The following is a 57,671-nucleotide window of genomic DNA, read 5'->3' as shown; positions in this document are numbered from 1 at the left end:
GGTGGTATGGATAAACTCGGCCATGTCTATGGAGCCTACCTTCTCAGTGAACTCTTTACAGATGCTATTCACTGCAGGGCAGCTAATTCTGTGGGCGCAGAGGCTAGTGCGGTCACTTTAGCTTGGCTGAGTATGCTTTTTGTGGAACTGGGAGATGGTTACTCTGAGAAACATGGTTTTGCCTGGGAAGATATTGTAGCCAATACCGCAGGGGTAGGTCTCTCTTACTTGAGAAGGAACATACCCGGACTTAGGGGGAAACTGGACTTTCGTCTTGAATATCTTCCTTCCGGTAATCGCTCAGGCTTTAAGCCACATTCAGATTACTCAGGACAGAAATACCTACTAGCGCTAAAGTTAAGTGGATTCGATCTATCGCCTAGAAATCCTCTTAACTATCTCGAGTTACATGGAGGTTACTTTGCCCGTGGATTTACCCTGAAAGAGCAAGAGAAAAACGAGCCTCTGCGTAGGGAGCTCTATTTTGGAGTTGGATTGAATATCGGGGAGCTGTTTTTTGGTAGAGCTGGCATCAGGGAAACTACAGGAGGGCGATTAGGGCGAAAGTTCTTCGAATATGTACAGATTCCCCACACCTATGTTGCTAATGAGGGTGATTAATAGAGTAAGTTCAAACAATGTATAGTGTAGGTGATCAAACCTAATGTGGCTCCAGGAGAAGTCTCTCTTCTCCTGGGAGTTGTTAATAGTTAATCTATCCACACCCTTGTATAAACTCGTTTTTGGTCGGGAGTGTCGACAAACTCATCACGGTCGTGCAGAACCCTGGTGTTATCAATAAAAATCATATCGCCAGAATTCATATAAAAGCTAACGATATTTTCTTCATTGTTGAGCTCTCCATCTAGCATATCCAGGGCCTGAATTACTTCTGGCGTTAGGGGCTTATCCACGCGTTGATGGCCTTTTTCTATCCAGTAGCGCATATAGCGAATGGAAAGTTTTCCATTGGCGTAACTGAAAATTGGGAAGTGATTGTTTAGGATATTTTGGAGATCTTTGTCGCTTCCTGGTGTGACAAGGTCTCGAATGTAATTGTTGTAGAGTAGCTCCAGTTGCTGAGGAGCACTTTCCTCGAGATTTTTATGCACCTGAGCAGCAGAAACTACTTTGGACTTGCCACCCTCAATGGCTGGAGTAATACAGCAGAGCCCGAGGATATTTGGCTGTATTGCTCGTTGCGAGCTATCCGTGTGCACACCAGTTGCCGCGTTAGTCTGAGAGACAGGAATGGCTTCCTCTTTATAGCTTCTACCGGTATCTAGAATACCGTAGAGTCTGCCATAGGTGTCGATAGTTTGTCCCATTGCCAGGCTTAGATTCAGGAACAGAAGGTTTAGGGTTTTCTGGTCAAAACCTTCAACACCCTGAATCCAGGTTATACCACTTCCCTCTTGCACTTCATGTTTGATCTTGTCAGCAAGTTGATCGAACTGAGGCGTGGAAACGGAATCGGCTCGCAAAGCTTGTATGGGGTCCTCTTGTCCTTTGGACCACTCTTGGAGAGCTTTGATTTCTGCTTGCCAATTGACAGGCCAGCTAAATTTCCAGTTGGATTTTGCCGTCATCTCCGAAGCTGCCCACGCTTGTGCGCGGATAGCTTCGGCTGGTGCCATTTCAATCATTTGCTTTTACCTTAAACAATACATGCAGAGGGTAGCCCTTCAGTGGGCTGAAAAATTCAGGGTCAAAAGCTAGGTGCTCATCGGTTACGGCTAACTCTTTTACTTCGGGCATACTGTTAAAGCCGGCTTGTGTCAGGGCTTTGAAATAGTGCGCAAAGGTTTTATGAACACATCGAACAGATACAGGAATGCCATCTCTGCGCCAGATTTTTCCCTCGAAGGTTTGATTAATGCCATCGAGATAGGATTTATCGCCATGCTCAAAGTAAAATGGAGGGGTTTCTTCCCTCATAAACGGAAGACAAGGATGAGGGACAGTGAAGACGAAAGTGCCACCAGGAATTAATAGTGAGCGTACTTTACTCATTACCTGAGTCATTTCTTCGATGGTTAGGTAATTGAAGAGGAAAACCGCAATCGCTTTATCGAAGCTGGTTTTTGGGAATTGGTTAAATGTAACCGCATTACCCTTTGTATAGCTTGCATTAAACAGCTTTAGTTCCTTGGCCATCGTTTGTGCCTGGGAAACCATTTCAGCTGAAGAGTCAATACCAAAAATAGACTTGGCACCGGCTTCCAGTAGCATGCGTGATACGTAGCCTTCGCCGCAGCCAAAGTCCAGTATATCCTGGTCAGTGATCTCGCCCAGAGCCTCTAAGACGCGAGGTCTTGCAGTGAAATCACTTAACAGTACTTTTTCAGACCTGAGCCAATTGGTAGCTTGAGCGTTGTAAATTGTCTCAGTTGAGATAGGTTGGTTCATCCTGAGCCACTCCTGATGTCTGGCTGATTGATAATTAATCTTTGCTTGATTTTATTGTTTGAGTGTTATATGGCTGTTCGAGCATCTAAATCTAAAGTTCTACCTTCGATCCGAAGTTTTTAATACGCTTTTCCTGGGGTAATGACACTAACCAATCATGATTTTTTCTGCTTATTGAGTTTTCAAATTCTCTTTTTAATTGAAAAGTTAAAGTGATTGGTTGGGCTCTTGGCAAACTGCTAGTGCACATCCTGTGGTTCAGCTCTTATTTTTATGCTTGAAATTTTATGGGTGATTTCAGTATACGAAGTTGGATTTTTATTGGCAATTGTTAAATTCTTGTTGATTTTCTTTGTGTATTCTTTTCTTGGTAAAGTTTTAAATAATGTTTTCTCTTGGTGGTTAGATGTTTATACCTATTTTGGGTTAGTTGGTTTTATGGCACCCTAGTATGTTGGGTCTGAATATTTGTTTAAGTGACGTTTGTGAGAAGGCATCCTTCCTGATGTTCAAAAATATTTTATGAAATATACTTATTTTTTGGTATTACCTTATCAATATTGATGTCTCCTATTGTGATCTGGCTGGAAGAGTCACCCGCAATTACAGTGGGAATTCTTTGATTTCGTGTTGATCTTGATTGATTTGAATCAAGGGGTTGAAGTATTTGATAGGTTAGGTGGGTAATAGTTTTTGGCGGAGGGACATAGTTTTAAAACAAATGTGGTGAACACAAACTAGTTGACTCTTTGGTCTCTCAGATAGGGGCATAATCTAAATTCACTTCTTTCAAGTGAGGGAGTGGACGGTATATCGGCAAAAGTACACATTTGGCTGGTGGGTTGGTCAGAGTTTATGGGGAGTGATCTGACTTTGATGGCGGCCCACTTTCGGGAATACACTATTGGTGGCAGATCAATAAGCATAGTCCATACAGGTTATCTTCCGGCTATATCTTGAGTTGGACTACAATCGCCTTTGCGACTAGTTTAGTTTCTGAAAAGATCAGGTGTATGGAAAGGTGGTAACTCAAACCCTTGGACGGGCATAGGGATAGTGCCCAAACTGCTAGGAGGGATGACCCGACAGAGTTATTGTTGGAGCCATGCAATTTCATGTTTCTCGTGCCAAAATTATAGTTCTTTGAGCCGTAAGTGGATCAATGATGGAATTGGAAAAAGATGTAATTGATGCAATTGAAAATGGCGAAATGATTCAAGCTATGAAATTGTTGCGTGAATCCAAGAAGGTTGACCTAAAAGAAGCAAAAATCATCGTTAATACTTATGTGCGTGAGAAAAATATACAATCCCCTCCCTCGGAAATACCTGGTCGCGCAGGATTAATCGGACTTTTGCTTATATTGGCGATCACGGGGTACCTGGCTTTTGGTCTTGGTGCTGGCTAGCGCCCAAGATTCAATACTACTTTGATCTTGTTATTTCTCTACTTGACCGAAATAAGGTTGTCAGCTAGCCGTAGCATTCTTTCCTGAATGCTATTGTTTATCCTATCTAGAAAATAGGATATCTAGACTTTGGTTTGCTCCTGAATCTTTAGATTACCTTTATACCTATTAAAGATTGTTTTAAAGCATTGCTACTGTTACCTGCTGTTTGGAATATTAACAATGGCTGCAACCCTTATTGACTCCCAAGTCTTTTCTGGTCTCTTTAGCTCTCCAGCAATGAGTGAGATATTTTCGGATCGGCAAAGAGTCCAATACTATCTGGATGTGGAAGCCGCCTTAGCCAGGGTTCAGGCACGACTTGGCATTATTCCTGAAGAGGCGGCTGATGAGATTTGCAGACATTGCCATACCGAAGAAATTGACCTCAAGCGATTAAAGTCTCAAACAGAATTGATCGGCTATCCGGTCTTGGGGGTTGTACAGCAGTTAGTTGAGCGCTGTAGTGATGGTCTTGGTCAGTGGTGTCACTGGGGCACTACAACCCAGGATATTACCGATACCGCTACCGTATTGCAGATTCGGGCAGCAATGGAGTTGGTGGAAACCGAAGTAGATGCGATCGCCGATGCACTGGCAACCCTGGCCAAGGATTACAGGGACACGCCAATGGTGGCTCGGAGTAACCTTCAGCAAGCTGTGCCAATTACCTTTGGCTATAAGGCAGCTGTATGGCTGGCTGGTTTCCACAGGCACCAGCAGCGCCTTGAGGAGATTAAGAAGCGTGCCTTTGTAGGAGAGTTTGGTGGTGCAGCGGGCAATTTGGCTTCTTTAGGAGAGCAGGGCCTTTTAGTGCAGGCTGGCCTTATGGAGGAACTCAACCTGGGTAAACCTTTGATTGCCTGGCACACCATGCGCGACAGGATTGCTGAAGTTGCTTGCCTGTTGGGTCTGATTACCGGCACATTGGGAAAAATAGCCCTAGATATCAAGCTGATGGCACAGACAGAAATTGGAGAGGTTACGGAACCCTTTACTTCAGGGCGAGGAGCTTCCAGTACTATGCCGCAAAAACACAACCCCGTCTCTTCGGTGTATATCAGCGGAATAGTACCCATTGTGCGGCAGCAGGTGGCGGCTTTACTGAATGCAATGGAAGAGGATTACGAGCGAGCGACAGGTACCTGGGAGATTGAATGGGTGGTTCTTCCTGAAATCTTCTGTTTATCTGCTGCTGCTTTGGCACAAGCTAGGTTTGCTTTAAGTGGTCTCAATGTGCACCCAGAAAATATGTTGCGAAATTTAGAAATAACGGGAGGACTGGTCTCTTCTGAAGCAGTGATGATGGGGCTAGGCCCCAAGCTTGGCCGTGAAAAAGCCCACGATCTGGTTTACAAAATTTGTTGCAAAGCAATAAAGACTGGTCGCCCCTTTGCCGACCTCTTAAAAGAAAATGCTGAGATAACTGGGGTTTTAAGTGGTAGTGAAGTGGATCACTTGCTCAATCCCAATAATTATCTGGGACTCTGCGGTGAGATGGTGGACCAGACACTGGCCAGGCAAGATAAGTGATGAGTAAAACGATATGTATTGGGGAAGCTGAGAAGCTCTGTTACCAATATATAGCTGCTGTAGAGCAGGGTAACTTGGAAGCATTACTGGCGCTTTTTACTCCAAATGCATCCGTATACTCTCCAATTTTTGGGGAGTGCTCTGTGAAGAGTTTTTACTCTTATATTTTTCGCTCAATCAGCAACCGTACAATGGTTTTGAGAAATATACTTTATGGTGGGGTGAAGACCAATCAGGTTGCCATTTATCTTAGCTATACCCGATCGGTAGAGGGGAGAGATCCAGCCACAATTGATGTAGTGGATCTCTTTGATTTCACTGATGACTTTAGTGCTTTTTCATCTGTGAAAATTATCTATGATACTGCTCCAATACATGGAGACTTTGTACATCCAAAAAATATGCCGCAGTAATCCAAAGCTATTCCTTGAATTTCAATTGTTGGGACCATTAACGGTAATGTTTATTGTGCTGAAACAGCAGCAAATGCCCGAAGCAACCCTGTGTTTGGAATCTTACCAGGAATTGGGCAGTGGAAGCTTTCGGAGTGTCCATAGTTGTAGCCATATAGCAGGTTACAGGCCATGACCTTGTGTCCAGCGGTGGTGGGGTGTACTGAGTCACCGGTAGGTACAATATTACCTTGGTCGGCAAGGAAGACTTTTGTTGAGGGAGCAATGCTAGCAACAGTACTTTTGATTTTTGTATTGTAATAGTCTGTACAGTGGTTGGATGGGTCCTGGCCATCCAGGTTCGTCCGGCGGGGGATTGTCGAAATCACAAAAGCAATTTTGTCGTTTGGTATCCCGAGCGCATTGAGGTGGTCGTATATTTTGCCTACCAAAGTTGTGTTATCCCGAATATTTTCCGTTGAAACAATACTGGCGACCACTTGATCGAGTTTCTTGGCAGTCGTACTTCCAGCTTGCGGGGTAGAGCTGCACTGAGTTGCGCCGCTCCTGTTGAGATGAGTGATATCGTTTGTGCCCAATTGAATGGGCACAATAATGGCATCCGTGGTTTCCAGATTTTGGTTTAACTGGCAGGCCTGGTTGTCTAGCCATCCCGCGCTATTGCCGCTCTCACGGCACATTTCAGTAACTACAGAGTTAAAGTAAGCGATGGAGTCAGCGCAGCTGGTAGAGCTGTAGCCTGCAGGGATCTGGTGACCTGTGGGGTTGAGAAAGCACAGCATATCGCTGGTGCTGGCTCCCGGAATACCTGTGTGCCAATAATTGCCAGTCTTCTTTTCTATGCCATCTGGCCCAGTAGGACCGCTCACGGTGCCGATAGTCTCTAGGGGTTGACCATTGTAGCTAATGGTCAGCGCACCATTATTGTCGCTGCTACTCAGGGGGAAATTGGATTTCCCATCGGCGGCTTCGACAATGTGTTGCCAGATTTGAGAGCGGAAGCCCATAGAGTTGTAGGGCAGTGTGGTCATACCGTAGGTGATGGAGTCACCAATAAACCAGAGTTTGATTTTTCCCGTTTCACCTTGGGCAGAGTTGCCAATACCGCTGGGTTGGGTAGCGGTATTAGGGGAGGTCGATGTATCGGAGGTACTAGCTTGGTCTGAGCTACTAGCCTGGCAAGTGGCGCTAAGGGTTGGCTTACTGTTGGTTCCGCTATATTCACCATTAAAGCCAAAAGCTCGAGCTTCCCCTGGCGGAATGGTTTCTTGGCCACTGGCTGTAACAGAGCCTGAGTGGTCAACTACTTTTGCATTCCAAAAATTTGTGACTTTCTGGTTGCCAGGCCATTGCCATTGTATTTGCCAAGCGTCCAAAGGTTGGCTGCCAGTATTGCGAATGACAATGTTAGCCATAAATCCATTGCCCCAGTCATCTTGAATGGAGTATTCCACTGTGCATTGACCTGAGGCCTGGGGTTGCGTATCCGGAGTTGTGGGTGTTGGATCTGTGCCTGTGCCTGTGCCTGTGGTCGGAGTTGTTGGTGGCGTAGTCGTATTGTTGTCCGGAGTGGTGGTAGCAGAAGATTCAAACCATTTTAGGGCGAAAGCGCGGAACTCTGATTCGGATGGTAACTTGCCCTGCTTGGCCTGATAGTTATTGAGATAGCTCTTGGCATCTTTGTAAAATTTTTCGTGGGTATGGTAAATCTCTTTTTTATTGCCGTTGTTATCGATCAGCCAATAGCCGACAAACTCATTGATCCAGCTATCGTATTCATTTCCGTACATCTGCCAGTAGAGAATAAACGGAGAACCCCATTCAAGAGCGGTTTTAATCACATTGCGGGAAAGCATATCCTGAGCTTCTCCGGAGCGGGTTCCCCAATCTTTAAACCAGGATTCCCCGTAGCCGTATTCACCGATAAACACGCGCTTTTCGAAGGGCAGTCCGGCCTTGTGCGGCAGCTTTGAATCAATAAAGTCCAATGCTTTGGTGAGCTCGGCATGTAGGGTGGCGAAGTCAGAGTGCTTTTCTTTGGTGGTAAGATCGTAGGCAGAATAGGAAACCAAGTCGACATTGGTATGTGGCAGGACCGCGTTGGTAATACGCTCTTTGCCCTGCATAGCGGATTCCACCCGGTTCACTTCAACATAGTGATACAGGTTGACGTTGGAGTGGCGTACATTGGCCTTGGCATCTTCAATGGCTTTTTGGCGGATATTCAGCCAGTCGATTAACCCCTGAATACGCAGCGGATCGATTTTCTGCTGGCTATCATCTCTTGTTCCATCGGCTTTCTGCACGAGATTCCAGTCGCCTTCCCAGTGACCGATCATAAAAGTCTTACCAGAGCCACTGTACTGCGTAAGCAGATATTCGGCCATCGCATAGATTTTATCGTACTGCCAGGTGAGCTCTTCCTGGGACATTCCTTTATTGTCCATCCAAGATCCGGAGTCCTCCACCCAGAACATATAGTGGGAGAAGTCCATATCCAGTACCTCTCGGTAAGCGGGTACTTCTTCCAGCATACGTTTGAATTGGTAGTCCAGACCTTTGCCCCTAAGCTCATCGTATAAGCCGGTGGAAAGGGCGATTTTAAGCAGGTTAGAGCCCATTGCACGGATAGCCTTGGCGGATTCCACCAAGGAGCCTTCGCCAGTGAAACTGTATTTCGGGCTGATCGTCTGGGTGCCGAGAATATAGTTGTAGCTTTCCAGGTCTGAGAGGGGTGTATTCCCTTTGGATGGCTCTGCCGGTGTCGTCGGCGTAGGTATTTGCTGGCTATCACAACTGGCATTGATTTTGGCTGGAACCTGCGCACCACCGGAGTAGGCGATGTTGAAGCCAAAAGAGCGAGCCTCACCTACAGGGATATTGGCAAAGTCGCCGGTCTCTTCAGCGGAGGCTGCATTGCCACTCTGGGATACCTTGGCATTCCAGGAACCGTCGATCACTTGGTCTCCAGGCCATTGCCAAGAGACGTTCCAGCCGTTAATAGGTTCTGTACCGGTATTGCGCACCACCACGGAAGCCATGTAGCCCTTGTCCCATTGGCTCTGAACAACCATATTCACTTCGCAGTTGGTTGCCGCCATTGAGAAAGGTGTGGTACCTAGTAGAAGAAGGGAGGTTAAGCCTGTTTTAAAAAATCTTACACGCATTTGATAACCACTAAATTATTCATTTTATGTAACCCTTCTAAGGCCCTTGGGGGACAAGAAAGTTTCTTTTGAGGAGGTCGACTCGGTTGTGACTTAAAGGTCAAAGCATAATTTTCTGACTAAACCGTTATCTATAGGGTTATCTTTTCTTTAAGGGCTTGATCAAGCCTGGTACTCCCTCTCGGCATTCTCTAAAGCTCTCATAGACTGGGAACTTTTGTTGGTTTTTAGCCATTTTCACCCTTGTGATGAAGTGACCTGAGACAAGTATGCCGATGTTCAAACCTTTATGAGAACGCATGAGTCATCTTCGTATTACTCAATTTGTTGAAATAAATAATGCTGTCATAACTGACAGACAGAAATAATTAATTGTTATTTATGTGCGCCGCTGGATTGGTACCACTTCGAGACTGAAAAATTCTGGATAATTTTGGCGGCCGCTGAATTCTGATAGGCATACTGAGCGGTGAAATTAGAGTATGCTGGCACCTACGTACCTATACAAATAATAAGCGATTGGTGCGATCAAGGACATTGACCCTGCCCATCACTCTCCGTGGTTTATCGGGATGTTGAGGCAGAGGTATCAGGAAGAGATAAAGGCCGGCGATAGTAGTTTCTTATAGTAGCTTCTTACTGTACTCCGGCATCCACTGGCCTGGCCAGTTTTCACCCCACAATATCAAGCTGACTTTTTGCGAAAGGGACTCACTTTTTTGGCGCTTCAAGGACATTGAGAGAAGGCCAATGCGGCAACTTTTCGTTTAAAAGAGTATGGAGAAAAAATGAAGACAATAATAATTCGGTGGTATGCCGCATTTTTTATGCTGCTTGGGTACACCCCCTTTGCCCTTAGCGCGGAATGGCTTTTGGGTGCAGGTAAATATGACATCACTGGTCCAGCCGCCGATGTGGGTATGGTTGGTTACGGTGAAACCAGCCAGACCACCAAGGGAATCCATAGCCGCCTATGGTCCCGTGCATTTGTGATTGCCAATGCACAGGATAGTGAGCGCCTGGTGTTTGTCTCTGCCGATTTACAGGGTATTCCCCAGGGGGTTAAACAGGGAGTAATTGCCAAACTTAAGAGCAAATATGGCAACAGCCGCTATACCGATGAAAACGTTATGCTCACGGCTACCCATACACATGTTGGGCCCGGTGGTTACGACCATTATGTGATGTTAAACATGAGCGCGCTTGGCTATGCGGAGGATAACTACAACGCGATCGTTGAAGGTATCTACCAATCAATAGTTTCTGCGAATAATGGTTTGGCAGAGGGTGACATTTATCTGGAGCAGGGCACACTGCTTAACACCAGTATCAATCGAAACCCGGAGCCATATGCGCAAAATCCAGATGCCGAGGACTATCAATACGATACCAATAAGACCATGACCCAGCTCAAGCTGGTGAATGCCAATAATGAAGCTCTAGGTATTATTAACTGGTTTGCGGTGCACAATGTTTCACTCGGTACCAGCCAGCGTCAGCTGAGTAGTGATCACAAGGGCGCTGCCAGTTATTTATTTGAACAGTGGGCAGCAAGCCAGGCAGATACCACAGGGAGTTTTGTCGCAGCCTTTGCCAATAGTAATTTGGGTGATGCTTCCCCCAATATTTGTGGACCGGGGGATGGTTGTGGCTCTAGCGAGTATGAGAGCCTTATGTTGGCTGCAGAAAAACAAGTAACTAAGGCTAAGTCTCTCTACAGTGCTTCCGGCAGTAAATTATTAAACGATCTCGATTACCGTCACCAGTATATTTATTTTCCCGGTTATACCGTAGCTGGAGAATATACCGGCGAAGGGCAACAGAATATATGTGAGGGCGCCGTGGGCTGGTCATTTACTGCCGGTTCCTCCTGGGATGGCCCTAGTGGGATCGATGGTATCTTCGAGGGTATGTCTGTTGAAAATGAGGGCACCGAGTGGGATCGCAGTGAGAGCCTGTTCGAATCCGTGATCAGTGGTTTCCCGCTTTTTGGGCTGATGAATGCTTTCTCCGCTGCTGCGGTTTACGAGGATACACAGGACGATCCCTGCCAATATCCCAAGCCCACTTTTGTCGAGCGCAAAGTGATTGGACAGGAGTTGTATACCCCCTATCTGCCATTCCAGATGTTCCGTATCGGCTCTCTGGTCCTGGTCGCCGCACCGGGTGAAATGACTACTATGGCCGGTCGCCGTTTACAGGAACAAGTATTGTCTGCGATGCAAGGTCACGGTATTTCTACTGTGGTTATTGCCGGTCTGGCCAATGCTTATACCGGTTATGTCACCACTCATGAAGAGTTTGACCGCCAGCACTACGAAGGTGGGCATACGATCTATGGCCCCAACACCCTAGCGGCTTACCAACAGATTTACACGGAAATGGCCGATGCCATGAACAATGATTTGGCGGTCGATGCTGGACCGACACCGGCGGATTTATCCGATGACCAGATCATACATGTCATTGGTGTGGTCTACGATGACAAGCGCCTATGGGAATCCTTTGGGCAGGTTTGGGATGATGTGCGTAACAGCTATTCCGTTGGCGATACCGTCTCCGCAAGCTTCCGCTCAGGCCACCCACGCAATAATCTCAGAACCGGGGGCACTTTTATCGAAGTGCAGCGCAAGGTAAATGGCAGCTGGGAAACTTATCTTACGGATAATGACCTGGATACCCGTTTTATCTGGACACGGGATACTGCGGTAGACTGTTTAGCTTGCTCTTTTGCCGAGGGGCAGTGGGTAATCGGTGAGGATACCCCTGCGGGTACTTATCGCATCAAGCACAAAGGTAACTGGAAGAGTGGTTGGAGCGGTAAAATCACGAGTTACAGCGGAAAGTCCAGCAGTTTTACTGTGAATAAATAAGCCACTAGGGCTCACTCAAATCCCCAGAAAGCAGGCCGTGGGAACGGCCTGCTCTGGAGAGAACTATTTGCAATTCTTCCCTTTCATCGTTGTTTATTGGGCCGGTACCTTTTGTAGTTGAAAGTGGGCTAGGGCCTTTTCAGCAATTTCCTTGCCATACTCCTGTACGAAATGACCGGCCTCTTCAACTTTGAGAGGTTGCGGGCAGTTTTTGATGGTGCTCCTCAGCATTGCCATTACTTTTTCACCGAGCACAGCATCTCGCATTCCAATCGCCATAAAGCTATCGCCTTCCCAGTTGCTGGACCAGAACTCCCTGGCTCTAAGCCCCAGTTCCGCACCCTCCATACCGGGATCAACCGGCACAATCGAAGGGAAACGGCGGACCCCAGCCTTATAGCGGTTGTCTGGGAAGGGCGCATCATAAGCGACTATATCCAAGAGATTAACTTCAGATCTGGCATCATTGGCGATCAGTCCACCCACCGGGATTTCTGGAACACTGACAGAGAAGTTTCTCCAGTGGTAAAAACCTTCAGAGGCACCATCCCCGGCTGCAATCGCGGTATTCATTACCAATAAACGAGTAAATCTACCAGGCATATCCATAGGGAGGGTGAGTCCCAGTAGGCCGCCCCAATCCTGGCAAACCAAAGTGATATTTTTAAGGTTCAGGTGCTCAATCAGTTGTATCAGACTGTTTCGATGGAAGTTAAAGGTATAGACCTTGTCATCCACAGGCTTGTCTGAACGACCAAAACCAAAGAGATCCGGGGCAACGACCCGATGCCCGGCTTCAACAAATACTGGAATCATTTTGCGGTATAAATAGCTCCAGCTTGGCTCTCCGTGCAGGCACAGGAATGTCGTTTCCGCACTGGAGTTTCCTTCATCAATATAGGCCATGCGCATGGAATCGTAGCCATCCAGGCTATCGATATAATGAGGTTGGTAGGGAAAACCAGGCAGAATGGAGAAGCGTTCTTCGGGAGTTCTTAATCGCTCAATAGACATAGATAACCCTCTTTTATTAAAAAGTTGGTAAGTGGTCTTATGCTGTGAATCCTCGACGTTCAACCATAGCCTAATAAATAGGCTGAATAAAGTTGACAAGGTGTATAAATGGTTCCTTAGAGTTTTAAATACACTGGTTTCGAAAATTTAATCTCCTGCTGGAAAGGACCATTCCCATGATTTTGATCTTTATAATTTGAATAGAGATTAAGGACTGGCGATTTTCATTATTAACTGCCAGCTTACTTGCCATATTAAAAATATGGCTCTCTCATCTAAAATTCATGCATGGCGAGCTCCAGGAAGGGATCTGCTGTAGCTATCTATCTACAAGTTACCACTCACTGCCCTGGGTCTTCCGGCATTCCGGCATACTTGCGGGTCAATTGACCTGATAGATCTGATTACCTGAACGAGCAAAGAGGTGTTGTATAGTGCACCCAATATCAGCCCCCATAACCGGGGGCTAATCAGTTCATAATTTAGGTAGTGAGACAAGATGGAGTATCAGTCCTCGAAGAGTGCAGTTTTGCAGCTTTGGAAGAAGTTTGGTGGTTCGGCGTTTGGACGCTGGGCAGTTTCTAAGATTGTCGCTTTCAAGGCACCTTACTTCAGGTCTATCAAGCCCTGCTTTACCCAAATATCACCTGGGCGCGTAGAGGTATCTTTGAAGAAACGCTGGACTGTGACGAACCATATCGGCACCGTGCATGCCATTGCCATGTGCAATGCTGCTGAACTTGCCGGTGGGGTTTGTCTGGATGTTTCTCTGGATCGCCGCTTCCGCTGGATTCCTGTGGGTATGGAAGTCAAGTACCTGAAAATGGCGAAAACCAACCTGAGAGCGGTTTGTGAGTATCCAGATTTTGCCTCCATTGAGGCTGGGGATGTAGTGATGCCGGTGGGAGTCTTCGATACCAATGGTGAGGAGGTATTCCACGCGGATATCACTATGCGGGTATCCCAACGTCCTGTAACCAAGTAATGGTTTCTCGATGGGCTGTGGCTTGTCAGCACGCATACAGCCTGTCGTAAATTGCCAAAATTTATCTTTCATAGAAGGCTTGGATGGCCTCCATGGCCTTTTCCCGACAACTTTGGCGTATCAGACCTGGTCTCTTAAGCAGTTCTAGGTGGGTGTCGGTGATAGTTGTAAGGGGGGAGTGGGTGTAGAGAGGTCCAGAAAGTCGTAAAATAGATCAGCTGGTAATAGTTATCGATCGACTACCTGGAGGAATTATGGGTTTAATTTGGAAACTGGATCATTCGACATCTCCCTTTGAAGAGGTCGAGGGAGGTGTTGCTGAGTATGAAGTACATAGTACTGAAAGCCCGGCACTATGCAGCGATGATATTTATCAGGATCTTGCTGAGAACTTGGAGCTGGCCATTTCCAAATTTAACCAAAACGTTAACGATGCTTCCCGCTTTTTCCTGATCCACTGGGAGCCACTAGCTTCGACTTTAACATTGTCTGTCACGGATGACCAAAGAGAGAATGATTCTCGAGTGGTTGTTCGCTGTCATTTCATAGCGCTAGAAAAGCAATTACAAGAATCCGAATATGAATCTGACAGTGAAAAGCAAGCTGCACTGGGGATGTTTTCTGAGGACTTGCATTTTTGGTGCAAGGAGTTTCTCTCTACTGATCAAGGGTTTAGTCAGTTCTCTTTGATTGCACTCTTTACCGATAGCACTAGGGACCGGGCAGTTATTCTATAGGTAACCCAGTATTAGAATATGTTTTATGGGTGGTTGTTTCTTCTTGCGAGTGAGTAAGAAATAGCCTACCTTTCCCTTAATTTTGTTTTCAATAATCTTTTACTCCGGCGAGTTTACTTTACAGATACTCTGAAGTTTTTCACGATTTATAGATTTGAGGAATACTCTGTATACCAGTTGTTAGTTTCCCAAACTTTTATCTTTTCGAATTTGATATCTGGGCCAGAGTTATGGGTTATAATTTTTTGGCGAATGGCTTCATACCAAGCTTTGGCAAGATTTTCAGAGCTTGGTTTAAAGGGGGTTATGCATAGTTTCCCAACCTTTGAACTCTTTAGAATAAAATGTGGCTTGTTTTGTTGTTGGTTGATGATGCTTGTAAATTCATCGGAGCTGATGATTTCCTTTAGAAAGGGATCTTGAGAGTCAATAATCGTAGCGTGATCACATAAGTCTTTAATCTCGGCTCTAAATATACTTTTTAAGAAAGACATATCTGTGGGTGGATCTTGGTATTTTACCCTGCATGTACATTCCACCCGATACCTATACCCAACAAAGCCCTCTTCCAGGTAGTTGTCCTCGATATAGGCGTAATTTACTTTCTTGGTAATATTGAGATCAATACAGTAGGTGATATTGAAATGCTGAGCCATTGGGGTGATCTCTTGATTTGCTTAGATTGTCGCTACTAGCTGATGAGTATAATAGATTTTTTGAGGTTTTCTGGATGAGGTTTTCAATGTGAGGTTAATAATATTTTTAACTGCACAAACCAAATTCTAAATGGCAGATTATATTGGTAGGGGTTAAGCAGTTAAGCAATTGTTCATTATTTTATAAGGAAATACTGGGAGAATTTATGGCGAGAAGTAGGATGAGATATGCTTTTAGAGGGAGTGCTTAGGCTCGATTCCCACTCTGCCCAGTTATTACCGCGGCACCAATCATATGTGCTAACCGGAGGGCTTCAGGTACGTTACCGTTATCGGTAGCTTGCTCTAGCACCTGGACAGCAATATTCGGGGGACAGCCCTGTACCTGGAAGTGAAACCCTCTGTCAGAGTAAATTTCACCCGCTTTTAGTAGAGTTTGCCTGCGCAGTGGGTAATCAGAGAAATTCATTAGCGCTTTATCAATGGCCAACATGTCGGGAGGCCTGCGCATTACGGCGATGCAAGGGCATCTTAGTGATTCGGTCAGCTTGGGTAAGTCGATGATGTTGAAGCCTCCAACGGCGAGGCCATCAATTAGCACTACGTTAATTTGTGGGTAAAATTTGCTGTTTTGCAGTAACTGCGTAATAACTTCGGTGGCATCCATACCATCCTTTTGTACTTTACCCCAGAGCATGCCCTCAAAGCGGGTGTTGGTACAAATTATCCCACTGATGTTAACCGGTGAGCCCCGTTCCTTTTGGAAAGGAGCATCGTCAAAGCCAATAATGCGAAGTCTTTTCTTCAGGCGAAGAAGTTCTGCGAGGGGCTTCATCGGCTATGTTTTCATTTGCTGGAATAGATAGGGAAAGAGCCGCAGCTTCTCCTCCTGAGTAAGAGATTCGACCCGTTGGATATTATTTTCCGGAATGCTCTCCGGATCTGGATAGAGGTCGATCATTTTGGCCAGGTTTTCTTCCCTCAGTAGGTGCAGAATCGGGTAGGGAGCACGATTGGTGAGGTTCTCTGCGTCCTCTGGGGCAGTACCTGCGAATTGATAGTCTGGGTGGAAGCTGGCCAGCTGGTAGGTGCCCTCGTAGCGGTTGCGCTCCAGAAGCCATTCAGCCAGATCGAGAAACTGGTTGTAGTCAGAAAAGTCCTGAAGATGTTTGGGAATAATCAGCAGGGTAGTTAGTAGCTCATCTTCCGGCGTGCTGTCGAGTAATTGAAGCTCTTTGAGGAGGTCCGCTAGTAGAGCATTATCCTCATCTGCCTCGCTGACTTTGTAGCGAATCTGGCCAGCGCGCTGGGGTTTGCGCGCAAAAGGGCAAAGGTTTAGGCCCACCACAACATTGGTGAGCCATTGTTCCACTACCTGAGTAACATCTTGCTCCATGAACTCGCTTACCACATCAGGTCGTCAGGAATTTGGAAGTCAGCGTAGGGGTCATCTTCATCCATTGGAGTGGAAGTCTCTGCGGGCTTCACGATGATCTCGGCATTGCGCTCGGCAATTTTGTCGGCGATTACTCTGGGTACCAGTTCAAAGCGTTCACCCTGGGCGACAATTACCAGGCGGCCAGCTATTAAGTGGTCACGCAGTGTCTCACTGACATAAATAGTTTTGATTTTTTTATCAAAGGTGAAATTGTAAGCAGTTTCGCCAGAGTAGGGCTGTCGGTTGTTTTCCACCAGTTGCTTGATTTGTGCGGCGATGGCCTTTTGTTGAGCCGCCGCATCGCGTTCGGCATTCAGTGCACGATCCCGTGCGGCCTTCTCGGCGCGGGCCTGTTGCGCGGCCAGTTTGGTTTCATCAACCTGTGGCTGTGATGATTTCTTTGCAACCTTTTGCTGCTTGCGCTTTTCCTTACCGATCTGCTTGGCTTTTTTCTTGTCGACGAGTCCCGCTTGTAATAGCTGGTCTTGCAGTGAGGCCATAGTCTGTATCCTGCAATTGTGAATTGGATTATGAGCCGCCATTTGCTTGGTGGCCACTTGGTCAAGTTGTAATCAGAGAGTTTCCCTGACATGGGTGTAGGGCATTTTACCCGAAGATGGCCTTAGTGCTGGCAGGGAATTTGAATTAGGGAGTCCATGGCTTACCGGAAGTGGCGGTAGCAATAATTTCATCGGGTTCTTTACCCTCGCTCAACATCTGTGCGCCCCCTGGAATCATTAGTGCTGAGCCGGTGGCGATAGCCACGCGCTTGCCGCTGGGGGTGTCGATGTTACAGGAGGAAACCCTTAGCTGGCGACCGCGGTGCAAAACCTGAGCTTCGAGGATCAGATCCCCACTATTTAGCTTGGCCGGTCTGGCAAAGCGAATGTGCATATCGAGGGTGGCAAAAATACTGCCCGCTGGTAATGTGGAATATACGGCTCCCCCCATGGTGAAGTCCGCCGCCCAGGCCAGCAGCCCTCCGTAGATAGACAGGGTGCCGTTAGAGAACCAGGGAGATGAGGGCATAGTAGAGATACAGCGGCCGTTCTCGATTTCGATCGCGCGGTAGCCGGTAAGCATCCATATAGGGTGAGTGCGGCCCTCGTTAATGGTGGTGCGCTGCAGTTCAATGGGCGTCTGCTCAGGTAAGTGCGCCATATCGCAAAAATAGGGCTTGGGTGGAGGTCTCAGGTATGGATCTGGTGGATCAGTGGGCCCCAAGTCTGGCAGTGGCAATTCCTGATTTGGGTTGACCGGAAAGTCAGCAATCAGGCAGCGGGTGCTACCATAAGCAAGGGTTCTACCTTCCTGGTCATTAATCTGGATACTGGAGAGGCCGACCTGGCTACCAGAGTGCACCGTGGTGGCTCTGCCGACAATATTTTGTGTGGTGCTGGTAATAGGCCGGATAAAACACATGTTCAGCTCAGACGTGCTGAGTACTTTACCGGCTGGCAGGGTGGTCCAGATTGCGGAGGCGAGGGGTGCGTCAGCGAACATCGCATAGATACCACCCCAGTAAACGCCGGTACCGTCTGCCAGCCAGGGCGTAATAGGCATTGAGTAAGTGGCTTTACCAAGCCCCGCTTCCGTTGGCTGCATGCCCGTGAGCCGCCAAAAGGGCGGTCCCGGTAGACTTCCTCGAATATATCGCTTGAAAGTCTGTAGACCGGGTTGTTGCAACGCTCGCAGGTCACAGATGGCACCGCGATGAACTTCGTCGGTGATATTGGTCATCCCCCGCCTCCAAATTCATCTATTGCAAGATTAATGTGCAAAGGCTTGGTCAACGAGGGAATGTGGGGGTGGTTTTGCGGCAGGTATTTTGGACCTGCCGCTGATTGGCAGAGGGGAGTAGTTATTTCGGAGAAAAATCTGGCAAATTCAGGGTTAGGGTGGTTTTTTCAATTGGGCGCCCCTCCAAAAACAAGTTGATGGTTTCCTGTATCTCGGGGGATGCCATAAATAAATTGTGTCCGGCATTTTCTACTGTCACTAAAGTGGCATTGTCCAACCCCGACATTGCCTCGCGTTGGCTCTCTATATAGGTTCTCCCATCCAATGTGCCACTTAAAAGTAAAACAGGAATATCACTGCGGGGGTTACTGCGGAAATTCTCACCCAGGTCAAGCTCCCTGGCCAATCCATCATAGTGATAGGAAAAGTTGAGGTAGTCACCAAGCAAAGCGTTTTCGGCTTGCTCCCTCACTTGTAGCTTGCGTTGCTTACTCATACCTGAGGCAATATCCATTGCCGTTGGCATGGCGTGCAGGGAGATTGGCGTTCCCGGGCTGTGGAATCCATCGGGGAAGTAACGTTTGGGCACCTGATCAAAAGCTGGTACCTGCCCCAAATCGATCGAGCGGTAGAAACCCAATAAATAGGCGGCACTTTTGGGGTCAGCGATAAAAGAGGAAGCTATCCGCTGCATATCCCGGCGTTGAAGTAGGTAATCCAGATTTCCGCCATCTCGCTGAGGGATCTGAATTTTAATTGGTTCCCGCTCCAGCTTTGTGTGCACTCTTTTGATCAGTGCCTTGATATCCGGGTAGGCAGCTTTAGCGGAGGGCTGTTGATCCACGGCTATTTGCAGACGGTCCAGGTAAGACTCAGTTCGTGCAGGTAGTTTAACAGTCTGGTCAAGGCCCTCAGCGCTGGAAAGAATAACTCTATCGACCGAGCCTTCGATTTCCCTCAATGCCGCTAAGGCCAGATGGCTGCCATAAGATGTGCCCCACAGGACAATTTTCTCTGCGCCCAGATGTTGGCGTAGGGCTTCCAGGTCGCGGGCATTTTCCAGGGTATTATAGCCCGAGAGATCGATGCCTTTTTCGCGCCAGAATGTTAAGCATTCTCGCAATGCTTCGCGATGATATTCGATGTATTTGGCGTCGGAGATTTTTTCCAGTGCGGGAACCACTTGTCGGGATTCACAGTTAGGAAGATCGTTTGAGCGGCCGGTGCCCCGCTGGTCCAAGGCGATGACATCGCCGTACTCCCGCAGGGCCATAAACATATCAAAACGGTAGTTAACGGCCATAATACCCGACCCGCCTGGGCCACCAGCTAGATAGATGATGGGTGGGCCCGGTTGCTTTCCGGTTGCAGGAAAGCGTACATAGTGAATTTTTAGCGAGCGGCTTTTAGGAATACCGCGATTTTCTGGTACTTCAAAGAAGCCCTTAAGACCATCCGCGGTCTGTTTGTTCCAGGTTGTAAAAGTGAATAATTCCTCGTTTTTAGCGGGCTCTGCATGGGTGATTGCTGTGCTAGTGAGGAGGCCTAAAAATAGAATCCCCTTAATCAAGGGGTGGTTGAAGATAAAACGCATTGACTAGTGTCCTTCCTTAGATCGAATTTTTCGTATTTTATACTTGAAAAATATTGATTGAGCCAATTGACAACAGGATGAGAAATCTTCTCGGGCTTTCCTTGCTAGGCGAACTTATTTCAATCCTTTATAGGGAAAGCTTGATATTTATCGATGTAGCGTTTTAGGCCATCATTCTTCTTTGGTCAGTCTTGATTTCGCTAAATAGACAGGTTGTCACAAAAAGCATAAAAGTCTTAATAGTCACACTGACTTTATATGCTGCTCTTTATTTCATAAACTTTTCACAATCGTACTAGTAGGGTATTGGGACTATTGGTGTCGCTAAGGGCAGGGCGGTGTTGATTAAGAAGATCGATTGCCAGGTAACGTTCAGCTTGGTTAAGAATAAACGATTAACTCCGGCTTGGGATGTATTAGGTGAGTGAGGTGTATGAGCTTGCTTAGTGATTGTATGGGTTGATGTTGCTTGTCGTGAAAAAGGCGTTCTATTCTGCTTGAAGACTTCTGAGAGAAGTTTATCTAAATTTCCTGTGCGGTTATTCTCCGTTAATGTAATTGTAGTTTTTTGAGGTCGATGATTTTTCTTGATGGTAGCTGCCGCCAAGCGTTTGCTGTGTTTTGCTTGTTTTTAGTGTTGTGGGGGTGTTGTCTTAAGTTAATTATAAAAATAAATTTTTCCATTCTCATGTATGTTGTTCTGTTTGTTTGTCTAATCTTTTCTGTGTTGAAGGATGCTAAATAATTAGTTGAATCACGTGTGTGTTTCACTATGGATAAATTTTATCAAAAAGATATTTCTCCTTGGGTGGATGAGTACCTTCCAAGGTTGAGGCGATATTTCTCATCTAGAGTAAACTCTGCTGATGTTGATGATCTGGTGCAGGAGGTTTTTGCTCAGTTACATTGGCACCTTAATCAATCCGATATAGAGATTGAAAACCCAAGAAGCTATATTTTTGCAGTTGCTAAAAATCTTTTGGTTAGTCATAGCCGATACCAAAAGTCCCGATGCCGAACGCTCCATGAATCACTCTCGCAAGATTTGGATATTCCCGATGTGATCACGCCTGAACGTACAGTAATCGGTATACAGGATTGTCGATGCGTATTGAAGGCGATTTTAGGGTTGCCACCCCGAGCAGGGGCTGCATTCAAATTTCACCGCTTTGAAGGTATGACCTATCAGGATATTGCCGAACGTATGGGTATTTCCAAAGAGTCGGTAAAGGAGCTTATTCAGCGCGCACTGATAAAACTGAGGAGGGCTTTGGAAGAGGTTCCGTAGCTCTTTCTCTCAAATATTTTAATATAATTATCCTTCAGGTTAAGGCTGATGAGGTAGGAATATTGCCCAATCGTTAGATGCTTCAAAATGCTTCCAGTGTGCTCCAGTAGTGTTAATCGAAGAATAGTTGTTCTGACTCTTTGTCAACAAGCAATCTAAATACTTCGAGATTTGTTAAGTTTAAGATGGGTTTACCCTGCTTCGTAAGTGCGCTCCTCTATCCGCTTGCATTTCCAAATTTTAAATCCACTTTTGCTAGCTTGAACTACACTCCTGAAGGTTTTTCAGGAGTGAAAGATAGAGAAAACCTGCATTCCCTTGCTGGAAACTAATCCTTATATAAATGTTGACTGAACGGTTGGTCACTGGAATGTTTGGTCATTGCTTTTGTTTTTTTATGTTAATTTGATTGGGTTAATTTTTTGGTTGTAGGGGGTGTGTATATAGAAAAAAGCTTTGATAGGTAGGGGTATCCCCCCGATTGAAATTGAAATGCGTCTTTAACCTGGTTAGGCCTGAGATAAGGTGGTGTTTGGCTGACAGAAAAATAGAGAAAATATAATAGAGAGAATCAGAATGATGATGAGCCTGCGTAAGCAAAAGAATTTGATTGCACAAGCGATTCGTGCCACCAATCCGCTTAATCGAACAACCCCTTGGTACAGTGCTGCAATAACATGCCTAGCAATGTCTATTACTCCTTCTGGAGTGCTTGCCCAAGATGGGCAGGATACTGAAAGAAGTAGCCGCTCCAAACAGCCTATTGAGGAAGTGACGGTAACGGCCCAAAAGATTGAAGAGAGTATCCAGGATGTCCCTATTGCAGTTTCTGCACTCTCGGGGGACAACATGGATGCCTTGAAGATCGAACGTGGTGAGGAGCTACTGCGGGCAGTGCCGAATGTAAATTTCTCCAAATCTAATTTTAGTACCTATAACTTTTCCATTCGGGGAGTGGGTACCAAAGCGGTCTCTGCGGCTACGGATCCAGCAGTGGCAGTGAGTTTTAACAATGCGCCATTGATTCGGAATCGGCTATTCGAGCAAGAATTTTTTGATGTCCAGAGGGTAGAAGTGCTACGGGGCCCTCAGGGCACACTCTATGGCCGCAACGCTACCGCCGGTGTGGTTAACATGCTGCCGGTAATGCCGGGTGATGCATTGGATTCTGAAATTAAGGTGGAAATAGGCAATTATAACTCCAAACGCACTAGTGGTATGTTTAATCTGCCCATGGGCGATACTTTAGCCCTTCGTCTTTCCGGTGCTATGACCAAGCGAGATGGTTTTGATACCAATACTTATACCGGAAATGATGTGAATGATCGCGACCTCTATTCCACTCGTGCAATCTTTGAGTGGAAGCCTGCCGATAATTTTAGCGCCAACTTAATCTGGCAGCACTTTGAAGAAGACGATAAGCGCTCACGTACTGGGAAGCAGCTCTGTACTACAGATCCAGGCATTTCAAAGATAGGGGATACTGAAGTACCTGAGAATTATAGGGGTTTCTTTAGTCAAGGTTGTTTACCTGGCTCAATCTATAGTGATGAAGCGTATGGTACGACAAATGCTAAGGGACTTGCATTTGTTGTTGCTCCGCAAGCACTTCTTTTTGGTTATTACCCGGTAATGAAGGAGTTTCTTCCCAATCCTTATGCCAATGCCGAGCAATCCAGAGATTTGCGTGAGATCGCTACTAGTTTTGATCCTGTGTTTCGTGCTGAAAATGACCTGGTGCAATTAAATTTTTCATGGGAATTGAGTGATACTCTGACGTTTTTTTCTCAGTCAACCTACGCCAAGGATGACTATTACTCTTCCCAAGACTACAACCGGTATGTTTCCGATGCGATTTTTAGTGACTCTACTGAATTTGGAATGGACCCAGGCCCTACGCCGGATGGAGTTTATACCGATCCACAGCTAGGTCCTTCAGAGGGGATATTAGCAGTGGATATCAGCCGATCTGATAACAAGCAGTGGAGTCAGGAATTCAGACTTCAAACATCTTTTGATGGGCCTTGGAATTTTTCAGTAGGTGCAAACTACCTGGATTTTAAAACTCAGGATGATTACTTTGTATTTAACAATATGTTCACCCTGATTGCTGAGCATGTATACAATGGAGTCTATGATCCTGAGTCTGGATTGGGCTCAGTGAATTGTACGGATCCTCAGAGTAAAGAGGGTTTTCAAGATTGCATGTATGTGGATTATAACTCGTTAGCAAACATAGATGAGGAAGGTCACAACTATTTCCTTAGTCGCAACTTGGTTGAGACGCGCTCTTGGGCCCTATTCGGAGAGGCCTACTGGCAAATTACTGATGATGTGAAGTTAACTACTGGTTTGCGTTATACCGATGATCGCAAGCGCTCCACGCCGGTACCCAGTCAATTATTATTGGGGACTGAAACTAATAATGATACGGGTGAGGTTGTTCCTGGCTCGGCCTCTGGGGGACTGGTTTATAAAGGATACCCTGAGGATGACGAGGTTACTCAAAGCTGGAAGGAGTATACGGGGCGCGCCGTGCTAGACTGGCGTACAGATACGCCTTTTACCGATGAAACTATGTTTTACCTCTCCTTTGCTCACGGTTATAAAGGGGGCGGTACCAACCCTCCTCGTGCAGATATTGATCCCAATGTTGTGCAATATCAACCTTTAGATGAAACCTTTGAACCTGAATTTGTTAATGCAATTGAAATTGGGACAAAGAATGTTTTGCTTGATGGGAGTTTAACGCTTAATGCTAACGCTTTTTACTATGACTATAGCGATTATCAAGTTTCCCAAATCGTTGACCGTATTTCATTAAATGAAAACTTTGATGCGGAGAGTATGGGGCTTGAGCTGGAATTAGCATGGCAGCTTACAGACAGCACTCGGCTGGATATGAATATGGGTTATCTGAAGACCCGTATCGCGGATGGTGAAGAGTCTATCGATGTAATGAATCGTACTCAGGGGCATGAAGACTGGCTCGTAGTGAGGCCAAGCCTTCAAGTACCTTCTAATTGTATTGCTCCAAAGGACGTGGTTGAGGCAACCTTTGCAATAGATTATCCATTAATGCTCTGGGCTTTGTGTGATACTACGGGTAGATGGGGATCATTTACACCGGAAATTGAATCCGACCAATATTTTGATTGGTTACTATCAGAACCCTATAACCCAATTACTGATGCACCAAATGGAGCACGAGGTTTTGCGGCTGACTTGAGTGGTAATGAGCTTCCTAATGCCCCACGCTTTACCCTAAATTTAGGGATGGAGCACACTATACCTATCGAAGACTGGGATCTTACCCTGCGCGCCGATTACTATCGGCAATCAGAGAGTTATGCACGTGTATATAATACCGATTATGATCGCCTAAAAGCATGGAGCAATTTGAATGCCTCTGTCAGCCTGAGTAATCCTAATTCGGAGCTGTATATGCAGCTCTATGTGAAGAACATCTTCGATGATGCACCAATCACTGACTTATTTACCAATAGTGATGACTCAGGTCTCACTACAAATGTCTTTACTTTAGAGCCGCGTATAGTTGGCTTTAGTATCAGTAAAGGCTTCTAATGTTTTTTTTGGAGGTGCCGCGATGAGCTGACAGATGAAATTTTTGTTGGTTTGTTGTGGCGCTCCAAATAACTCGGCATTGCCAGTCAAAAACTACTGTCAGTAATTTTAGTGATATATATTAAAGATTTTAGAGGCTCTTTCGAATATCTTGATCTTATAATGTGTGCACTAATTTTGATGTGTGCGCTAAATGGGGCGAGCAATAACGCTTAAGTTTTTATTAGGTCTCATTAAAGAAATACCGCTAGTAAAAACTAGCGGTATTTCTATGTTTTTTTTACTTCGTTCTTGCTAGGGGACGGTAAATGATGATTGCGGATTGGTTGAGATTACGCCGTTAATAAAGCAATCACTGCCGCTCCCTGAGCTTGGGATTTGTGCGTTATTAAAGGTTATTCTTCCATTTCCCTGATTAAATGTACCCACAAGGTCTCCCACGCAATTTCCTGTTACAGCGGCAACAGATACATTCTTTAAGGTGACATTATTGTTGGAGTGTCCAACCAATTCATAGGGTAAGTTGTTAAAAGTAACCCTGTTGCACATATTCAAAAAGCCTCCCGATAACGCTAAGCTGCCTACTGAAGCATCTGTACCGGTTGAGTTGACACTGCCGGAGAGGGAGCAGGTGAGTTGAATACCTTTCTTAACTGTTAAGTTTCCAACATTCGCCAGGGCGATAGCGCCAGAAGGCGACCAAGTTGCGGCACTAGCCAAGCCAGTCAGTCCTGCGGTAGCGATACAAAGCGTGGCTGCAGTAAGGGTCTTTTTCATAATAATAATTTCCTCAAACCTAAGTTATATGTTTTTAACGTCGCATCATCGATGGAAAGGAAGTCCTTTCATAATTGAAGACGACACGGTAGGTAGAGCGGGGGGAGTCTTGCAGAGAAAATCGACGTGAAATTATTGTTTGTGTTAGTTATTGGTTTTTTGTTGTGTAAGATATGTGAATACGAAATTTAGCTTGTTTTCTTACTTCTAAAGACTATTAGCGCGTAGTTTTTTGGTGTGCTTTAGCCGGTTTTTAATGTTTTTTTTATTTGGGTGTTAGGTTGATTTTTTATTTGCTTGTATGAAAAATGGGTCGCTATTTTGTTGTTCTAATGATAAGTGGAAGGCGCAATATATTTTTATTTGAGGGGTTTGTAATAAGTATAGAAAGAGCTAGCTGTTTGCAGTTAACTCTGTTTCATATGTGCTCAAATGGATCCACTGTCTTTCTTATTGGTTGTTTAAGTAGTGCTGGGGTGGTTGAGCGCTTGTCGGGGTGATAATTTGTGCTGATGTTCTAGATTGATGGTTTGTTCGGAACTCTTCCTATTAAGTAAGGTGAATTGACCCAAATAAGCGGTCAAAATCTTTTGATTGGCTTTCGATTTTATGTAAAATTCACGGGCGTTTTTAATCCACTTTCAGTAATTGGTTGTAGTAGATAATAATTTTATATCTTATGTGATAAGAGTTTTATATTTAAGGGATTTGTATGTTGAAGAGGGGTTTTGTATTTGTATCGGTTTTAATTGCCTTGCTAAGCTATACAGTTTGTTTTGCTGCTGGAGAGAGCTCTAACATTAAAGCAGAGGCTTTATTCGATGCAGCACTTGACAAGGCTATCTCCGAATATGAGATACCAGCTATTTCTTGGGTCTTTGTATCTCCAGATGAAGTAATTTACCAGGGTGTTAAGGGTACTAAAGTAATTGGTGGAGAAACTCCAGTTTCCATTAATAATCCAATGCATATTGGCTCTAACACCAAGGCTTTTACCGCTTATCTGGCAGCTATTCTTGTCATAAAGGGAAAAATTGATTGGGATACTCATATTTCAGAAATCTTTCCTGAAATACCGAAAGAGAAAGCGAACAACTATGGCCAGGCAACACTTTCTAACCTTCTTTCACATCGGGCCTGGATCAAACCAATGGCTGAGGAGGAAGAGTTCTCTGAAATTCCAGAAAAATTTATGGATACTGAACTTTCCCCCAAAAAGGCAATGGAGCTTCGGAAAGATTTTGTCTACAAAATGTTGGAGCTTCCTCCCTCACCAGCGGAAGATGGCAAAGAATTCAGGTATTCAAATGCTGGATATGTGCTTGCTGCCTCTATGCTAGAAAAGGTTAGCGGTAAGCCCTGGGAGGAGTTGATAACAGAATTTGTTTTCAAGCCTCTGGAAATTGATGCGATTTTCGGCTGGCCCGGTAAACATGATAGTAAAGGTGTGTATGGGCATATCCCTGGTAAAGGCGGTCAACTTATTCCTGACGATCCTAATGGAGAGAATACCATACCCACTATTTTCGGTCCGGCTGGTGATCTTAGTTTGTCTGTACTGGATTATGGAAAATGGCTTATGGAGAACTTGAAGTGCTTGCAGGGGGAATCTAAAGTTTTGACTCAAGAGTATTGTCAATTGTTGCATTTTGGTGCGGCTAAAGATAACCGCTTTCCTATGGGGTGGGGTAGTAAGTTCAAAGAAGGGTTGGGACGAGTCAGTACCCATTCAGGTTCCGGTGGTACTTTCCTAAGCTATGCCATTATCTTTGCTGATAAAGGGCGTGCAATTGGTGTTACTTTTAATAGTGCAAATACTGATGCAATATTAGCCTTCAAGGATATATACCCCGCTTTTAAGGAGGCGGTGGTTCCAGGCGAGAAATAGTAACAATTTTCAGCTGATCTTATCAGAGCCTGTTTCTAGGAATACCGTGAAATTGAGTAGATTTCCTAAACAGGCTCTTCATAACCAACAGAAATTTTCATCTATTTGTAAATTTATTTCTGACGGCTGTTCTAAAAGGTAGCCGAGCGATGCTGTTTCAAAGTAATTCCGTGATTGATCGATACTTATTAATTCCCTTGAAAGGGGTTAATAAGTGATGTTTGTTAAACCTAGAGGCTTGGTAAAGGGTATCACTGTTTCCAACAAGTTTAATAAGTTAAATCTCTTCATTGAGGTCTATTAGGCCTTCTTATAATCCCTGCCTATTGGCAGTTCTCTGGTAATTTGTATCAGTCTTACCTCTTAATGTTGTTGATTTAGCTCTTTTACTCGTAAATCTTCACCGTTGGCTTTTGGTGGCATTATATTTGGTGGGTTGGTCAGTTTTACCGCCTGAAGCTAGTGATCGGCTAAACCCTATTGGTAGTTGATGTACCTTTGGAGGGATAAGGCTACTTTGATGAATTTTTACCCTCCCGACCATTGATTCATGTTGCTATACTCCGCGCCCTTGAAAGCCCCCCTATCTTATGACGGAGAATTTGATGTCTGATTCACAGTGCGATATTGGCTTTATCGGCGCCGGTGTGATGGGTAAGAACCTGATCCTGAACTTGGCCGATAATGGCTACCGGGTCTGTGCCTTCGACCTGGATCACAACCGGCTCAATGCACTGCTGGAGCAGGATAAAAAAGAACGTGGTGATCAGCCTGCACGTGTAGAAATCTGTAATTCATACACCGAGTTGTTGGCTAAGGTCAAAGCACCGCACCTGATCATTCTCTCTGTGCCTGCAGGGGCGCCAGTAGATGATGTCTGTAGCAAACTGTTGGATGCTGGCCTCAAGGCCGATGACATTGTTGTGGATACAGGCAACAGCCTTTGGACTGATTCGGTAGAGCGTGCCAAGCGCTATGAAGGTAAGCTGATTTTCTTCACTACGGCGGTATCCGGTGGTGAAGTGGGTGCGCGTTTTGGACCGTCTCTGATGCCCAGTGGCGATCCCTACGCCTGGAGTCGTATCGAACCCGTTTGGCACGCAATTTCGGCCAAAGTAGACAAGGCCAGCGGTCAGCCCATCGAGCGCTTTGAGCCAGGTAACCCGGTGAAAGGTGGGGAGCCCTGTGCGGCTTATATCGGCCCTATTGGCTCTGGGCACTATGTGAAAATGGTGCATAACGGCATTGAGTACGCGGATATGCAAATGATCTGCGAAGCTTACCACGTGATGCGCAGTGCCCTGGCGATGTCACCGGCGGAGATTGCCGAAGTGTTCCGTGAGTGGAATCGCGGCCCATTGAACAGCTATTTAATTAATATCAGTGCGGAAGTACTGTCTACCCTGGATTCCGTTACCGAACAGCCGTTGGTGGATGTGATTCTGGATCGTGCGGGCCAGAAGGGGACCGGTCTTTGGACTGCTATTAGTAGTCTGGAAGTGGGATGTCCGGCGCCGAGCATTGCCGAAGCGGTTTACGCTCGCTCCCTGTCTACCCGCAAAACTCTGCGCACTCGTGCCGCAATGAAACTCAAGGGTCCGGAGCTCACCCCGGTGGCGGCAGAGCAACGCGAGGAGGTTATTCAGCAGCTACACGATGCTCTCTACTGTGCCAAGATCTGCGTATACGCTCAGGGCTTTGACCTGATGAAACTGGCTGCGCGGGAGCAGGGCTGGCAGCTGAACTTCTCGGAAATCGCACGAATCTGGCGCGCCGGCTGTATTATCCGCGCGGTATTCCTGCAGTCCATTAGTGATGCCTACAACCGAGACCCCAAACTCTCTAACTTGTTATTAGATGACTTCTTTACCCGGCAGATTGCCGACCACCAGGCTAACTGGCGTCAGGCGGTTGCCAGTGCAACGCTGAACGGTATTCCGGTGCCTGCGCTGTCTTCGGCCCTAAGTTATTACGACGCCTTCCGCTCGGAATCCCTGCCTGCCAACTTGTTGCAAGGGCAGCGGGACTTCTTCGGCGCGCATACTTTTTCACGTGTAGATCAGCCCGAGCAGCGCAAGTACCACGTACAGTGGAATGAGCCGGGCCGCCCGGTTGTAGAGATTTAGTAAAGATAAAAAAATCAGCTACTGGCACTATGGGCCTGAGTGGGGCTTTTGCCCCACTCGGACTCGGTGAATTGGTAGCTGGTTACCACTTCAAAGCACTAAGTGTACTCCTAAGCGCAATATTTTTGCTGTGAGGCGAGGATATTAAAAGACTACTTCCTCTACTTCTCGCGATAGGTCTTCAGCTTCAGAGCGGGAGGCTTTGGCGACAATCTCCTCTACACTGGTAGATTCGGTATTCATGCCACCGAAGGCATTGAGCAGATCCCGAATCAAGGCTGAGATTTCCAGTGTCATTACCGCGAAATCTGCATCGAAGCGCTGTGCTGCACTTTCGGCATCGGCGCCATCTGCTTTTTCCAGCAATTCATCGCTAAACTTTACCCGCTTTAGAGAGAGTTGATCGTCTACCAGGAAGTCGACCCCACCGCGCCAAACCAGTCCCAACTTGTGCACCTGCAGTCCGGCAACCAAGTGGTTATGAATTTCCTCGGCACATAGGTCTTGGTTTTTGCAGCGGATCACGCTACCGCTGTCCTTTGGATCGCGCAGTTCACATTCGTGGCCGAAATCAAACTGAGCGGGGGCCTCGGGGGCGGTAAGCCAGTGGGTCATCGTCTGCTGCGGTAAGTTTTTGGCTGATAGTGGCACTACCGCGAGGCTGCTAATGGCTTCGCGTAGATTTTCCAATAACTCTTCAGCGGCGGAGGCAGAGGAAGCATCAACCACTACCCAGCCCTCCTGCGGGGCGATATAGGCGAAGTGCAAGCGGGACCGTGCAAAAGCCTTGGGGCGCATTTCCAGCAGTACCTCATCTTTGAGGTTTTGACGTTCCTTGCGGCCCACCTGTCGGGCCTCTTTTTCTGAAATGGCCTGTGCCAGTTCTTCTACTTTCTCATTGATAACGGCTGCTGGTAGAACTTTTTCTTGCTTCTTGGCGCAGACCATCAGGTAGCCATTGGTGGCATGTACCAATTGATTGCCGTGTCTGCCCAGGGGAGAGACCCAGCCGTAGCGGACACTATCCTGGCTGCCGCAGGGCACGAATGCCTGGGCTTCCAGAAGCTCGTTTAATTTTTCGGCATCCAGGGAGAATTCTTTGGTTAAGCGGTAAATACGAAGGTTCTTAAACCACATACATCAGGCCATTGGTGTTCAGTTGTGAGTGCGGCCGTTAATTATGCGGAAACTGGGGCGTGGCAGCTAGTGAGCTGTTTCCAAAAGACGAATTGCCTGTTTTTTGTACGTCTTTTGGATGGAGTTGGGGGGTGAAGGGGCTAGGGGGAGTATGGGCGCTCCCCCAGTGGCTGAGGGTTATTTTTCCTTTAAAAGACTGGCCATAACCGGGCCCGCTTCTCTGTGAAAGTCCATGGGGTTGAGTTCCAGTAGCTGGAGCGCGGTTGCGGCCACTTGGTTTTGGTAAAGGGCAGGGCCGCCGGATAGTTCCCCAAATCTTTTAAAATCCGGGCCCAGGGTTGCCAGCCAGATTTCATTGGACCCGGGTATGCCATCTTTATGTGGATGATCCGCCTTACCGAAATACTGGGTTAGGGCTGGGCCACTGGCGTGGTGCGGCCATGCCTCAGCCGCATTGCCGCGTCCATGATCTACTGTGATCATCAAATTGGTATTGTCCCGATAACCTTCAATGGATTGCAGCGTCTCCCACAGGTCGGCCAGGATGGCATCGCTGCGGTGGGCTGAATCCAGGTATTGGTGATACTGCTCATCGTGGGCAAAATCATCGGTTTCTCCCAGGGCGATATACAGTACTCTGGGTTTATTCTGAATTAAGTATTCCTTGGCCAGTCCCCAGGTAAAGGCGTCAGGTCTTACATCGGGCCAGAATACTGGTAATTGTTCCTGAAGCTCATTAAGAAAACGAGCGCGTTGTGAAAGGCGCGGCCAGTCTGCTGTTTCTAGTCCCGCATTGATAAAAACACCGCTGCGTTCTCGGTTGATAATGGCTGAGAAAGCTCCCCAGCTACCAAAAACGGCCACGTGATCTTTAAAATGAGATTTTCTATTGAGCCACTCAAGAAAGGTAATATTTGAATTGGGTACTGGTTCATTGGAATTTATTGTTGGATCCGCACGACCGGTTAAAATTTCATTATATCCAGGGTAGGAAAACCACCAGCCGTTGGTGATGTTAGCCAGGGAATTTTTGTGGCGATTTCCAGCGAGTGTTCCTTTTTTTTCTACAGTGCTCCACAAAAAAGGCAATAACTGTTTGCGTTTTTCTTCCACAGATTTGCCGCCAAAGCGCTCAATCAACTGCTGTTTATTTTCGGTATATTTTTCGTGATTGATAAGCTCAGGGTCGTATCCATTGAATACCTCTTGCCAGCGAAGGCCATCAATGGTTACAAGGACCAGGTTGTCTGCGGCATAAGAGGCAGTCGAAATTGCCATTGCCAATAGCGTGATAAGAAATGCTTTCATTAAGGAGTCCTCTGCGGGCATAGTCCTAATATATTATTCTTTGTTTGGTAATGTGCCATTGAACCGCTGGGCGTTTATAGATATTAACCCGGCTGATAAAGAAGTGAGTGGATTAACTTGGCGATTATTGAAGGTTTGCGCGGATAGACTCCAGGCAGCCAACGAAGAGATGCCTGGAGTCTGGTGCAGATTTAGAAATCTAGGGTGGCAGATAGGGAGACAGTACGCGGTGCGCCTATCCAGGCTCCCCCGGACACCACTGTGCCCAGGTAATCCTCATCAAATAGGTTGTTGACTACAAGATTGAGGTTCAACCCACTGAGGGCCGGGTTGAGATCTACTAGATCCAGGCCGAGATAGGCATCGGTCACCATATAGGCGTCGGCTACCCAGGTGTTGTCCAGGTCAACATGGCGATCACCGGTATATTTACTGGAAATACCGCCGTAAAAGATTTCTGAGTTCCAATCCAGGCCGATTACGAGCAGGTGATCAGCAATACCTACAACATCATTACCAGGGGTGAGGCCCAATGTTTCGTCCACGGCGGCATCATCTGTACCGATATAGGTGGCGTCGATCTGGGTATAGGAGGTATAAAGGTTTAGCGAATCACTGATGTCGTAATCCAGTGATAACTCCAAGCCACTGGATTCGATTCCCCCGGCGTTAAAGTAAGTACCATTGGTGCCGATTAGGTAGTTTTGGCCGCTGGCACTGTTGTTATCCAGGAAAATGATACGATTCTCAAACTCATTCTCGAAATAGGTGCTGGTTAAGGTCAGATTATCACCGGCATAGCGCAGGCCGATTTCGATAGTTTCGGAAGTTTCTGGTTCAATGTTATCCAAATCGGATTCTGGTCGTTCCAGGATACTATCGCCAATAGCCTTAAAGTTTTCGGCATAACCGGCAAATAACTCGATACCCTCTAAAGGGGTTTCCCAGGTGAGGCCGGTGGATATCAGGATATCGGAGTCGGAATTGATAGTTGCATTAGGGGATTCATTAAATAAATCCTTGCGCTCTACATCCACAAAGAACTGCTTGGCCCCCAGGGTCAAGGTGACAGTATCAATGGTGAGAGCATCTTGCAGGTACCACTTTTGGGTTTCCTGAGGGTAGCTGCGATCGTACTGAATCCAATAGGGGGAGGCATTGAAGCCGGCACCTCGGCTGGCATCGCTGATCTTATGCCAGTCACGGTATTCATCACGGGTGGCATCTTCATACCAGATTCCGCCGCGCAGGCTATTTTCATAACCGGCAATAAGGCTGTTGTGGGTAAAGTCCAGCGTCAGGCCTGCGCGTTCTTTTTCATAATGCGTATGACGATAAGACATTACGGGGATGGCGTCAGCGGAATAGCAGCGCGGATCGTACTCCTTCCCAGAGGGGCCATAAATATTATTCACTGAGAAGGAACAATTTTCCTTAGGCGTGAGAGCATTGCCTCTGGCATCTACAAAATAAATCTTTTCTAGTTGAGTACCTCCAGTTGCTGTGGTCCCCCCTAGGAACTCGGATTGGCCGTTATTGCCATCATCAGTGATATTGACCAGATAAGGGGGTACCCAGTCTCCGCGTCCTTCATTGCGGTGATAGTAGATTCCGCCTTCTATATTGAGTTGGTCAAATAGGTCAAAATCTAATTGGGTGTAGGCCAGCAGGTTCTCGCGGATGGTGGACCAGCCGCGGCGATAAAGTTGGTCGTTATACGGAATTCCGGTCCATTCGCCACTGAGGAAATCATTTTCCGGGTGCTCTTCAAATTGTGCATTTGAGTAAACCCGCTGGTAATTGTCCTCGTGAATATCATCGTAGGAAATATAGGCTTTGATAGAGCCTCTCTCCAATCCGGTTACCAGTTTAGCGGCGATATGGTCACGTTCATTCTCGGCCGTTTCAGTGATCCAGTCGGTGGCTTCCTGAGTGGAATAGGAAATCCAGGCTTTAGTATTGCCGGCAAAGGTGCCGGTATCGAAACGGTAGTAGAGGCGTCTCGCATCGAATTCCCCGGCGGCAAGTTCCATACGGCTGCGGCGATGATCGACTGGGTCGTCAGTGCGGTAATCAATGGTGCCACCTAGGGCTTCATGGGAGCGAGAGGCAATGTCTCCGGTACCTTGGGATACTTCCACCGAGCCGATATTGGCGGGATCCACGAAGCGATTTGCCTTGGAGCCCCCGCCATAATTGGACCCGCCATTGGGAATGCCATCTATTGTAGTACCGATTTGCTGCTCATCCAGACTGTTGCTAAATCCCCGCACGCTGATATTGGTAGACCAGTCATCAAAACCGTAAGTATCGCCTTCGTTGACAGAGACCCCGGGCAGATTGTCGATCAATGCATTCACACTGGTTATAGAGGACTGCTGTTTGCGCATAGCTTCGGAGACTTCACTGCTGTTAAAAGTAGCGCTTGCCCCCAAAACAACCACTTCCTCTATTTGGCCACTACTAGACTGCTGCGCTATTAAAGAGTTTGCGTTGGTCAGAGTGATAATAGCAATAGCCGAAGCGAGGCAGTTTCTTCTGGTATTCATCGGGTAACTCTTTATTTGTTATCAAATTATTTCCGTCGCGGGGTATTTATATGCCCGGCGCGTTTTGCGCGTACATTGACGGCTTCTGATGAAAAATTCCTTACAGACCTGTGAAACTCTTTTGACCAAATTGTGAAGAGATAGGGATAGCGTTGGAGTCAGGAGGTGCTAATGCAGGCGATTGAATAAAGTAAGAAAAAGGGGGAAGGACTTGACAAGTGTGTAAGAAAGCTCAGTTAAAAGGAAAGTGAGCCGTATTGGCCGCTTCCCACAGATGATTCACCTCAGCTATGGGAAGGATGGGGAAAGGGTGACTATGAGCCGTCAGGAGGCGATCTTCAGAGAAATCCCTGTGCAAGCTTCCAGTGCATTCCAAATTACTCGCACAACTGCATTCCAGACTTTCTCTATGGTTATGGCGAGGAGGCCGCGCAGGGTTTTGGCAAAATTCAAGGCCATATCCTCAATAGAGTCCAGAAAGTAATCTCTCAGGTCATCATCGATTTCCCCTTCGGCAATGGCTTTGGCAATCATTTTTGCCTGTAAAGCCAACGCCGATAACTGACGATCTGAAAAACCGCGAATTTCAGTGACGTCATGCTCAATAACAGTAGAGGCTGCATCTTTTATATCGGATATTAATTGGGTTACGTCCAGTGTCATGGCAAAGTCCTCAACGGTTTAGAAATGATTCGTAGGTTAGAGCCTGGTCCATAGAAATGACTATTTCATTTTTGAAAAGAGCTACAACTGTAGCGCGAAGCCCTTTGTCCTCATCTTCCTTACGCATACGATTTAGGCTCAAGGAAATTTTTTCCAGAGAATCGACACTGGGTGGCTGTTCGTTAAAGGCGATATCTGCTCCCGTGGAATTGAGATAATTGTTGATTTTCTTGAGTGTATCCTTATTCGGGATTGGCCGAGTGTTGGATTGCATTGCCAGGGCATCGATCTTGCCAATTAAGGCATGGTAATTTTGATTTCTCTCCGCATAAGAGTCTTTACTGGTGCCGTGGGAAACCGAGGAAAAGAACTGCAGGATTTCAGCGTTCACCTCGGTTAAGTCTGAATAGAGCTCCGCATCATATCTGGGAGCCAGCTGGGAACATCCACTGATGACTAGAGTTAGCACTAGGTAAAATAGAGCTGACGCTACCTGGGACGGGGTGGACAACATCTGCACTCTCCTTGCTGTTGGCGTGTTGTAAGTATTGTGGTTTCTGTTATGCGTTAGCGGCAGCTGTTTGGGTAGCTGCCATTCCTCAGAGTATTTTAAGATGGCTCCATGGCTGGTTCACTTTCAGTGGAGCCAACCTTACTGGATTCCTGCCGCTCAAAATATGACAACAGAAGCCTGACCGCTTCCTGGTTGTCGAAATAGCGAGAATGTACTTTTGCCGCAATTTTATCTGGGAAAGTACCATAGGAGCCGATAACCTTCTCATAACAATTATGCACCTCTGGTACGGCTGAGCCACTGGCAAACCAGTCTGAGTGGGATTTGATATCAATCCATTCGATCAAGTCATCGCGCTGGGATAGCTCCAGAACCTCATTTTGCAGCCAGGGAGCCTGCTTACCTAGAACTTCGATTAAAGAGCCCATAGTTAGAATACGCACAGGAGTACCGAAGGAAGGGAGATCTGCAAGCAGGTCCACGGTGACGACACTACCAAAGCTATGGCCAACAATGGTCACCGATTCATAGTCCCCCAGGGCAAGGCTACTCTGCAGTTGCTCGCGTACGCGCCGAATAATCTCAAAGCGTACTGCGGGTTTGCCGCGGGCTGCGGGTTCATTCGTTAAGTAACGCTTACAGAAATCTGAGATATCTACCAGCAGGGAAACAGGCATTAGGGCTACAACTGCTGTTGCCACTGCCCAGATCCGCCAACCGCCTATATATTCAACAGATTTTTTAAGTTCCTCTACTAAAGGGAAGAACGGACTATCCGCCGCGGGCTCTATGGCTTCTACGAATAAGATAATGGTACCTAGGTACCAAACAATGAAAGCTAGCGCAGACAGGGTGAGTCCAAAAGTTAGGTACTTACGCCGCAATACCCCTTTCCAAATATGCAGGTTTGCGAGCCAGAACCAAATGAGCGAAAAGCCCCTAGCGAGGCGTGTCTTCAGTGTCTGCTGAGTGATGCTAGGTACCAGGTCGTTCCAGTAGGCTTCAACGAGGTCCAGTTCTATCTCTTGGCCGGCTGCGGTGGTTCGCAGGCGCTGAACCCCAGGGGGAATAGAGGGAGCGGCTATATGGGCGAGGGGCATGCGTTCACTTGCAGCGATCAAACCCTCGGTAAATTCTGAAAGTTGTGCGGTGCTGGTGACCCTGGTAAGCCCAGGGACCAGCATAATCAGGTTTCTTTTCATAATACTTCCAAATGATTGTATTGAGCCTCGGGCTTCTTCTTTCTTGGAGTTGGCGCCCGGGGCTCAATGGCCTGTATAGGCCGTATATTTTTCCAATTGATATTCTGTTAAGAAACAACCTTCCTTCTATTCTATAACGCACTAGCGTTGGGCTGATCATGGCACAGCCAGTGCTGAAATTTTGATCTGCACTAAGCGATAATCAGATCAAGAGGCGTGAAAATTATGGGAATTGGTACTCATAGCGCGAGTCTTGTTCGATTTATATGTGATAGGGAAAGGGATGTAAACAGGAAGTTTTTTAATAATAGGGTTTGTACCCTGATGATGGAGTTAAACGCTGATATTGGGCGCAGAGATGTACTAATAGTGATTCCTACTACCTCAGATAAGTGATAGTAATGGCAAGTTTGAAAGTAAAAACGGGTTAATCAACAACCTCTGCTTTCAGATGTACGAGTACAAACTCATTACCATAAAGATCTTCAAAGTGCGCAAATTCAGCACTGGAATCAGAGAGTCTAGGTTTTGTAAACTTCACCCCATTCCCTCTCAGGCGTTGATATTCGTTTTCGAAGTCCTCTGTGTAAATAACCGCGCAGGGTTGGCCTGCGGTCTGTCTGCCCACCTGTTCCAATTGTGCATTGGAGGAGGCCTGTAGAAGCCATATTCCCATATCTTTTTGTTGGGGGAGGCGCAGGTGAACAAATCTTAGTGGGGGTGTCTCAGAGTCAACAAATACCTCGAAGCCAAGTTTATCCCGGTAAAATACAATAGCTTCTTCGTAGTCTTTAACAAGAATAACCAGTCTTCCTATAGCCTTCATTAAGCGCCTCCTTCTCGATTAGCTGCTGATCACAGTGAGCCATATTGATCAACGTTATGGCATTGAATATTACAACAGTCTGAACGGGGTAAAGCCACAAAGAAGAATGACCTGCCAAGCTGCTTGTAATTACACAGATATCTAAAGATTTGTTATGAGTGAAATAATACGCTGATATTTATCTTATTTTAAGGGGCGAGCCTTGCTGAAGAGTTAGGCCGCCAAGGCGAATGGCTGCAATCTGATTGAAAATGAGTGTTTAAGCGCCTTTATTGGGGTGTTAGGTAGATTAGGGGGGGGTGGCTGAATCAGTTTCGCCCCCTTCTTCTTAGAGCCATTTATTATTACCTGCTAAAGCTAGAATTGGCCTTTGAAGATCCTTTGATTTGCCGCCAATCTCCAATAGGGACTGTGAATAGGCGCTGTGAATTGGTTCGTCAAAATATGGGGAATGTATTCAAGAGGAATTTTAGATATGGATATCAATAAAAAAGGTGTTGCCAAAAAATTTGTTCGCAACCTGTTGGGTGGTGCTTTGGCTCTAACTGTTGGTTTGAGTCTTGGAGATGCTAGTGCATGTACCAGAATTTTTTATGAGTCTGGTGATGGAGGTTATATTACTGGGCGAAGCATGGACTGGAATGATACCAAGGCGGCAATGGATTTTTGGCTGTTTCCTAAAGGGATGCAAAGAAACGGTGGTGTAGGGGAGGGATCAATAACTTGGACTTCAAAATATGGTTCGGTAGTGATTAGTATTTATGAGGCGGCAACTTCCGATGGGCTTAATGAGGCTGGGTTGGTTGGAAACCTTCTCTATTTGGCTGAAGCTGATTATGGAAACCCCAAAAAACGTGGTAAACCAACAATCTCGGTTGGTGCATGGCTCCAATATATTCTGGATAATTACGCAACCGTTGATGAAGTAGTTAAGGCCATGGAAGCCGACCCGTTTACAGTGGTTGGGGCTAATCTACCTGATGGTTCTCCAGCCTCGGCGCATATTGCAATTTCTGATCCCAGTGGAGATTCAGCCATATTTGAGTATATCAATGGGAAGTTACAAGTACACCATGGTAAACAGTACAAGGTGATGACGAACTCCCCGGTATATGATCAACAACTTGCGATTAATACCTACTGGAGTCAAATAGGCGGTGATAATTTTTTACCGGGAACCATAAGTGCTGCTGATCGATTTGTTCGTGCCAGTTTTGCTCTTAAGTCTTCTCCAAAGTTTAGGGATCGTCGCGATGCAATTGCTTCTGTATTTTCTCAGGTGCGCGCTATCAGTGTACCTTTGGGGATGAGTAGTCCAGGAAAACCTAATATTGCCTCGACACTTTGGCGTTCAGTCATAGATCAAAAGAAGATGCGTTATTACTTTGATTCTGTGATTAACCCCTCGGTAGTATGGTTAGACTTCAGTAATTTAGATTTCAAAAGTGGGGCGAAGGTTTTGTCCTTGAAGATGGATACTCCCAGCGATATTGGGGGGGAGATCTCCTCGCAATTAAAACCGGCAACACCGTTTAAATTTCTTGCACCAAAAAGTTAAGATTTCTTGACAGGAAGCTACTGTTAGAGGGCTTTAGAGTAGGCTTTAAAGTGCACTTTCGAGAGTGCGCTAGGTTGCGTTTTTATATATAGGGGTGGATATGAAAGATACAATGATCATGCGTAATATGCAGCGCCCTGAAGTCGATGTCTTGGTGAACTGGGCAGCTCAAGAGGGGTGGAACCCGGGAGTACATGACGCTGAAGCTTTTTGGCAGGCGGATTCAGAAGCATTTATCGCAGCACTGGTTCAGGAAAATATGATTGGTGGGGGCTCCGTAACCTCTTATGAGGGAAAATATGGTTTTATGGGTTTTTTCATCGTAAAGCCAGAATATCGCGGATTGGGCTTTGGTCGTAAGCTCTGGTACCACCGTCGTCAACGAATGCTTGAGCGATTATCTCCGGGAGCCTCCGTGGGTCTGGATGCCGCATTTCAAATGCAGGATTTCTATGGGGAAGGAGGTTTTGAATTCTCCCATTGCAACCTGCGCTTCAGTATGGATAAACCTCTAAGCAAATCTATAAAAGCAATAAATGGTGCGAGCGATTATGAGATTTGTCCTCTCGCTGATATTCCTTTTGATCAGCTACTTCAATATGACCTGACTTGCTTCCCTGCGCGGAGGGAGAAATTCCTGCGTACTTGGTTGAATCAGGAGGACGTTCAGGCTTTAGGTCTGATGCTATCGGGAGAACTCTGTGGTTATGGGGTTATTCGTCGCTGCGCAGATGGTTATAAGGTTGGGCCCTTATTTGCCAATAGCGGTGAATTGGCCGAAGCTCTATTGAGAGAGTTATCCAGTTCTGTGGAAGGTGGCCCAATATTTTTGGATGTGCCAGAAAATAATCCAGAAGCTATGGCTTTGGTGAAAAAATATAATATGAAAGAGGTTTTCGGTTGCGCACGTATGTATCTTGGCCCTAAGCCTGATATTGCCAATGAGCGGGTTTTTGGCGTGACCACCTTTGAGTTGGGTTGATGATCGAGCGCGATCTGCAAGGCTATGTTGGGCATCCCCCTGATCCCAGGTGGCCAAATGGAGCCAGGATAGCGGTTCAATTTGTGCTGAATATTGAAGAGGGCGCTGAATCTTGTGTATTAAATGGCGATGATCAATCTGAAGCCTATCTACATGAACTTTTCGGTAGGGAGTCACGCTTAGGGGAAAGAGACCTCAGTGTTGAAAGCATGTATGAGTATGGCAGTCGGGCAGGTGTATGGCGTATTCTCAATATTTTTAACTCTCATAATCTTCCGCTAACGGTATTTGCTTGTGGATTGGCTCTGGAATTAAACCCAATCCTAGCAAAAACCTTGGTAGCTGCAGGTCATGAGCTCGCTGGACATGGGTATCGCTGGTTAGATTATCGGCACATTGGCGAAGAGATTGAGCGTGAGCATATACAAAAAACGGGTAAAAGTATTGAAAGACTGACTGGAGAGAAAGAAATTGGCTGGTATATCGGCCGCACTAGTGTAAACAGTCGTAGACTCCTCGGGGAAATGCCGGACTTACTCTATAGTTCGGACTCCTACAGTGATGACTTACCTTATTGGAGCAATACGCCAAATCCTTGGTTAATTATTCCCTATACCCTTGTAAGTAATGATGTTCGATATCTTCTTCCAAACGGCTGCGCCTCTTCAAATGAGTTTTTCCATCTTTTAAAGGATAGTTTTGATCTTCTCTGGCAGGAGGGGGAGAGTCAGGCAAAAATGTTGACGGTTGGATTGCATAGTCGTATCAGTGGTCACCCGGCTCGAGCCATGGCTTTGATCCGTTTTCTGGATTATATCCTTAATCACGAAAAAGTATGGATTTGTCGAAGGGCAGACATTGCCAGACATTGGATTTCTCAATATCCGCCTTAGAACGGGTGAATGATGAATCTCATAATATTCCTGGTAGTGCAATATCTATTGGGGTTTTGGAGATGGGAGTTTCTTTTGGCAGGAGGCTGGCAGCTATCGAGGGATTATAGATCTGCCAGCTGACTAAAATTTTTTCTTACTGGCTAAGTTGTTCTCGCTAATACTGCCCGTTGGCGACTGAAATGTTGCCATTCTTGTGTTGATTGTAGATAGTGAACGGGAGCACGGCTGTATCCGTTGCGGTAGATAGTACGCTATCTAAGAGGTATACACCGAGAAGCAGGTCGACATTAATCGATTCACTATCTGAATGCATTTTACACATATTGTAAGAAAGCCCACTGTAGACTCTCGGGATGGATTCACAGTTGGACTTCTGCCTTTTCAAATTCGCAGAAATTTCACGATCTGTGCTGGAAAGGGTGGTGAAGGTGCCGCATCCCGTTAGTAGGAGAGAGCAAAGAGATAGGGTTAGAGTTCTCACAGATATTATTCCCTTAAAATACTCAAAAATGATAGCCAAACTGTAGTTTTAATTCTACAGCACCTTTGAGTGAGCTGTCTTTGCTTGTCTTAAGCGGGTTTTTCCCTGGTATATGCCGTGTAAGAGACTGGATTAATCATGCTCATTAAGCAATAAGTGTGGAATCCTGTGATACTTTTTATGACCTCCTTGTTTTTTAAACCCTGCTTGTTACTTGTTCTTGGTTTCGGACAATTAGTACAGTTGATAAGGTTGATTGAATCTTTTGGGTCGAGCTGGACTGGTAGGTATTGCCTGCTCTCAGAAATAGTTTCTGAAGGGCAGGCAATGAATAAGGAGAGTGCTACTAGAGATTAGTCAATAGACTAAGCATCTAATTATTGATGAGCCGGAATGGCCTGGACAACTTTAATAAAGTAATCCCAGAAGTTGGCCACACTCTGGATATGCACTCTCTCTTCTGGAGAATGGGCGCGGCGGATGGTTGGGCCGAAGGAGACCATATCCCAGTTGGGGTATGGTTTGGCCAAAAGTCCACATTCCAGGCCGGCGTGGATGACTTTTACTTCTGCAGTTTCACCAGTCATTTCCTTGTACACTTCCCTCATCATGGCAAGAAGTGGTGATGCTGGGTTCGGTGTCCAACCGGGGTAGGCGTTATCCAGCTTGGCTTGTGCGCCGGCCAGTTCGAAAGTGGCGGCGACATCAAGACCGTGTTGATCTCGGGCACTATCGGACAGGCTGCGGACCAGGCATTGGATGTGTATCTGGTGCTGGCCGTCTTTTTCCAGGGTGACCACACGGGCCAAGTTGTTAGATGTGTCGGCAATACCCTCCAGAGCGGTACTCATACGCTCTACACCATTGGGGCAGGCGCGAACAGCACGAATTAACTTCAGTTGACTCGCTTCGTCCATGACATTCGCCGGTGCTTCGGTTACTTCTAAGCAGATTTCCAAAGCTGCTTCGTTATCGAGTTCGCGAGCAATTTGAGCGCTCTCATTCTCAACAATTTCCTGAAGCTGTTTCTGCGCGTTGCCAGGTACGACTAGGGTGCTGAAGGACTCACGTGGAATGGCATTGCGCAGGCTGCCACCGTCGAGGTTGGCAATACGTAATTGGGGGGTGGCTCGAAGGGCGATATCAATAATGCGGTTGGCGATTTTATTGGCATTACCGCGGCCCTTGTCGATATCCAGGCCGGAGTGTCCACCGCGCAGACCCCGCACTGCCAGTTTGAAAGCCACAGCATCAGCCATCAACGGTTCGGCGCTGTAGGGCAGGGTGACATTAACATCGACACCACCGGCACAGCCGATGTAGAGCTCCCCTTCATCTTCCGTGTCGAGATTCAACAGCAAGTCTGCTTCAAAATAACCGGGCTTCAGGTTTTTGGCTCCGGTCATGCCCGCTTCTTCATCAATGGTCAGTAGTGCTTCCAGGGCTGGATGGGGTATCTCTGTGGATTCCATCAGGGCGAGAATAGCAGCCACACCGATACCATTGTCGGCGCCCAGGGTGGTACCTTCCGCGGTAACCCACTCGCCATCGACATAGGGTTTGATCGGGTCTGTCAGAAAGTCATGGTCCGTATCGGCATTTTTCTGCGGCACCATATCTACGTGGCTTTGCAGGGCCAGTGTCTTGCGGTTTTCCATGCCGGGTGTGGCCGGCTTCTTGAGGATGACATTACCGATCTCGTCGAGCTGAACCTCTAAACCACGATGCTTGGCAAAATCCACAATGTATTCGACAACGCGATCTTCATGTTTGGATGGGCGGGGAATTTCGCAGAGCTTGGCGAAGTGCTTCCATAGTGGTGTGGGGTTCAGCTCAGCAATATTGCTCATTGGTGGCCTCGAGTGATTGTTATGGGGTGGCTTTATGCAGTGCCCTAAAATTTGGGCGGTTTGGGCATAACAGTAAAGAGCCCAGCGGGTGCTGGGCTCTTTGGGTTTTTTTGAACTTATTTATCTGCAGCTGTGTCGCCTGGCGAACTCTCCTGTAAAAGCTCGAGAGAGATGCGACGCTTGTCGATATCTACAGAGGAAACTTTGACCTTGATAGCCTGTTCTAGCTGGAAGCTTTGCTCGTTGTAAGTGAGGGTCAGGTGCTTGCCGTCAAAATTCGGTAGGTTCTTTTTATCCCCGTTTAGGCGAATAAACCCATCGATACCAAATTCATCCAGGCGCACACCGAGTCCGGCACCATTGACCAGGGTGATCTTGCCAGTGAACTCTTGTCCAACTTTGTCCTGCATAAATTGGGTGTAAAGCCACTGCTCGAGAGCGCGATTGGCTTGGCGGCCGCGGATCAGGCTCTCCTGCAGGGATTCGATTTGCTCATCGCTCATCGCCACGGCAGTGTCATCCTGTAGGGCGGCACGCAATACCCGGTGGTTGTGCAGGTCATTGTACTTGCGGATAGGAGAGGTCACGGTAGCGTAGGATTCGAGACCCAGGCCCAGGTGTGCCCCAGCTTTATTGTCTAGCTGGCCGGGACGCAGCATACGCTTCAGTACCGCCAGCAGGTTTTGCATCTGAGCATCTTCATGGCTTTCAAGGTGCTTAACCAGGGCCAGGTAATGCGGCAGCTCGCTGAGGTCTTTCTCTGCATGCTCGGGCAGTAACTCCTTAAGCAAGCTGCGCACCTCACCCATGCGCTCCTCACGGAAGCCCAGGTGTACCGAGAAACAGCCCTGTTGCAGCTCTGCCAGTTTGCCGCCGATGCTGATATTGGTAGCGAGCATGGCTTCTTCCACCATGCGCTGAGCAACATTGCGCTCCTGCTTTTCGATGCGTGCGATCTTGCGTTTGTCGTCGAGGTGAATTTCGTAGTCAGGGCGGTCTCCCATCGCCAGGGAGTGACTTGCGCGATAAGCAGAGCGGGCTTCATAAACGGCAGCCAGGTTGCGCAGGCTCTGTTTCTGCTCTTCCGGTACAGCGGATTCGTCGCCCTCGATAAACTGGCTCACCTGGATGTAGCTCAGCTTGTGCTGGGAGCTGATAGCGGCATACTCGTAGCGGCTTTCGCCCAGGCTGCCATCGCTGTTGATATCGATATGAACCACCAGGGCTGGGCGCAGTTCTCCAGGTACCAGGGAGAACAGGTTTTCACACAGGTTGCGCGGCAGCATTGGCAGGGTTTCACCGGGCAGGTATTGGCTGTGAGCGCGTGCGAAGGCCTCTTTGTCCAGGGCGCTGCCGGCCTCAATCACACTGGAGGGGTCGGCGATGGCGATATGCAGGGTCCAGCCACCGTCGCGGGTGCTGACGGCGAGAGCGTCATCCATATCGCGGGTGCTTTCCGCATCGATAGTGGCAAAACCCAGCTCGGACAGATCCTGGCGCTCAGCGATCACTGAAGTGAGTTGTGCGCTGATTTCCTGTGCCTGGGCTTCTGCAGCCTGGCCAAACTGCTCGGGTAATTTGAATTGCGCGACCACATAGGCATGCTCGATACCAGGGATATCGGGTTTGCCAATGACTGTTTCCACTTTTGCCTGGGCGCGGCCATCTTTAAAAGGGTGTCGATTGATTTTGCAGGCGATAAACTCACCGGGCTGGGCCTTGCCACGGGCCTTGGGCGGCAGGAAGATCCAGCGAGACAGACCATTTTGGCTGGGCTGGATAAAATGCCCTTGGCCCCGCTGTACATATTGCCCCACCAGGTAATCCAGCTGGCTGTCGATCAGGGCATCCAGCTCAGCGTTGAGCTTGCCCTTCTTCTCTTCGGAGAGGCTGACACGAACACGATCACCGGGGAAAACCCGTTCCATCTCATTGGGAGGCAGAAAAGCCTCGCGTCCATCCTCCAGCTCCACAAAGCCAAATTTGCCGTTGCTGCCGCGAACCCGGCCCTCGGCAAACTCCTTACTGGAGCGAATATCTGTTTTCAGTTGTGAAAGTTGTTTCAGAGCGTCGGCATTCAGCATCGAGTTTATCTCTCGGGTCGATTTAGGCGCGGATTCTACCAGACCAGGGTGAAGCGGGTAACAGGGTGCTGGGATAGGAGAAAATATCCCAGTTTGATTCAGCGCAAAGGTACTAGGTTGAAGTAGCAGTCAAGATTGATGACTATACGGCCCCCTATATTTCCGTAAGGTTAATTGTCCTAAAAGATAATGATTTGTGTGAGAATTTAGCTATTACAGCGCTGTTCTGTGCAAAATATGCAAACTTTGTCTGCCGAAGCTAGATATAATCTTACCCCTAAATAAAAACAGATAAGGGCTGTGGTTGTTCCCCAGCTGTAGAACCGGCCTTCCGGAGAGGAACAGTTAATGAGTATTTTTTCCCATTCCGCCTACGATAAACACGAACAAGTGGCGTTTTACCAAGATGCTAAGAGTGGTCTCAAGGCAATTATCGCGGTACACAATACGAATTTAGGTCCCTCCCTGGGTGGCTGCCGCATGTGGCCATACGCCGATGACGGCGAGGCTTTGAATGATGTTCTGCGCCTGTCCCGTGGGATGACCTACAAGTCCGCTATGGCAGGTTTGAAGCTGGGCGGCGGTAAATCAGTCATTATCGGCGATCCTCGCAAGGAAAAGACTCCCGAGCTATTGCGCGCTATGGGCGAGTTCATCAACACCCTGGGCGGCCGCTATATCACCGCCGAGGACTCCGGTACCAGTGTTGCCGATATGAGCATTATCGGTGAGACCACCGAGTACGTATCCGGCCTGTTTGCGGGCTCTGAATACGGCGGTGACCCTTCTCCCTCCACGGCATACGGTGTGTTTGTCGGCCTCAAGGCTGCTGTCGAGCACCGCTGGGGCAAAACAGACCTCACAGGCTTGAAAGTTTCTATCCAGGGCGTTGGTAACGTGGGCTTCCGCCTGGGCAAACTACTGAAAGATGCCGGTGCTGAGCTGTTTGTAACCGATATATTCCAAGACAATATCGACCGTGCAGTAACCGAGTTGGGTGCAATTGCCGTTACCGCCGATGAAATTTTCGATCTGGATGTGGATCTGTTTGCCCCATGCGCGATGGGTGCCATCCTCAATGACGACACCATTTCCCGCCTGAAAGTGGGCGCTGTGGCTGGTGCAGCCAATAACCAGCTGGCTGAGGAGCGCCATGCAGCTGCTCTGCGCGAGAAAGGTATTTTGTATGCGCCGGATTACGTGATCAACGCCGGTGGCATTATCGACGTTTACTACCAGCAAATGGGTGACTACGACGCCGCAGAGGTGCGTGCCCATATCGAAGAGATCGGCAGCACCATGAAAGAAGTGTTTGAACGCGCGGATGAGACCGGTGAGACCACAGCGCATGTGGCCGACCGTATCGCTGAAGAACGCTTTGGACACCACTCCGTGACCGGTGATACGGAAAACAAGTCCGGCACTGTGGCAGCATAATCTAATTCGGCACGGGAGATGTGCCGATGACCTGATCCCTGGCGATTGGCATCATCGCTTCTCTCTGTGATGTATTTATTTGGGCACTTTAGTGCCCATTTTTTTGTCTGAAGATTGATGTAGTGACCTGGTACCTCATTCTGGTACCAGGTTTGTGGTTTATTACTGCGGAAGGCTAGCCAGTAAATGGATTGGATACTGGCCTAAACTTGCCATCCTGAATCCGCGGTTATTACTAGGGAGTGACAATATGGACTTGCGTCCAGTGTTCTTCAGTATCGTTATCGCTACCGCCGGTCTCGCCGGCTGTGACCAGTCTACGGACAATACGCCCCACGCTCTTTCTGTGGACAAGGAAGCCGCTGCAAGTAGTAAAAATGCGGCTATTGATAAGAAAGCTTTCGTGCCGCCCCCTCAACTGGATATCCCTTTTCACAAGGAAGTTCTCCCCAACGGACTGACTGTGATTGTGCACGAGGATCGCAAGGCTCCGGTTGTCTCTACCAATATCTGGTACAAAGTGGGTTCCAAAGACGAGCCGAAAGGTAAAACCGGCTTTGCGCACCTGTTTGAACACTTGATGTTCAACGGTAGTGAGAACTACCCCGGTGAGTACTTCGAACCCTTCCAGCGCTCCGGTGCCACCGATATGAACGGCACCACGAGTAACGACCGTACCAATTACTTTGCCACCGTCCCCAAGGGTGCTCTGGATATGGCCCTATGGATGGAATCTGACCGGATGGGGCATTTCCAGGGCGCTATTACCCAGGAAGTACTCGATGAGCAGCGCGGGGTGGTAAAAAACGAGAAGCGTCAGGGTGAAAATGCGCCCTACGGTAAGGCTTTCGACATTATTGCCAAAAGTACCTTCCCCGCGGATCACCCCTATTCATGGACGCCGATCGGCTCTATGGAAGACCTGGACAATGCCAGTCTCGAAGACGTTAAAAAGTGGTTTGCGGATCACTATCAACCGGCCAACGCCACCTTGGTGATCGCCGGTGATATCAGCGTCGATGAAGCGATGGCCAAAGCGCGCAAATATTTCGCGGATATCCCCAGTACCAAGGTGCAACCCCGCATCAAAAACTGGGAGTTGCCCTCCCAGGTGAAAAAGCGGGAGGTGGTATACGATCAGGTGCCGCAAACCCGTATTTATAAGGTCTGGAATGTGCCGGCAGTTGGCAGCGAGGAAGAGCATGCGCTGGAGTTGATGACTTCCCTGCTGGCAAACCGCAAAAACTCTCTGCTGTATCGCCGCTTGGTTCGAGATGAAAAAGTGGCCACCAGTGTGAGTGCTTTTTACTACGGCCGCCAGTTGGCTGGGCAGTTGATTATTGTGGTGGATGTAAAACCGGGTCAGTCTGTCGATAGAGTTGAAAAACTTTTAAATAAGGAATTGCAGCAATTTGCCAAAAACGGCGTCAGTGCAGAAGAGCTGCGCCGGGTAAAGCAGGGCGAGTTTGCCGACTTGGTTAAAGGCCTGGAAAAAACCGGTGGTTTTGGGGGGAAGAGCGATATTCTGGCCCGCTCGGAATTTTATTACGATGATCCTGGCGCACTCCTGAAAGGCGTCGAAGACTATGCCAAGGTTTCAGCCCGCGAGGTGCAGGACGTCGCCGAGCAGTGGCTTAAGGATGACTCTTATACCTTGATTATCGAGCCCCAGCAGCAGTACACCGCGGCAACAGTGGGTGCGGATCGCAGTAAGCTGCCGGAGGTCGATAAAAATGTAGAGCTGGAATTGCCCAAACAGCAGAATTTCACTCTAAAAAATGGACTTCGGGTGGTTTTGGCTGAGCGCCACGATACACCGGTTGTACTGATGAATTTGCAGTTTCGCAGTGGCGCCTCCGCAGATAAAAACAAACCCGGACTCGCTTCAGTGGCCGCACAGATGCTGAATGAAGGCGCCGGAAATCTGGACAGCCTCGAGTTCAGTGCCAGGGCCGAGGAACTGGGAGTTAGTATCGGAGGAGGTAGCGGTCTGGATTACAACTCCATCAGCATGAGTGCTCTCAAGTCGCAACTGAAACCCTCCCTGGAGCTGTTTGCCAAGGTGGTGACAGAGCCCCGCTTCCCTGAATCCGATCTCGAGCGGGTAAAGTCCAATCGCTTGGATGCCATTGCTCAGGAAAAGGCGCAGCCGCAAGGGCTCGCTCTGCGCGAGTTGCCGCCATTGCTCTTTGGTAGCGAGCATCCTTACGGTGCCCCTTTGACCGGCTCAGGCACACCTGAGGGCATCAAGTCCATCACCCGCGAAGACCTGGTGAATTTCCAAAAGACCTGGGTGCGCCCGGATAACGCCACGCTCACCATCGTTGGTGATGTAACGGAAAAAGAGATTGAGCCGCTGCTGAATGAAACTCTGGGTGGCTGGAAGGCGCCTAAGCAGGAGCTGCCAAAGATTGAAGTGGCCAAGGTGACGCGCCCGGAAAAGGCCAGGGTTTATCTCCTGGACCGCCCCGGCGCTCAGCAGAGTTATATTATGGCCGGGCTGGTCATGCCGCCCTGGCAGCCAAAGGGGGCGGAAGCCTTTGAGGCAATGGCAAATACGATTGCCGGCAAGTTTACCTCCCGGGTAAATATGAATCTGCGCGAGGATAAGCATTGGTCTTATGGTGCCCGTGCGGTTTCCATGGATACCGAAGGCCAGCGACCTTACATTCTATTTGCCCCGGTTCAGACCGATAAAACGGCCCCTGCAATCCAAGAGTTGATCAAAGAATATCGAGAATATTTGGCTGATCGGCCGATCACAGAAAAGGAGCTGGAGGACTACCGAAACGATGAAGTGCTTAAACAGAGCGCTCGTTTCCAAACCAAGGGCCAGCTGCTCTCCAGTATAAACTGGCAGGTGGAAAAAGGATTGCCAGAAGATTACATCGCCGAATATCCCCAGCGGGTTGCGGCGCTGAAGAAAGAGCAGGTTGAGGCTTCGGCACAGGAGTTTCTCGCTCCGGATCAATTTACCTGGGTCATTGTTGGTGATCTGGACAAGATTAAAGGAGAGGTTGAAGCCCTGGATATCGGCCCGGTGGAGGTTTTACCCACTAAAGATTAATAAAAAATTATTGTTACATAAAAAATGCCCCGCTCTCTTATGAATCGGGGCATTTTTTTGTGTGGTGTCTGCTGACTCTTTATGCGGCCATAGAGCTAGATCATTTCAGTTCTTGCGGCTAGGACCTGTCAAACTCACTTTAGGCTTTAAAGCTCGGGCGTTGCTTGAGTTGTTCACGCCAGCGTATCAGGTGGGGGTGCTTTTCGGCATCCGGGCGTAGGTTTTGCACTTTACCAAAATCCAGGCTGCAAACCATGCTGATATCCGCTACAGAAAAATAGTCTCCTGCCAGATATTCATGATCCGAGAAGTGATCATTGAGGACGCCCATAAACTTTATTGCGCGCTTACCGGAATCCTCGCCAAACTCGGGGTAGACATTCATGCGGTCTTTGAAAAAGCCCGATACATGTTGGAAGCACATGCCTACTGGGAACATTAAGTTGAAGTCGGCACGGCGATTCCACATTTCTACCAGCGCTTTTTCTTTTGCATCGCGGCCAAACAGTGCCGGTTCTGGGTGTAGTTCTTCAAAGTAGCGCTGGATGGCTACAGATTCTGAGATATAAGTGCCATCATCCAGTTCTAATAAAGGGACTTTTTTGTTGATATCTTTGCTGCGATATTCGGGGCTGAGGTTTTCGCCCTTGGCGATATCTACATGGGAAAATTCAACTTCGATGCCTTTTTCCGCAAGATACATGCGAACTCGACGACAATTGGGAGCGCTTGCAAACTCATAGATTTTCATAGGGCTTTCTCTCGCCTTGGTGATTGCGTTAAATTGAGCAACTTTCCATAAAAACACAACAAATCTAAAAGAGACTTACTGGTGAGGACAATGACAACAAGTTCCAAGAGAGACTGCTTCTTTCGCCGCACTGTCACGGCCTTGGCTGTTTTTGTAGGCCTGTTTTGTCAGCAAATTTCTGCTGAGGAAATGGCCATCTATGCGGGCAAACTCTTCAATAGCAGCAATGGTAAATTGTTGGAGAACCGTACCATTCATATCGTGGATGGTCGTATCGAGTCGGTGCAAAAAGGATTTGCCAAGCGGGAGAGTGAAATTCTCATTGATTTGCGCAATTTCACTGTGCTTCCTGGGCTGATGGATATGCATAGCCACCTGACCTATGAGTTTGGTCCTCGCGCTTACATGGAATCCTATACCTGGAACGCGGCAGACTTCACCCTTCGCGGTGTCGATGCGGCCAACCGTACTCTGCAGTCGGGTTTTACTACCATTCGTAATTTGGGTGATCACGATAATGTCACGGTCAGTCTGCGCCATGCGATTGAGGCCGGCACTATTGAAGGCCCGAGGATTTACACTGCGGGAAAATCCATTGCAACCACGGGTGGTCACGCCGACCCCACTAATGGCCGTCGCCATGATCTGGTGGGAAATCCCGGCCCGGTTGATGGCGTTGTGGATGGGCCTATTTCTGCGCGCAAGGCGATTCGCCAGCGCTATAAGGACGGTGCCGATCTGATCAAAATCACCGCGACCGGCGGAGTATTGAGCGTTGCGAAAAATGGGCAAAATCCACAATTTATGCAAGATGAGTTGGAGGCAATTGTCTCCACCGCCAAGGATTATGGTTTTACCGTAGCGGTGCACGCCCATGGTAAGGAAGGCATGATTCGGGCTATTCGTGCCGGCGTGGATTCCATTGAGCATGGTACTTACATGGATGAAGAGGTGATGGACTTGATGCGCCGCAACAACACCTGGTTTGTCCCGACCTTGATGGCTGGGGAGTGGGTAACCGAGAAATCTGCGATCGATGGCTTTTTGCCGGAAATAGTGCGCCCCAAAGCTGCCACCATGGGGCCCTTGATGCAGGAGACTTTTTCCAAGGCCTATAAACGCGGAGTTAAAATTGCTTTTGGGACCGATACCGGCGTGACCCGGCACGGGGAGAATGCGAGGGAATTTGTTTTGATGGTGCAGGGCGGTATGTCTCCTGCTGACGCTATCCGCTCAGCAACCTGGAATGCCGCACAATTGCTACAGATCCAAGATGAACTTGGCAGTCTCAGTGAGGGCAAGCTCGCAGATATTATTGCAGTCGCGGGCAATCCTCTGGAGGATATCTCCGAATTGCAGCGAGTGCAGTTTGTGATGAAGGAAGGCAAGATTTTCAAATACCCCAGTGAGCCGGCCGTGGAGGTATTTCTGGAGCATGAGGAGAATGGCTGACGGTGGGTGTCTAGGGTGCCGGCGCCGCAAAACATTGCGGAGCCGGTAAAAAGCTACTGATTATTCCAATTCGAAGACCAGGTCCAGGTTCACCGACACGGTGGTTTCACCGGGTGCAATTGGCGTTGAGGCGCTGTCTTTCATTGACTCCATCTGGCCGCGCATCATCATCGGACGGGGCATACCGCCACTGCCCTGTTCAGAGATGCTGACGATCCGGCGAACTTTCATCCCCAGCGCTTTGGCATAAATGGTTGCTCGCTCCTGGGCATCGATCAGGGCTTTCTCACGGGCTTCGGCTTTTACCGGTCCCGGCTCACCAATCTCAAAGCTGGGTCCGTTAATCTGGTTGGCACCGGCGGCGGTGAGGTCGTCCAACACGGTTCCCAGTTTATCCAGCTCACGCACTTTGATGTTGACGGTATTACGTGCGGTGTAACCGACGATTTTGGGTTTCTGATCTCTTTGGTAGTGGTAACGGGGAGAGAGGCTGACGCCGCTGGTTTGAATATCCTTCTTGGCAATGCCGGCTTTTTTAATCGCCTTCATCAGAGAATCCATTTGCTCTGCGTTATCTTGCATCGCTTTTTTGCTATCGTCCGCCTCTGTCACCACGCCTACAGACAAGTTGGCAACATCGGGGGCCTGGCTGGTCTCGCCCTGGGCTGCGATAGATACCAGGGTGCCACGCAGCGAGGGTGCCTGCCCGCTATCACAGGCGCTAAGTATCAGGGCGAGTAGTGTAATGGTCGAAAATTTTACTAACTTCATGGTTTTTCCTTATCTATCGCTATGGGTTGGCGATATAGCAATGCACTTGGCGTCAAAAATATTATCTAAGCTTGTCTGAACCTCAGCTGAGGATACCGGATCCAGCGGGTTGGCTATAACGGTGCAAATCCTTTCCTCCTTTCTTATTCGTAAGAACCAAAAACCTGTTGGTATGTTTCTTCGCGGTCGTGGTAGATGGCAAACCCCAATCGCAGCCACTGCTGTCTCCGGTCGCAAAGGACGGCGCGGGCTTTTAATTCACTTTGTAATTTCTCTGCATTCTCTGCGCTGTGACAATCAAAAGTGAAGAAATGTCCATGACCATGCTCCAGGTCGTGATGGATTAAATGCTCACGATTGAGAAAAGGGTGGCCGGCGCTATCCATGGTGCGCAGGAATCGCTGTTGTGCAGCGAGGACATAGTTGTGGATTTTTTCCACGGTAATGCCCTCGCGGCGAAACAGCTCAAAAATAGCCAAGCCTTTGTACAGGCAGGAATAATCCATGGTGGCTCCGGCAAACCTCAGCCAGTTGTCCCCATAGCCGACACTGCCGCTGCGATTTTCCAGCTCTGCTATTTCTGCAAACCAGCCGGTGTTTAGAGGCCGCAGAGTGCAGTGGCGGGGGATGCTCATAAAGCACATTCCCTCGCCAGCGCCCAGGTATTTATAGGAGCCGGCAGTGAAAAAGGCTTTATCGGCGATGGTGCTTAGGTCGATTGGACGAGCGAAAAATCCATGGTATCCGTCGATAACAAACTGGGTTTGGATTGGCTTTCGTTCGGCGATGCGAATCAATTCGGGGAAAACCACGCCAGAGTCGAAAAATACTAGGCTGGCATAAGCCAGCTGGTAGTTACCGGTATGCAGCTCTCTCTCGAAGCGCTCTGCCAGGGTGGAGAAGGGGTGTTTGGGGATACGGGTTACCTGTATGTTGGGTAATTCCTCCAGCCGCTGTAACTGGCGGGTGAAACTGTAAAATTCTCCATCTGTGGTGAGGATATGCAGGGGTTCAGTGAAAGGGAAGGTGCTAAGTAGCCGGTAGACAAGCTCGTGGGTATTGGGGGCAATAGCTATTTGAGAAGCGTCGGGAAGGTTTAGTGCGCGCGCGACAGCACTTTGCCAGGCGGGTATTTTTTCCTGGAAAATAGGTCCCCACTTGTCATCGGCGAGTAGCGCTGCATCCTGCCAGTATTGCTGGACCGCCTCCAGTGTCACGTCGGGCCAGTAATGATGCGAGTGGCAGGCCATGTGCAGCATGGAGGATGGGCTGCCGCTGGGTGCTTGAGAAAACGCACGATAGAATTTTTTATACATTTGCTTTTCGCCGGGCGAAGCTGAATTATTTATTATTCCCCGATTGTAAAGCTTGGCAATAGGAAGGAGTAGAGGGTGAGATACCTGCACACAATGGTCCGCGTGGCCAACCTGGAAGAATCCTTAAAATTTTACTGTGAGAAATTGGGCTTGCAGGTGGTGAATCGCAACGACTATGACAAGGGGCGTTTCACTTTGGTGTACCTTGCGGCACCAGAGGATGTTGATAGTGCCCGCGAGAAGAAAGCCCCCACGCTGGAGCTCACATACAATTGGGACCCTGAGTCCTACAGTGGTGGGCGTAATTTTGGCCATCTGGCCTATGGAGTCAATGATATCTATGCGGTTTGTCAGCGAATGATGGACGCAGGAATCACCATCAATCGCCCCCCTCGCGATGGTCATATGGCCTTTTTCCGCTCGCCGGATGGCATATCGATTGAACTGCTGCAAAATGGTGAGCCTCTGGAGCCCAAGGAGCCCTGGAAGTCGATGGAGAATACCGGCGAATGGTAATTTTCCCTAAGGAAGCTCCCAATAAACCTTGGCTATAGGCTGATTTGTAAGGACATTATGTGAAGAACCGCAGTTGTATTTTACTGGCCGGCGCTGTTGCGGCGCGCAGGGTTCGCGAAGAGGGATTGCACCAGGGGCAGTTCTCCACCCTGGTCGGCGCCTCTGGAGGTCCCAAGTGGCTGGTTATCAGCCAGCTGGATCGGGTTCTCATGGGCGACTTTTTTAAGGATCGCTGCGAGCCTATTGCGACACTGGGCTCTTCCATCGGCAGTTTCCGCAATATGTGTTACGCCATGGAGGAACCTCTAGCGGCACTGGAGCGCTTGGAATACGGTTATATCCACCAGAGCTACGGCACCGCCAGGCCTACCCCAGCGGAGATTACCGCGGCGGGGGAGGCGATTCTGCTGGAAGTTTTGGGGGAAAATGGCGCGAGTGAAGTGGTAGAGAACCCCTTGTGGCACAGTCACTTCGTTACAGCGCGCGGGCGCGGGCCCCTGGCCAGTGAAAAGCGGGCTCTGCTGGCTCCGGCACTTTTCACTTCTGCGTTGGCTAATGCCTTCTCCAGACACAGCTTGAAGGCCTTTTGGGAGCGGGTAGTGTTCCACTCTCAGGCACAGCCCGCGGTGGCGTTTGGGAATTTGAGTACGGTGAACTCTCCCCTCAATCGCGCAAACGTCTGCGCGGCGGTGCTTGCCAGTGGTTCTATCCCTCTGGTGATGGCGGGCGTGCGCAACCCCGTTGGCGCGCCTTTGGGCAATTATCGCGATGGGGGGATCACCGATTACCATTTTGATCTTCGATTCAACCACCCGCCCGGCTTAGTGCTCTATCCGCATTTTTTCCCGTTTATGGTGCCGGGTTGGTTCGATAAGGGCTTGTCTTGGCGACGTGTGCGCGGCGATGCCATGGCATCGACACTACTGATTGCGCCATCGCCTAAATTTGTCGAGAAGCTGCCATTTGGCAAAATCCCTGACCGTAATGACTTTTATAAATTGAGCACAGATGAGCGCGTGAATTACTGGAAAAAAGTGGTTGAGATGAGTCGACAGGTGGCAGATGATTTTTATGAAATCTGGCAGACGGGTCAGGTGGCGGATCACCTTATTGAGGTGGGGTCCGATGACTTGCCGCATAAATTGCAGCAGGTTGGGGCCGCATGAATATGGCACCTGAGTTTAACCCTCCTCAGGAGGCGTTTCGCACCACCCAGGAGCGGGTCTACTTTCAGGTCCGTGATGCCATTTTGCGCGGCAAGTTTTTGCCGGGTCATCCGATCACTATCCGGGGATTGGCGGCGGAGTTGAACTGCAGTCCCATGCCCGTTCGCGAGGCCTTGCGGCGCCTCACCTCAGAGCGGGCATTGGAGTTGTCCGACACCCGCCGTGTCACAGTGCCCACAATGACCCCGGAGAAGCTTGCGGAGATCTGTGCGGCGCGGGTTGCGCTGGAGTGTCAGGCCGCAGAGCAGGCACTACCTTTTGTGGGGCAGGGGGCTCTTGAGCAGCTGCGTCAGCTGGATGCCCGTGTCACTAGCGCGCTTATAGAGAAGAATATCGAGGAATATGTGACGGCCAATCTCGACTTTCACTTTACCCTCTACCGCTTGGGACACCCTCATATCATTCTCTCGTTGATTGAGAGCCTTTGGCTGCAAACTGCTCCCCTTCAGCACCTGGTATTCCAGCGCTTCGGTGTACAAGAGTTGCCGGATCGTCACGAGGACCTGCTGGATGCGATTGCCGATGGCAATGTGGCGCGATTGCGCTTGGCAATCCGCCAGGATATTGAGGAAGGACTTGGTTCCATTTCCGCAGAAGAACTACTTTAACCGTTCTAATAACCTTTTAAGCCTCTAAAAAAGCCTTCTCACTATTCAAGTTGCGAGGGCTCATGTCGTTGTGATTTGACCTCGGGGTTTTCTTCTCACCAAGGGTAATTGGCGCTTTGGACTCTATTGTTACTCAGAGGCATAGATAGATCTTGCGCTTCCGTTAGTCTCGCCACTAGAATGTGATCACAAATGTTGGAAGCAATATGCCGCCCGGCCGTGCCCTTAAACGGGCTCAGGAGGGCAGGTGATCAATTTGCGGGAGGACTCGTTCAACACCCATGCGGACTCAGTCCGGTGCTGTAGAGAGCCCCCGAGCAAAAGCCAGGAGCGAAATATGAACAAAAGTGAGCTGCAACAACACGATCGCGAGCACCTGCTGCACCCCTTTACCGACTTCAACGATCTGGGGCAACAGGGCACCCGTGTGATCACCAGTGCCGAGGGCGCTTATATCACCGATATCGATGGCAACCGTATGCTGGATGGCATGTCCGGTCTGTGGTGCTGCAACCTGGGTTACAGCCGCAAGGAAATCAGTGACGCTATTTATGAGCAGCTGAATACTCTGCCGTTCTACAACAGCTTCTTTCAGTGCACTACCGTGCCGTCCATTGAGTTGGCAGACGCTCTGGCGGAAGTAACCCCCACCAATATGAGCAATGTATTCTTCACCGGCTCTGGTTCCGAGGCGAATGACACCAACCTGCGTCTGATCCGCCGTTTCTGGGACTTACAGGACAAGCCCGAGAAGCGCATTGTGATTTCCCGCAAGAATGGTTACCACGGCTCCACCATCGCCGGTGC

Annotated in this window: 44 protein-coding genes (2 of these 44 only partly in view); 21 read left to right on the top strand and 23 right to left on the bottom strand. The window is 48.1% G+C overall.

Going from position 1 to position 57,671, the window contains the following annotated elements; genetic code table 11:
- On the top strand, nucleotides 1-621 hold the 3' portion of the coding sequence (locus ACXAFI_RS12275) for a DUF2279 domain-containing protein (protein ID WP_475109039.1). 339 nt of this gene lie to the left of the window's left edge; the window shows 621 of its 960 coding nt (coding positions 340-960); its start codon lies off the left edge, out of view; the stop codon is at nucleotides 619-621.
- An 89-nt stretch (nucleotides 622-710) separates the two neighbouring features.
- Here the strand turns inward: ACXAFI_RS12275 and ACXAFI_RS12270 are convergent, their stop codons facing one another.
- A complete protein-coding gene (locus ACXAFI_RS12270; protein WP_475109038.1) occupies nucleotides 711-1,646 on the bottom strand; it encodes a TauD/TfdA family dioxygenase in 936 nt (311 codons plus the stop codon).
- Entirely contained in the window at nucleotides 1,639-2,409 is a 771-nt protein-coding gene (locus ACXAFI_RS12265; RefSeq protein WP_475109037.1) for a class I SAM-dependent methyltransferase, read from the bottom strand. Before ACXAFI_RS12265 ends, ACXAFI_RS12270 begins: the two co-directional genes overlap by 8 nt.
- Before the next feature lie 1,162 nt (nucleotides 2,410-3,571).
- Here ACXAFI_RS12265 and ACXAFI_RS12260 point away from each other — a divergent pair.
- The 3 genes from ACXAFI_RS12260 (at nucleotide 3,572) to ACXAFI_RS12250 (ending at nucleotide 5,802) form a co-directional block, all read left to right on the top strand.
- Nucleotides 3,572-3,817, top strand: coding sequence for a hypothetical protein (locus ACXAFI_RS12260; protein WP_152452646.1), 246 nt, complete (start codon nucleotides 3,572-3,574; stop codon nucleotides 3,815-3,817).
- Between the two features lie 222 nt (nucleotides 3,818-4,039).
- Nucleotides 4,040-5,389 (top strand): 3-carboxy-cis,cis-muconate cycloisomerase, encoded by a 1,350-nt coding sequence (pcaB, locus tag ACXAFI_RS12255; RefSeq protein WP_475109036.1) that lies wholly within the window; start codon nucleotides 4,040-4,042, stop codon nucleotides 5,387-5,389.
- Nucleotides 5,389-5,802: a nuclear transport factor 2 family protein gene (locus ACXAFI_RS12250; protein WP_475109035.1), complete on the top strand. Its 414-nt coding sequence runs from the start codon at nucleotides 5,389-5,391 to the stop codon at nucleotides 5,800-5,802. The genes pcaB and ACXAFI_RS12250 overlap by 1 nt, the downstream gene beginning before the upstream one ends.
- A gap of 50 nt (nucleotides 5,803-5,852) precedes the next feature.
- Here the strand turns inward: ACXAFI_RS12250 and ACXAFI_RS12245 are convergent, their stop codons facing one another.
- Nucleotides 5,853-8,969 carry a cellulose binding domain-containing protein gene (locus ACXAFI_RS12245; RefSeq protein ID WP_475109034.1) on the bottom strand — a complete coding sequence of 1,039 codons (3,117 nt, stop codon included), beginning with the start codon at nucleotides 8,967-8,969 and terminating at the stop codon, nucleotides 5,853-5,855.
- Between the two features lie 788 nt (nucleotides 8,970-9,757).
- Here ACXAFI_RS12245 and ACXAFI_RS12240 point away from each other — a divergent pair.
- Nucleotides 9,758-11,842 carry a neutral/alkaline non-lysosomal ceramidase N-terminal domain-containing protein gene (locus tag ACXAFI_RS12240; protein ID WP_475109033.1) on the top strand — a complete coding sequence of 695 codons (2,085 nt, stop codon included), beginning with the start codon at nucleotides 9,758-9,760 and terminating at the stop codon, nucleotides 11,840-11,842.
- Between the two features lie 93 nt (nucleotides 11,843-11,935).
- Here ACXAFI_RS12240 and ACXAFI_RS12235 read toward each other — a convergent pair whose 3' ends face one another.
- On the bottom strand, nucleotides 11,936-12,856 hold the full coding sequence (locus ACXAFI_RS12235) for a haloalkane dehalogenase (protein ID WP_475109032.1): 921 nt from the start codon (nucleotides 12,854-12,856) through the stop codon (nucleotides 11,936-11,938).
- Nucleotides 12,857-13,355: 499 nt separating this feature from the next.
- Here ACXAFI_RS12235 and ACXAFI_RS12230 point away from each other — a divergent pair, with 499 nt between their 5' ends.
- Nucleotides 13,356-13,841 (top strand): hotdog fold domain-containing protein, encoded by a 486-nt coding sequence (locus ACXAFI_RS12230; protein ID WP_475109031.1) that lies wholly within the window; start codon nucleotides 13,356-13,358, stop codon nucleotides 13,839-13,841.
- A 254-nt stretch (nucleotides 13,842-14,095) separates the two neighbouring features.
- A complete protein-coding gene (locus tag ACXAFI_RS12225; protein WP_475109030.1) occupies nucleotides 14,096-14,578 on the top strand; it encodes a hypothetical protein in 483 nt (160 codons plus the stop codon).
- A gap of 146 nt (nucleotides 14,579-14,724) precedes the next feature.
- Here ACXAFI_RS12225 and ACXAFI_RS12220 read toward each other — a convergent pair whose 3' ends face one another.
- The 6 genes from ACXAFI_RS12220 to ACXAFI_RS12195 form a co-directional block, all read right to left on the bottom strand.
- Nucleotides 14,725-15,234, bottom strand: coding sequence for a 6-carboxytetrahydropterin synthase (locus tag ACXAFI_RS12220; RefSeq protein ID WP_475109029.1), 510 nt, complete (start codon nucleotides 15,232-15,234; stop codon nucleotides 14,725-14,727).
- Nucleotides 15,235-15,481: 247 nt separating this feature from the next.
- On the bottom strand, nucleotides 15,482-16,069 hold the full coding sequence (locus ACXAFI_RS12215) for an endonuclease dU (RefSeq protein WP_475109028.1): 588 nt from the start codon (nucleotides 16,067-16,069) through the stop codon (nucleotides 15,482-15,484).
- A gap of 3 nt (nucleotides 16,070-16,072) precedes the next feature.
- The gene (locus ACXAFI_RS12210) at nucleotides 16,073-16,630 is read right to left on the bottom strand and encodes a DUF1415 domain-containing protein (protein ID WP_475109027.1); all 558 of its coding nucleotides are present in this window, start codon (nucleotides 16,628-16,630) and stop codon (nucleotides 16,073-16,075) included.
- Between the two features lie 8 nt (nucleotides 16,631-16,638).
- Nucleotides 16,639-17,172 carry a DUF2058 domain-containing protein gene (locus tag ACXAFI_RS12205; protein WP_475109026.1) on the bottom strand — a complete coding sequence of 178 codons (534 nt, stop codon included), beginning with the start codon at nucleotides 17,170-17,172 and terminating at the stop codon, nucleotides 16,639-16,641.
- Between the two features lie 145 nt (nucleotides 17,173-17,317).
- Nucleotides 17,318-18,412 (bottom strand): PaaI family thioesterase, encoded by a 1,095-nt coding sequence (locus tag ACXAFI_RS12200; RefSeq protein ID WP_475109025.1) that lies wholly within the window; start codon nucleotides 18,410-18,412, stop codon nucleotides 17,318-17,320.
- A 121-nt stretch (nucleotides 18,413-18,533) separates the two neighbouring features.
- Nucleotides 18,534-20,006, bottom strand: coding sequence for an alpha/beta hydrolase (locus tag ACXAFI_RS12195; protein WP_475109024.1), 1,473 nt, complete (start codon nucleotides 20,004-20,006; stop codon nucleotides 18,534-18,536).
- Between the two features lie 772 nt (nucleotides 20,007-20,778).
- Here ACXAFI_RS12195 and ACXAFI_RS12190 point away from each other — a divergent pair.
- Together ACXAFI_RS12190 and ACXAFI_RS12185 are read left to right on the top strand one after the other, a co-directional pair.
- Nucleotides 20,779-21,294: an RNA polymerase sigma factor gene (locus ACXAFI_RS12190; RefSeq protein WP_152452674.1), complete on the top strand. Its 516-nt coding sequence runs from the start codon at nucleotides 20,779-20,781 to the stop codon at nucleotides 21,292-21,294.
- Nucleotides 21,295-21,870: 576 nt separating this feature from the next.
- Nucleotides 21,871-24,879: a TonB-dependent receptor gene (locus ACXAFI_RS12185; protein ID WP_475109023.1), complete on the top strand. Its 3,009-nt coding sequence runs from the start codon at nucleotides 21,871-21,873 to the stop codon at nucleotides 24,877-24,879.
- A 294-nt stretch (nucleotides 24,880-25,173) separates the two neighbouring features.
- Here ACXAFI_RS12185 and ACXAFI_RS12180 read toward each other — a convergent pair whose 3' ends face one another.
- Entirely contained in the window at nucleotides 25,174-25,656 is a 483-nt protein-coding gene (locus ACXAFI_RS12180) for a hypothetical protein (RefSeq protein WP_475109022.1), read from the bottom strand.
- A 712-nt stretch (nucleotides 25,657-26,368) separates the two neighbouring features.
- Here ACXAFI_RS12180 and ACXAFI_RS12175 point away from each other — a divergent pair.
- Both ACXAFI_RS12175 and gndA read left to right on the top strand, forming a co-directional pair.
- Entirely contained in the window at nucleotides 26,369-27,544 is a 1,176-nt protein-coding gene (locus tag ACXAFI_RS12175) for a serine hydrolase domain-containing protein (protein WP_475109021.1), read from the top strand.
- A 605-nt stretch (nucleotides 27,545-28,149) separates the two neighbouring features.
- Nucleotides 28,150-29,670, top strand: a complete 1,521-nt coding sequence (gene gndA, locus ACXAFI_RS12170) for an NADP-dependent phosphogluconate dehydrogenase (RefSeq protein WP_475109020.1) — start codon at nucleotides 28,150-28,152, stop codon at nucleotides 29,668-29,670.
- Nucleotides 29,671-29,814: 144 nt separating this feature from the next.
- Here the strand turns inward: gndA and rdgC are convergent, their stop codons facing one another.
- The 7 genes from rdgC to ACXAFI_RS12135 form a co-directional block, all read right to left on the bottom strand.
- Complete coding sequence (gene rdgC / locus ACXAFI_RS12165; protein ID WP_475109019.1) at nucleotides 29,815-30,807, bottom strand: recombination-associated protein RdgC; 993 nt, start codon at nucleotides 30,805-30,807, stop codon at nucleotides 29,815-29,817.
- A 177-nt stretch (nucleotides 30,808-30,984) separates the two neighbouring features.
- The gene (locus ACXAFI_RS12160; RefSeq protein WP_475109018.1) at nucleotides 30,985-32,115 is read right to left on the bottom strand and encodes an alkaline phosphatase family protein; all 1,131 of its coding nucleotides are present in this window, start codon (nucleotides 32,113-32,115) and stop codon (nucleotides 30,985-30,987) included.
- A 191-nt stretch (nucleotides 32,116-32,306) separates the two neighbouring features.
- Nucleotides 32,307-34,664 (bottom strand): TonB-dependent receptor domain-containing protein, encoded by a 2,358-nt coding sequence (locus tag ACXAFI_RS12155; protein ID WP_475109017.1) that lies wholly within the window; start codon nucleotides 34,662-34,664, stop codon nucleotides 32,307-32,309.
- 324 nt (nucleotides 34,665-34,988) lie between these two features.
- Complete coding sequence (locus ACXAFI_RS12150) at nucleotides 34,989-35,327, bottom strand: hypothetical protein (RefSeq protein WP_475109016.1); 339 nt, start codon at nucleotides 35,325-35,327, stop codon at nucleotides 34,989-34,991.
- Between the two features lie 10 nt (nucleotides 35,328-35,337).
- The gene (locus tag ACXAFI_RS12145; RefSeq protein WP_475109015.1) at nucleotides 35,338-35,841 is read right to left on the bottom strand and encodes a hypothetical protein; all 504 of its coding nucleotides are present in this window, start codon (nucleotides 35,839-35,841) and stop codon (nucleotides 35,338-35,340) included.
- Nucleotides 35,842-35,936: 95 nt separating this feature from the next.
- Complete coding sequence (locus ACXAFI_RS12140) at nucleotides 35,937-37,043, bottom strand: alpha/beta hydrolase family protein (RefSeq protein WP_475109014.1); 1,107 nt, start codon at nucleotides 37,041-37,043, stop codon at nucleotides 35,937-35,939.
- Between the two features lie 427 nt (nucleotides 37,044-37,470).
- Nucleotides 37,471-37,869 (bottom strand): VOC family protein, encoded by a 399-nt coding sequence (locus ACXAFI_RS12135; protein ID WP_152452696.1) that lies wholly within the window; start codon nucleotides 37,867-37,869, stop codon nucleotides 37,471-37,473.
- A gap of 475 nt (nucleotides 37,870-38,344) precedes the next feature.
- Here ACXAFI_RS12135 and ACXAFI_RS12130 point away from each other — a divergent pair, with 475 nt between their 5' ends.
- The 3 genes from ACXAFI_RS12130 (at nucleotide 38,345) to ACXAFI_RS12120 (ending at nucleotide 41,302) form a co-directional block, all read left to right on the top strand.
- Nucleotides 38,345-39,427: a linear amide C-N hydrolase gene (locus tag ACXAFI_RS12130; protein ID WP_475109013.1), complete on the top strand. Its 1,083-nt coding sequence runs from the start codon at nucleotides 38,345-38,347 to the stop codon at nucleotides 39,425-39,427.
- Nucleotides 39,428-39,527: 100 nt separating this feature from the next.
- Entirely contained in the window at nucleotides 39,528-40,409 is an 882-nt protein-coding gene (locus ACXAFI_RS12125; RefSeq protein WP_475109012.1) for a GNAT family N-acetyltransferase, read from the top strand.
- The gene (locus ACXAFI_RS12120) at nucleotides 40,409-41,302 is read left to right on the top strand and encodes a polysaccharide deacetylase family protein (protein ID WP_475109011.1); all 894 of its coding nucleotides are present in this window, start codon (nucleotides 40,409-40,411) and stop codon (nucleotides 41,300-41,302) included. The genes ACXAFI_RS12125 and ACXAFI_RS12120 overlap by 1 nt, the downstream gene beginning before the upstream one ends.
- 861 nt (nucleotides 41,303-42,163) lie before the next feature.
- Here the strand turns inward: ACXAFI_RS12120 and ACXAFI_RS12115 are convergent.
- Both ACXAFI_RS12115 and ACXAFI_RS12110 read right to left on the bottom strand, forming a co-directional pair.
- Complete coding sequence (locus ACXAFI_RS12115; RefSeq protein WP_475109010.1) at nucleotides 42,164-43,636, bottom strand: aminoacyl-histidine dipeptidase; 1,473 nt, start codon at nucleotides 43,634-43,636, stop codon at nucleotides 42,164-42,166.
- 116 nt (nucleotides 43,637-43,752) lie between these two features.
- A complete protein-coding gene (locus ACXAFI_RS12110; RefSeq protein WP_475109009.1) occupies nucleotides 43,753-45,720 on the bottom strand; it encodes a VacB/RNase II family 3'-5' exoribonuclease in 1,968 nt (655 codons plus the stop codon).
- 348 nt (nucleotides 45,721-46,068) lie between these two features.
- Here ACXAFI_RS12110 and ACXAFI_RS12105 point away from each other — a divergent pair, with 348 nt between their 5' ends.
- Together ACXAFI_RS12105 and ACXAFI_RS12100 are read left to right on the top strand one after the other, a co-directional pair.
- Nucleotides 46,069-47,157, top strand: coding sequence for a Glu/Leu/Phe/Val dehydrogenase dimerization domain-containing protein (locus tag ACXAFI_RS12105; protein ID WP_475109008.1), 1,089 nt, complete (start codon nucleotides 46,069-46,071; stop codon nucleotides 47,155-47,157).
- A gap of 250 nt (nucleotides 47,158-47,407) precedes the next feature.
- Nucleotides 47,408-50,224 (top strand): M16 family metallopeptidase, encoded by a 2,817-nt coding sequence (locus tag ACXAFI_RS12100; RefSeq protein WP_475109007.1) that lies wholly within the window; start codon nucleotides 47,408-47,410, stop codon nucleotides 50,222-50,224.
- 139 nt (nucleotides 50,225-50,363) lie between these two features.
- On the opposite strand, the gene ACXAFI_RS12095 is transcribed toward ACXAFI_RS12100, so the two are convergent.
- Nucleotides 50,364-50,975, bottom strand: a complete 612-nt coding sequence (locus ACXAFI_RS12095) for a glutathione S-transferase family protein (protein WP_475109006.1) — start codon at nucleotides 50,973-50,975, stop codon at nucleotides 50,364-50,366.
- Nucleotides 50,976-51,065: 90 nt separating this feature from the next.
- On the opposite strand from ACXAFI_RS12095, the gene ACXAFI_RS12090 reads away from it, so the two are divergent.
- Nucleotides 51,066-52,427, top strand: coding sequence for a metal-dependent hydrolase family protein (locus tag ACXAFI_RS12090; protein WP_475109005.1), 1,362 nt, complete (start codon nucleotides 51,066-51,068; stop codon nucleotides 52,425-52,427).
- Nucleotides 52,428-52,487: 60 nt separating this feature from the next.
- On the opposite strand, the gene ACXAFI_RS12085 is transcribed toward ACXAFI_RS12090, so the two are convergent.
- Both ACXAFI_RS12085 and ACXAFI_RS12080 read right to left on the bottom strand, forming a co-directional pair.
- Nucleotides 52,488-53,198 (bottom strand): SIMPL domain-containing protein, encoded by a 711-nt coding sequence (locus ACXAFI_RS12085; RefSeq protein ID WP_475109004.1) that lies wholly within the window; start codon nucleotides 53,196-53,198, stop codon nucleotides 52,488-52,490.
- Between the two features lie 143 nt (nucleotides 53,199-53,341).
- On the bottom strand, nucleotides 53,342-54,514 hold the full coding sequence (locus ACXAFI_RS12080; RefSeq protein ID WP_475109003.1) for a hypothetical protein: 1,173 nt from the start codon (nucleotides 54,512-54,514) through the stop codon (nucleotides 53,342-53,344).
- Nucleotides 54,515-54,589: 75 nt separating this feature from the next.
- Here ACXAFI_RS12080 and ACXAFI_RS12075 point away from each other — a divergent pair, with 75 nt between their 5' ends.
- The 4 genes from ACXAFI_RS12075 to ACXAFI_RS12060 form a co-directional block, all read left to right on the top strand.
- Entirely contained in the window at nucleotides 54,590-55,030 is a 441-nt protein-coding gene (locus ACXAFI_RS12075; RefSeq protein WP_152452724.1) for a VOC family protein, read from the top strand.
- Nucleotides 55,031-55,089: 59 nt separating this feature from the next.
- Nucleotides 55,090-56,196: a hypothetical protein gene (locus tag ACXAFI_RS12070; RefSeq protein WP_475109002.1), complete on the top strand. Its 1,107-nt coding sequence runs from the start codon at nucleotides 55,090-55,092 to the stop codon at nucleotides 56,194-56,196.
- On the top strand, nucleotides 56,193-56,864 hold the full coding sequence (locus tag ACXAFI_RS12065) for a GntR family transcriptional regulator (protein WP_475109001.1): 672 nt from the start codon (nucleotides 56,193-56,195) through the stop codon (nucleotides 56,862-56,864). The genes ACXAFI_RS12070 and ACXAFI_RS12065 overlap by 4 nt, the downstream gene beginning before the upstream one ends.
- Before the next feature lie 337 nt (nucleotides 56,865-57,201).
- Nucleotides 57,202-57,671: the beginning of an aspartate aminotransferase family protein gene (locus tag ACXAFI_RS12060; protein WP_475109000.1), read on the top strand. Its footprint extends 880 nt past the window's final position; 470 of the gene's 1,350 nt are visible here — the first part of the coding sequence; the start codon lies at nucleotides 57,202-57,204; the stop codon falls past the right edge of the window.

It is taken from the genome of Microbulbifer sp. ABH2_005 (assembly GCF_056160005.1).
The sequence above is the reverse complement of the archived record's forward strand: the minus strand, read 5'-3'. Positions and strand labels throughout refer to the sequence as shown.

Coding starts and splice junctions, on each gene's coding strand:
- ACXAFI_RS12270 (WP_475109038.1), bottom strand. CDS start 1,646: ATGATTGAAATGGCACCAGCCGAAGCTATCCGCGCACAAGCGTGGGCA.
- ACXAFI_RS12265 (WP_475109037.1), bottom strand. CDS start 2,409: ATGAACCAACCTATCTCAACTGAGACAATTTACAACGCTCAAGCTACC.
- ACXAFI_RS12260 (WP_152452646.1), top strand. CDS start 3,572: ATGATGGAATTGGAAAAAGATGTAATTGATGCAATTGAAAATGGCGAA.
- pcaB (WP_475109036.1), top strand. CDS start 4,040: ATGGCTGCAACCCTTATTGACTCCCAAGTCTTTTCTGGTCTCTTTAGC.
- ACXAFI_RS12250 (WP_475109035.1), top strand. CDS start 5,389: ATGAGTAAAACGATATGTATTGGGGAAGCTGAGAAGCTCTGTTACCAA.
- ACXAFI_RS12245 (WP_475109034.1), bottom strand. CDS start 8,969: ATGCGTGTAAGATTTTTTAAAACAGGCTTAACCTCCCTTCTTCTACTA.
- ACXAFI_RS12240 (WP_475109033.1), top strand. CDS start 9,758: ATGAAGACAATAATAATTCGGTGGTATGCCGCATTTTTTATGCTGCTT.
- ACXAFI_RS12235 (WP_475109032.1), bottom strand. CDS start 12,856: ATGTCTATTGAGCGATTAAGAACTCCCGAAGAACGCTTCTCCATTCTG.
- ACXAFI_RS12230 (WP_475109031.1), top strand. CDS start 13,356: ATGGAGTATCAGTCCTCGAAGAGTGCAGTTTTGCAGCTTTGGAAGAAG.
- ACXAFI_RS12225 (WP_475109030.1), top strand. CDS start 14,096: ATGGGTTTAATTTGGAAACTGGATCATTCGACATCTCCCTTTGAAGAG.
- ACXAFI_RS12220 (WP_475109029.1), bottom strand. CDS start 15,234: ATGGCTCAGCATTTCAATATCACCTACTGTATTGATCTCAATATTACC.
- ACXAFI_RS12215 (WP_475109028.1), bottom strand. CDS start 16,069: ATGAAGCCCCTCGCAGAACTTCTTCGCCTGAAGAAAAGACTTCGCATT.
- ACXAFI_RS12210 (WP_475109027.1), bottom strand. CDS start 16,630: ATGGAGCAAGATGTTACTCAGGTAGTGGAACAATGGCTCACCAATGTT.
- ACXAFI_RS12205 (WP_475109026.1), bottom strand. CDS start 17,172: ATGGCCTCACTGCAAGACCAGCTATTACAAGCGGGACTCGTCGACAAG.
- ACXAFI_RS12200 (WP_475109025.1), bottom strand. CDS start 18,412: ATGACCAATATCACCGACGAAGTTCATCGCGGTGCCATCTGTGACCTG.
- ACXAFI_RS12195 (WP_475109024.1), bottom strand. CDS start 20,006: ATGCGTTTTATCTTCAACCACCCCTTGATTAAGGGGATTCTATTTTTA.
- ACXAFI_RS12190 (WP_152452674.1), top strand. CDS start 20,779: ATGGATAAATTTTATCAAAAAGATATTTCTCCTTGGGTGGATGAGTAC.
- ACXAFI_RS12185 (WP_475109023.1), top strand. CDS start 21,871: ATGATGATGAGCCTGCGTAAGCAAAAGAATTTGATTGCACAAGCGATT.
- ACXAFI_RS12180 (WP_475109022.1), bottom strand. CDS start 25,656: ATGAAAAAGACCCTTACTGCAGCCACGCTTTGTATCGCTACCGCAGGA.
- ACXAFI_RS12175 (WP_475109021.1), top strand. CDS start 26,369: ATGTTGAAGAGGGGTTTTGTATTTGTATCGGTTTTAATTGCCTTGCTA.
- gndA (WP_475109020.1), top strand. CDS start 28,150: ATGTCTGATTCACAGTGCGATATTGGCTTTATCGGCGCCGGTGTGATG.
- rdgC (WP_475109019.1), bottom strand. CDS start 30,807: ATGTGGTTTAAGAACCTTCGTATTTACCGCTTAACCAAAGAATTCTCC.
- ACXAFI_RS12160 (WP_475109018.1), bottom strand. CDS start 32,115: ATGAAAGCATTTCTTATCACGCTATTGGCAATGGCAATTTCGACTGCC.
- ACXAFI_RS12155 (WP_475109017.1), bottom strand. CDS start 34,664: ATGAATACCAGAAGAAACTGCCTCGCTTCGGCTATTGCTATTATCACT.
- ACXAFI_RS12150 (WP_475109016.1), bottom strand. CDS start 35,327: ATGACACTGGACGTAACCCAATTAATATCCGATATAAAAGATGCAGCC.
- ACXAFI_RS12145 (WP_475109015.1), bottom strand. CDS start 35,841: ATGTTGTCCACCCCGTCCCAGGTAGCGTCAGCTCTATTTTACCTAGTG.
- ACXAFI_RS12140 (WP_475109014.1), bottom strand. CDS start 37,043: ATGAAAAGAAACCTGATTATGCTGGTCCCTGGGCTTACCAGGGTCACC.
- ACXAFI_RS12135 (WP_152452696.1), bottom strand. CDS start 37,869: ATGAAGGCTATAGGAAGACTGGTTATTCTTGTTAAAGACTACGAAGAA.
- ACXAFI_RS12130 (WP_475109013.1), top strand. CDS start 38,345: ATGGATATCAATAAAAAAGGTGTTGCCAAAAAATTTGTTCGCAACCTG.
- ACXAFI_RS12125 (WP_475109012.1), top strand. CDS start 39,528: ATGAAAGATACAATGATCATGCGTAATATGCAGCGCCCTGAAGTCGAT.
- ACXAFI_RS12120 (WP_475109011.1), top strand. CDS start 40,409: ATGATCGAGCGCGATCTGCAAGGCTATGTTGGGCATCCCCCTGATCCC.
- ACXAFI_RS12115 (WP_475109010.1), bottom strand. CDS start 43,636: ATGAGCAATATTGCTGAGCTGAACCCCACACCACTATGGAAGCACTTC.
- ACXAFI_RS12110 (WP_475109009.1), bottom strand. CDS start 45,720: ATGCTGAATGCCGACGCTCTGAAACAACTTTCACAACTGAAAACAGAT.
- ACXAFI_RS12105 (WP_475109008.1), top strand. CDS start 46,069: ATGAGTATTTTTTCCCATTCCGCCTACGATAAACACGAACAAGTGGCG.
- ACXAFI_RS12100 (WP_475109007.1), top strand. CDS start 47,408: ATGGACTTGCGTCCAGTGTTCTTCAGTATCGTTATCGCTACCGCCGGT.
- ACXAFI_RS12095 (WP_475109006.1), bottom strand. CDS start 50,975: ATGAAAATCTATGAGTTTGCAAGCGCTCCCAATTGTCGTCGAGTTCGC.
- ACXAFI_RS12090 (WP_475109005.1), top strand. CDS start 51,066: ATGACAACAAGTTCCAAGAGAGACTGCTTCTTTCGCCGCACTGTCACG.
- ACXAFI_RS12085 (WP_475109004.1), bottom strand. CDS start 53,198: ATGAAGTTAGTAAAATTTTCGACCATTACACTACTCGCCCTGATACTT.
- ACXAFI_RS12080 (WP_475109003.1), bottom strand. CDS start 54,514: ATGTATAAAAAATTCTATCGTGCGTTTTCTCAAGCACCCAGCGGCAGC.
- ACXAFI_RS12065 (WP_475109001.1), top strand. CDS start 56,193: ATGAATATGGCACCTGAGTTTAACCCTCCTCAGGAGGCGTTTCGCACC.